The sequence below is a fragment of the Herbiconiux aconitum genome (genome assembly GCF_024979235.1).
GTDB classification, from domain to species: domain Bacteria; phylum Actinomycetota; class Actinomycetes; order Actinomycetales; family Microbacteriaceae; genus Herbiconiux; species Herbiconiux aconitum.
Genome location: NZ_JANLCM010000002.1, coordinates 1,538,241 through 1,595,911 on the forward strand (window position 1 = coordinate 1,538,241; position 57,671 = coordinate 1,595,911).

Consider the following 57,671-nt stretch of genomic DNA (forward strand, 5'->3'; position numbering starts at 1 on the left):
CGTCAACATCGTTCCCACCACGACGGGCGCCGCGAAGGCGATCGGCCTGGTGCTGCCGCAGCTCGAGGGCAAGCTCTCGGGCGACTCGATCCGGGTGCCGGTTCCGGTGGGCTCGATCGTGGAGCTCAACACCGTGGTCTCCCGCGAAGTCACGCGCGACGAGATCCTCGCGGCGTACCAGGCGGCGGCCGACGGACCCCTCGCCGGCATCCTGGAGTTCTCCGACGACGCGCTGGTCTCCAGCGACATCACCGGCAACCCGGCGTCGTCGATCTTCGACTCCGCTCTCACCCGTGTCGACGGCCGTCACGTGAAGGTGGTCGCCTGGTACGACAACGAGTGGGGCTTCTCGAACCGCGTCATCGACACGCTCGAGCTGCTCGCCGCGTAGCCCGACCACTCGATGAAACACGGATGCCCCGGTCGCGTGACCGGGGCATCCGTGCGTGAGGGGGCGGGTTACGCCTCGCTCATCGCGGTCTTCTCGGCCTGGCCCTTTGCCGCGTAGTACGCGGCTCGGGCGGCGTCGCGACGGGCCTGCTCGGCCTGGCCGGCGTCGAGGATGTCCTGCGACACCTCGACGTTCGGCACGTTGGTGCGGCCGTTGTACTTCTCGATGTAGGCGTCGAGCTCGGGGCCCGAGGTCCACGAGGTGATGAGGCAGTAGCGCGGGTCGGGACCGGGGTGGGTCGCGGCGTGCCACAGACGCTGCGTGTCGACGATCAGCTGCGCGCCGGCGGGAAGCGCGATGCGGTACTCCACGCTCGGGTCGGTGCGGTTGTCGCGCAGCACGAAGAAGCTGTCCTTGTCATCGGTGAGGTTGAAGAACCCGCGCACGACCCAGCCGGTGCCATCCGGGTTCAGGCGGTTGTTGTCGTCCTGGTGCAGGTTGTAGAGCGTGTCGGCGTAGGTGTTCGGCTGCAGCTCGATCACGCGGCAGCGGCCGACGTTGGCGCCCGGCTCCTGCGCGCGGCGCGTCAGGTTCGGGGCGAGGGCGGTCTGCGAGTCGATCCACACGCCGTCCTTGTCGGTGCGCGGCGGCACGTGGTTCCAGAAGCCGTTGCACTCGATCTCGCCCTTCGCCGAAGCGAGCGGAGCGAAGCGGGTGTCACCGGATGACTTCCAGTCGTTGTACTCGATGTCGAGCCATTCCTTGGGGTCGAGCTCCTGCTGGTAGCGGTCGAGCACGACGTAGCCGGTCTCTTCGAGAGCGGCGGATTTGATGTAACCCATGTGGAGATATTGCCCTTTCGTCTTGGGCCAGCACGTTTTAACAGGCCCAGGTTAGGTAAGGCTAACATCCGAGTCCTGAGAACGCGTGCTGCCACGGGATGACGCCATGAACGTCGCGTAAACTCGTCCCCTATGGTCACAGCTCTGGTCACTGCAACGAACGTCGAAGCCACTGCCGTCAACACCATCGCCTGGCTCTCCGCCGCAGAGACCACGATCGTGGTGCCGGTCTATCAGCGTCAGTACCGCTGGGACATCGGCGGCTGCGAGCAGCTCCTCGGCGACATCCGGGCCGTCGCCGACTTCCCCGACGACCGGCACCGGCACTTCATCGGCTCCATCCTCTCCACGGCGGCCGACGACGATGACGACGACGCCGAGCTCGTGCTGATCGACGGCCAGCAGCGCATCACCACGCTGATGCTGCTCGTGGCGGCCCTCCACCACACCGTGAAGGGCGACGACCCTGAGCTCGCGGCCGAACTCGAGAGGGTGCTGGTGCGCGACGGCGACCCCACCCGCACGAAGCTGCGACCGCACCGCGGCTGGGCCGAGATCTTCGAGAGCGTCGTGCTCGACCAGCGCTCCGCCGAGGAGGGCCTCCGCGACTCGCGGTTCGACGACAACTACGCCTTCTTCCGCAGCCAGGTGCGGGCCGACGAGGTCGCCCGCATCTGGCGGGGCCTGCAGAAGCTGGAGCATGTCGCCATCACGCTAGGCCCGGATGCGAACGCCCAGCAGATCTTCGAGAGCCTGAATTCCACGGGCGAACCGTTGCGCGACCACGAGCTCATCCACAACTACGTGCTGATGGGCCTCTCGCACGCCGAGCAGAGCGAGATCGAGGACTCCTTCTGGCTGCCCATCGAGCAGAACACCGGTGAGGTGATCGGGAGCTTCTGGCGGCACTACCTGGTGATGACCACCGGCCGCGAGGTCGCGATCGCCGGCGAGCGCGGGGTCTACGACGCGTTCCGGCACGAGTTCCCGCGGCTCGACCTCGCGACCCTACGGGCGCACGCGACCGAGTGGCGCGAGTACTCGGACGCCTACCGGGTGCTGCTCGATCCGGCCCAGGAAGCCGATCCGGAGATCGCCCGCCAGCTCGGCTACCTCAACACCTTCGGGCGCGGAATGTACCCGCTCGTCATGCGCGCCTACTTCGACTACTCGCACGGCACGGTCTCGAAAGAGGCACTCATCGGCATCCTGGAGCACGTGCAGTCGTTGCTCCTTCGCCGCACCGTCGTGGGCGTGAGCAACGACCGCCTGGTGGCGCGCCTGTGCCGCGCCCGTTCGGCCGGGGCCGACGAGCTGGTGCGCGCGATCGCGCGGGTCACGCCCTCCGACGAGCGGGTGCGGGTGGCGCTGAAGTACAGCGAGCTCCCCCACGCTGCGTACGTGCTCGGCCGCATCGCGGGAGTCGCGAGCCCGGCCGGCCTCGACATCGACCACGTGGTGCCGCTCGCCCCCTCCGACGACTGGAGCGGCGACGGCGTGCGCGAGTGGGCCGAGTTCACCGACGACGAGCAGAACAGCCATCGGGCGCTGGCACAGACCCTCGGCAACCTCGCGCTGCTCGAGCAGGCACTGGCGGAACGCGCCTTCGGCGGCTCGTTCCCCGAGAAGCGCGGCGTGTACGCGCAGAGCGCGGTGCCGACCACCCGCGAACTCGCCGAGGTGCCCGCCTGGGGCACCGCAGCCATCGCCGAGCGCACGGCGCAGCTCACCGAGATCTTCCTCCAGGTCTGGAAGCGCCCGGCCGTCGTGTCGATCGACGACGACGGACTCACGCCCATCCTCGACGCGGTGCGCCGCCGCGGCTGGCCGCGCGGGTGGGAGCGCGAGTTCGAATACGTCGAGTACCGCGGCGAGCACTGGGAGGTCTACGACGTCAAGTATCTCTTCAACCGCATCTTCAAGCGCCTCTGGGCCGATTCTCGCGAGAGCGTGGTGGCGTTCAGCGCCCGCCGGGGCGGCCCGATCTACGAGGCGCAGTCGTGGAACGGGCACTGGGATGCGCTCGACGAGTCGAACTACCTCTACATGGGCTGGGATTCGAAGTACATGCTCACCGCGGTGCAGGGCGTGCTCGAAGAGGCGGGGCTCGCCTCCGAGGTCTTCGTGAAGTACTCCTACATCGGCGCGGTGATGTGAGCCCGGTTCAGGTGATGGGCCCGTTTCACCAATTGCTCGGCGCGTAGTCCTTGAGGAACACGCCGAACAGGTCTTCACCCGCCTGGCCGCGCACGATCGGATCGTAGACCCGGGCGGCGCCGTCGACGAGGTCGAGCGGGGCGTGGAAGCCCTCTTCGGCCAGCCGCACCTTCGTGGGGTGCGGGCGTTCATCCGTGATCCAGCCGGTGTCGACGCTGGTCATCAGGATGCGGTCGGTCTCGAACATCTCGCGCGCACTCGTGCGGGTGAGCATGTTCACGGCGGCCTTGGCCATGTTGGTGTGCGGATGCCCCGGGCCCTTGTATCCGCGGCCGAACACGCCCTCCATGGCGCTGACGTTCACCACGTAGCTGCGGCGGGCGCCCGAGCTGCGCAAGGAGGCGCGGAGCCGGGAGATCAGGAGGAACGGCGCGGTGGTGTTCGCCAGCTGCACCTCGAGCATCTCGAGCGGGTCGACTTCGTCGACGTGCTGGGTCCAGGAGTTGGCGTCATGCAGATCCGGCAGCAGCCCGCCGGCGTCGATCGCGGTGCCGGCGGCGAGTCGCTCGAGCGAGCTCGACCCGGGCGCCATGGCCTGCTCGGTGAGCTCCTCGGCGCGGGCGGCCGCAGCAGCGAGGATCGGATGCGTGTTCACCGACTGGGCGAGCGCGTGCGGATGCTCGTCGTTGGTGTGCCCGAAGGTCACGAGCTCGGGCAGCGGGCCGTCGGGCAGCGGGGCGAGCTCGGCCTCCACCAGCGGCTGGTAGGCGCCGGGCGAACGGCGCACCGTCTGGGTGGCGTTGTTGATCAGGATGTCGAGCGGGCCCGCCGCCGCCACGTCGTCGGCGAGCGCAATCACCTGCGCGGGGTCGCGGAGGTCGATGCCGACGACCTTCAGTCGGTGCAGCCAGTCGGCGGAGTCGGGCAGGCTGCTGAAGCGGCGCACCGCGTCACGGGGGAAGCGGGTGGTGATGGTCGTGTGAGCCCCGTCGCGCAGCAACCGAAGCGCGATGTACATGCCGATCTTCGCGCGGCCACCGGTGAGCAGCGCCCGGCGGCCGGTGAGGTCGGTGCGGGCGTCGCGCTTGGCGTGACTCATCGCCGCGCAGTCCGGGCAGAGCTGGTGGTAGAAGGCGTCGACCAGCGTGTAGGGCTGCTTGCAGATGTAGCAGTTGCGCGCCTTCAGCAGTGTTCCCGCCGTGGGCGTCGAGGTCGAGGTGGTGATCGGGATGCCGCGGGTCTCGTCGTCGATGCGGTCGGGCGCCCCGGTGGCGGTGGCGGCGATCACGCTCTTGTCGGCATCGGCGACGGCCGCCCGGATCTCGCGTCGGCGTTCGCGCTTGACCGCCTTGAACATCAGTGCGGTCGCGCGCCGCACGGCCACGAAGTCGGGGTGGTTCTCGTCGAGCTCGGCCATTCGGGCGAGCACGTCGAGCGTCACGGCGAGATCGGCGGGGTCGATCGCGGCGGTGGATGCGGTGTCGGGGGATGCGGAGGGCACAGACGATTGTAAGCCGACGGGAATACATGCGCAGTCATGTTGTTATACGCTTTCGAGACGCCGGAACCCGACGTCAGAGAGAGGCGCACGTCATGCAATTCGGAATCTTCAGCGTGGGCGACATCGCCCCCGACCCCGTCACCGGCCACACCCAGAGCGAGGCCGAACGCATCAGCAACATCGTCAAGGTCGCCCAGCGCGCCGACGAGGTGGGCCTTGATGTCTTCGCTCTCGGCGAGCACCACAATCCCCCCTTCGTCCCCTCCTCCCCCACGACACTGCTCGCGCACGTCGCGGCGCTGACCAAGCAGATCATGCTCAGCACCTCGGTCACCCTGCTGACCACGAACGACCCGGTGCGCATCGCCGAGGAGTACGCCATGCTGCAGCACCTCGCGAAAGGCCGACTCGACCTCATGGTGGGCCGAGGCAACACCGTGCCGGTCTACCCCTGGTTCGGAAAGGACATCCGGCAGGGCGTCGCCCTCGCCCTCGAGAACTACAACCTCTTGCACCGCCTCTGGCGGGAAGACGTGGTCGACTGGGAGGGCCGTTTCCGCACGCCGCTGCAGGGCTTCACCAGCACCCCCCGACCGCTGGATGACGTGCCTCCGTTCGTCTGGCACGGCTCGATCCGCACCCCCGAGATCGCCGAGCAGGCAGCGTTCTACGGCAACGGCTACTTCGCAAACAACGTGCTCGCGCCGAACCTCCACTTCAAGCCGCTGGTCGACTTCTACCGCGACCGCTTCGAGCACTACGGCCACGGCACGCGCGACCAGGCGATCGTGGGCCTCGGTGGCCAGTCGTTCATCGCCAAGCGTTCGCAAGACGCGGTGAAGGCGTTCCGCCCCTATTTCGAGAACTATCCGATCTTCAAGGGCAGCTCGCTCGACGACTTCATGGAGCGCACTCCGCTCTCGGTCGGCAGCCCGCAGGAGGTCATCGACAAGACGCTCTCGTTCCAGGAGGGCTTCGGCGACTACCAGCGTCAGCTCTTCGCGCTCGATGGTCTCGCCCTGCCCGTCGAGATGGCACTCGAGCAGGTCGAACTGCTCGGCACCGAGGTGGTGCCGGTGCTCCGCAAGGAGATGGCCGCGCGCCGTGCACCGGGAGTTCCGGATGCGCCGACTCACGCGAGCCTGATCGCCGAGAAATACGGCGACGCGGAGCCGCGCCAGCCTCGACCGAACCCGAACCGCGGCGACAACCTCTCCGGAACCTCGCCCTACCAGGACAGCGATCCCGAGCTACAGGCCAGCTTCCCGCTGGCGGTCTGAGCATGCCCGACAGCCGCGACATCAGCGACTACCGTCTGGCGAACGACGCCTGGGAGGCCTACTACCGGGCACAAGCCACCATCGGCCAGGAGTTCAACGACGCCGACATCTGGGAGGGCCTGCTCACCAAGGAGTACGCGGTGCTCTACGCCCTGTCCTCCGAGCCGGAGGGCCTCCGCATCACCGAGCTGGGTGAGGACGTGCTCCTCACCCAGCCCGGGATGTCGCGGATGATCGCTCGGCTCGAGTCCCGCGGGCTCGTCGAACGAGCGGGCGACGCCGCGGATGCGCGAGCCCGGCGCATCCGCCTCACCGACGACGGCCGAGCCGTGCAGCGGGCGGTCGGCCGCAACCTCGCCCGCCTCATCGCCCAGACGATGACCCGCTCCCTCGACCGACAGCAATTGCAGACCCTCCGCGACGTCAGTCTCGCGCTGCTCGCCGGAGCTCCGGGCACGAGCGCCGACGTTCAGCGGCGCGCCTTGGAAAGGATGAAGTCATGACCACAGAAGCAACCCCCCAGACCTCCGACTCCGCCGAACGCCCCGTGCGGCTCGTCATCATCAGCGCGGGCGTGAGCGATCCCTCGTCCACCCGGCTGCTCGCCGACCGTCTCGCCCAGAAGACCGTCGACCTGCTGGCAGAGGCGGGCCAGCCGGCATCCGTCGGCGTGATCGAGCTCGGCCCGCTCGCGGTCGACATCGCGCAGAACATCGTCTCCGGGTTCCCGAACGCCCGCGTGCAGGCGGCGATCGACCGGCTGGCCGACGCGGATGCCGTGATCGCGAGCACGCCCGTCTACAAAGCCGGCATCAGCGGACTCTTCAAGTCGTTCGCCGACGTTCTCGACAACGACCTGCTGATCGCGACCCCGGTCGTGCTCGCCGCCACGGCAGGCACCGCGCGGCACGCGATGGTGGCCGATGAGCAGCTGCGGCCGCTGTTCGCCTTCCTCCGTGCCCTCGCGGTTCCCACCTCGGTGTTCGCGGCCCCGGAGGACTGGGGGTCGACCGCACTCGGCGACCGCATCGAGCGCGCCGCCACCGAGCTCGCGCTCCTCGTGCGGAGCGGCGTCGGCCGATCCATCGCCGACGGCGCCTGGGCGGGCTATCAGCACCAGTTCTCGGGCAACGCGACGCGTTCGGAAGGCTCCGCCGCCGAAGTCGACTTCGACACCGACCTGATGCGTATGGCCGCCGGCGGCGGGGTCTAGCGACCGGTCGCCGGCGCGGTCGGCCCCGCATCGGCGACGTTCCGACCCGGTCAGCATGTCGTTCACGCGCCAGCAACCTTCGGGACCGATGGAGACACAAGGGTGGATGCGCTCCCGTTCGAGAGCGTCTTGCCGACGTCGATCCAGAAGGAAATCCGTGCCTCCCGCAACTCCCCGTCCACCATCCCGCCTCCGATTCATCCGCGCCGGCGCGATCGCCACTGCCGCGGCCGGAGCGATCGCGCTGTCGTCGTTCGTCGCCGTACCAGCGTCGCAGGCCGCCCCCGCCGACGACCTCGGTTCGCGCTTCACGCTGGCTGTCCTGCCCGACACCCAGTTCTACTCGCGTTACTCGGCCGACCAGTTCCAGCCGCGGTACGGAAAAGACCCCTACCAGGTGCAGACCGAGTGGCTCGCCGAGAACCGCGACGCCCTCAACATCCCGTTCGTCACCCAGCTGGGCGACATCGTCGACCAGTCGGGGCAGGAGCGCGAGTGGGTCGCGGCCGACAACGCCATGAGAACACTCGACGACGCCGACGTCCCCTATTCGACCGCACCGGGAAACCACGACGTGCGCGACTCGAACGACGACCTCGACGACACCGCCTACGATCTCAGCCAGGAGCCGTTCCTGAAATGGTTCGGACCGGAGCGCGCGAAGAACGTCTCCACCTATGAAGGCAGCGACCCGACCGGGCTCAGCCAGTACCACGTCTTCGAGGCCGAGGGGCAGCAGTACCTCGTGCTCGCGCTCAGCTGGCGGGTGTCGGATGCGACCATCGCCTGGGCCGACTCGGTGATCGACGCCCACCCCACGCTCCCCGTCATCCTGACGACCCACCAGGTGATCGACATCGACTCCGACGCCATCTCCCCGAAGGAGACCGAGTACGGCCTCGAACTCTGGGACAAGCTCATCACGAGCAACGACCAGATCTTCCTGACCATCAACGGGCACTTCCACGGTGAGTCCCACCTCGTGAAGACGAACGACTTCGGCCACTCCGTCACCCAGATCGTCATCGACTACCAGATGGCGTACGAGGGCGGCGACGGCTACCTCGGCCTGTTCGAGTTCGACCTCAGCCACAACGCCATCACCGTGCAGACGGCCTCCCCCTGGGTCACTTGGAAGCCGCAGGAGAAGCTCACGAGCTACGACCAGCCGTTCCTCGAAGGAGTGAACCAGCAGTTCGTCGTGCCGATCGACTTCGCCGCACGATTCGCGAGCTTCGACCCGACCTTCGCGGTGGGCCCCGCCACGCAGCCTTCCCTGTCGCAGAAGGCGCGCGACATCCTGCTGGACGGCTTCACGGGTCCTGACCCCGTGTCGACCGAGGCGCCAGGCAACTCGGATGACTACGTCGACGTCGCCGGCACGCTGGCGCACTGGCGCTTCACCGGGAACTCCGGTGTCGTCGCCGAAGGCCAGAGCGTGCCCGATGTCGCAGGCGGCAACGACCTCACGCGGGTCGGCATCGCCGAGTCCGGCGCAACGAACGCCGAAGTGGGCGACGTCACCATCGGCTCCGACCACGCCTACCTGTCGTCCGACGACGCGAGCGTCTGTTTCGCGAACGCCGACCGCAACAACTCGCGTTACAGCTACCTCGAGACCTCGAGCGACGCCCCCGTCAACAACGAGTCCTTCGACAACGGGTACACGATCGAGTCGTTCTTGAAGATCGACAAGTCGTGGACGGCCAGCACGAACCAGTGGATGATGGCGCTGATCCGAGCGGGCAACCGCAACGAGATGCCGGGAGTGCCTTACGACCGGTGGGGTAACGGAGGACCGGTTGTTCTGGGCCTGTCGAACCTCAAGGAATTCCAGTGGAGCGTCATCCCCAATGAGCCCGGACTCGGTGACCGGGTGAACTGGTCGGGAGAGATCCAGCTCGACACCTGGATGCACGTCGCCATCGTCAACGACCCGGCGACCCGCGCGACCACGATGTACGTGAACGGGGCACCCGTGCTCCGCAACGCGACCGACAACGTGGGCCAGAGCTTCGTTCCCGACGCCCCGTGGCTGTTGGGCGCCGGCATGGATTCCAACCAGCCGGGCGCCGGCTGGAACGGATGCATCGGAGAGACCCGCATCGTCGATCACGTGCTCGACCAGAGCGAGTGGCTGACCGCACGCGCCGACCTCACCGGCCTCACGGTCGTCGACGCACCCGAGGGATCGCTGCCCGCCACCACGAAGCTGACGACGTTCTCCGGAACCGGCCTGCCGGGCGCCGAGGTGCGCATGTCGGGAAGCATCGCGGGAACCGACGTGATCGACGACGACGGCCGCTGGTCGATCGTGCTCCCCCAGGCGCTCACCGCCGGCGCCTATGAGGCGTCGGTCGTGCAGGCGCTCGGCACACGTGAATCCGCACCCGTCGCCTTCGACTTCACCATCGAAGGCGCCGCGGTCGCGAACCCCGGCACGACTCCCACCATTCCGATCGACGGCGCCGACGGGAGCGTCGCTCTGGCCAACACCGGCGCCGAGCTGCCCACCGGAGCGATCGTCGGGGCGATCCTGCTCGCGCTCCTCGGCACGACCGTGCTCATTCGCACCCGTCGTCGACGCGCATCCGGTCTGTCGGGTGAGTAGCCTGCTCTGACGGTCGGCCCGGTCAGCGCTTCGCGGCGCTGCCCGGGCGGCTCACAGCGAGCAGGATCGTGGCGGCACCGGCCGCCAGCCACGCCACGACCGGCCCGGCCCCTGCGGCGAGCGCGAAGGCTGCCGTGCCGGCCACCGCTCCCACCGGCAGCGCGATCACCGACAGCACCCGGATGAGCTGCCCCGACTCATGCCGTTCGGCCACAGCCTGCATGGTGGCGGTGAGTGTTCCCGTTACGTAGGTGGTGGTCACCCCATCGACATCCGAGAGCTTCTTGGCCGCGACGGTCTGCAGGGCCAGGGCGGAGGCGGAGAGGGCGATCACGACGCAGCGTTCGAACACGGCGGTGCTGTCGGGGCGCAGCGCCCAGATCACGACCACCGCTGATTGCAGCGCCATGGAAGGCAGCACCAGTCGGCGCACCACGCGGGGGCGCGTGACGGCAATCGTCGTCGGCGTCGCGGTCAGCCGGAAGGCCGCGTAGAGCACACCCACGAAGAACACGATCGCCACCAGGGCCGCGAGCAACGTGAGGGCGAACTCCGGCCGGGTGAACATGCCGGTGAGGATGAGGTTGCCGGTCATGTTGGCGGTGAAGATGCCGCCGAGCGCCAGGAAGGCGAAGGCATCGGCCGCCCCCGCTGAGAACGACAGCAAGAGAAGTGCCGCGTGCACCCGGCTCATCCCGGTCTCCGTTCTCGATTGCGCTGCGGCACACATCCGGCCGATTGGGCGACAAGCTAGCAGTTCGAGGCAGCTGTGAATAGCTGGTGCCGTAGCGGGATGGCTGCTACTTTGGCGCACACGTCAATCGCGACCAGCCGGTCAGGAGGCGGCATGCCACTCGAGATCGCGACCGCGCTGCTTCCCGTCTTCTTCGTCATGGCGCTCGGTTTCGCGGCCGGTAAGACGCGGCTGGTCGACAACCAGAACGTGCGCAGCCTCAACACCATCGTCATGTCGATCGCGCTGCCGATCTCGCTGTTCGTGGTGCTGTCGTCGGCGAGCCGCGCCGACGTCGTCGCGCATTGGCCATTGGCCGCGATCTCGTTGTTCGTGATGGCCGCCGGCTACGGCGCCACCTACCTGCTCTCCCGGCGAACGGCGCGGCAGGATGCGGGCGACTCGGCTGTCCAGGCGCTGACGGTCTCGTTTCCGAACGCAGCCGCGGTGGGCATCCCGCTGGCCGGATCGGTGCTCGGGCCCACCGGGATGCTCGGTGTCGCCACGGTGCTCGCCGTGGGCTCGATCACGATGTCGCCTCTGACCGTGGCCGTGTTGGAGATCCGCAAGAGCGCCTCCGCCGCGGGGCCGCGCTCCCGCACCATCCTCCGCGCGATCGGTGCGTCACTGCGGAAGCCCATCGTCATCGGCCCGGTGCTCGGACTGGTCTGGTCGCTCGCCGGGCTCCCGCTGCCGCCCCTGGTGAATGCGACGCTGTCCGAGATCGGCGCGGTCACCGCGGGTCTGGCGCTCTTTCTCACCGGGCTCGTGATCTCGGCCCAACCCATCCGCTTCTCCACCGTCGCCGTGATCTCCACTCTGATCGCGGTGGTGGGCCGCCCGGCGCTGGCCGTCGCCATCGTGCTCGCCGTCGGTCTCACCGGCCCGTTGGCCCAGGAGACCGTGCTGCTCCTCGCCCTCCCCGCGGGGTTCGTCGGCCTCTTGCTCGGGCTGCGCTACGGCTCGAAACCTCCCGCAGCCGGCGCGACCGTGCTGTTCTCCAGCGTGCTCTCCGTGGTCACGCTCCCCATCGTCATCGCCTTCCTCCCCGCTTTTTGACCGATCCGACCGAGAGGTAAACCCATGTCCGTCTCGAAGCACTCCGCACCGCGCACCGCCTCCCGGCGATGGTGGATTCTCACCACCGTCGCGCTCGCCCAGCTCATGGTGGTGCTCGACTCCACGGTCGTGAACATCGCGCTCCCCGCGGCGCAGGCCGAGCTCGGCTTCTCCGATGCCGACCGGCAATGGGTCATCACGGCATATTCGCTCGCGTTCGGCAGTCTGCTGCTGCTCGGTGGCCGCCTCTCCGACTTGATCGGCCGCAAGCGCACGTTCATCATCGGCCTCATCGGCTTCGCCGTGGCGTCGGCGGTCGGTGGCGCCGCGCCCGGCTTCGGCACCCTGGTCGCCGCCCGTGCCGTGCAGGGCGCGTTCGCTGCCTTGCTCGCGCCGACCGCGTTGGCGGTGCTGACCACCACCTTCACCATCCCGAAGGAACGCGCGCGCGCGTTCGGTGTCTTCGGGGCGATCGCCGGAGCGGGTGGCGCCATCGGCCTTCTGCTCGGCGGGTTCTTGACCGAGTACTTCGACTGGCGCTGGAACCTCTACATCAACGTGTTCATCGCGATCGCAGCGGTCATCGGTGGGGCGATCTTCGTGGTGAGTGTCACGCTCGACGGTCCGCGCCCGAAGCTCGACGTGCCGGGCACGATCCTCGCGGTCACCGCCCTGTTCGCACTGGTGTACGGCCTGTCGAACGCCGAGACCGACGGGTGGGACTCCCCGTTGAGCTGGGGGATGCTCGTCGCCAGCGGCATCCTGCTGATCGCCTTCGTGCTCTGGCAACGGCGGGCGTCGCATCCGCTGCTCCCGTTGGCGATCGTCGTCAACCGCAACCGCGGCGCCTCATTCAGTTCGGTGTTCATCTCGGGCGCCGGCCTGTTCGGCGTCTTCCTCTTCGTCACCTTCTATCTCGAGAAATCACTCAACTACACACCCGTCCAGACCGGCGTGGCATTCTTGCCCATGATCGCATCCCTGATCCTCGCCGCTCAGCTGTCGACGAACCTGCTGCTGCCCCGCCTCGGCCCGAAGATTCTGGTGCCGACGGGCATGATCCTGGCCACCATCGGCATGATCTTGTTCACGCGGCTGACCCTGGAGAGCACCTATGCAGCCGATCTGCTGCCCGCCTTCATCATCCTGGGACTCGGCATCGGGTCGATCATGCCGGCTTCGATCCAGACCGCGACCCTCGGCATCGACGGCCACTTCGCGGGCGTGGGATCCGCCCTCGTGAACACCAGCCAGCAGGTGGGCGGGTCGATCGGCACGGCACTGCTGAACACGCTCGCCGCGACCGCGGCCGCCAACTACGTCGCGGGGCACCTGCCCGCGACGGAGCAGGTGATGGCCGACGCGGCGGTGGCCAGTTACGCCACCGCCTACTGGTGGGGGGCCGGGTTCTTCGCGTTCGGCGCCGTGCTCTCGGCCCTGCTCTTCCGCCGCCGTCAGCGCCCGGCAGCGCCGGCGCCGGTGGCTCAAACCTAGATCACGAACACCGCCAGCACCCTTACCGAGCTTCGGCTGCTATGGTTCGCCTACCGGCACCCGCCGGAATCAGGGAAGACTTCTCGTTGACCGTTGGGCCGTCCGGCCCCGCCACGATGCCGTCGCCTCCTCTGAATTATTCAGAGGAATGTCACGCTCTTGTCTGCCCCCCGTTCTGCTTCATCCGATTCCGAATCGCCCCTGACCGCCCTGCCCCTCGGCACGACCGCCGTGGTCTACTGCGAAGGCCAGTTCGGCGAGCAAGACGGCAAGACCGCCAACGGTCTGGTGCGCCACTCCGAGAAGTACGAGGTGCTCAGCGTCATCGACAGCCGGCACGCCGGTGTCGACGCCGGGCTCTTCCTCGACGGCACGACCAACGGCATCCCGGTGCTCGCGACCCTGGCCGACGCCATCGGGCACGCCGGCGGTGTGCCCGACTATCTCATCTGCGGCGTGGCTCCTGCCGACGGACTGCTCTCCGCCGATCAACGCGTCGTGCTGCTCGATGGCATCTCGCGCGGGATGCACATCATCAACGGGCTGCACGAGTTCTTGAACGACGACGCCGAGTTCGTGGCCGCCGCCCTACGGGCCGAGGTCACGATCACCGACGTGCGGCGCCCGAAGGACACGAAGCACTTGCACCTCTTCTCGGGCCGCATCTTCGACGTGACCTGCCCCCGCATTGCCGTGCTCGGCACCGACGGCGCCATCGGCAAGCGCACCACGGCCACATTGCTCGTGCAGGCCCTGAACGCCGCCGGCATCAAGGCCGTGCTGGTGGGCACCGGGCAGACCACCATCATCCAGGGCGGGAAATACGGCGTGGCCCTCGATGCCCTGGTTCCGCAATTCTGCTCCGGCGAGGTCGAGAACCAGGTCGTGGCGGCGTTCGAAGGCGAAGACCCCGACGTCATCGTCGTGGAAGGCCAGGGCGCGCTCAGTCACCCCGCCTACATCACCTCCGCGCATATCCTGCGGGGAAGCCAGCCGGCGGGCGTGATCGTGCAGCATGCTCCGAAGCGCAGGGTGCTCGGAGACTTCCCGATGGTCGCAATGCCGACCGTGGCCAGCGAGATCGCACTGATCGAGGCTTTCGCCGACACCCGGGTGATCGGCGTCACCATCAACCACGAGCTCATGACCGATGACGAGATCGGTGCGGTGATCGACGACTACGAACTCGACCTCGGCCTCCCGGTGACCGACCCGCTCACCCGCCCGCTCGACAGGCTGGTGGACATGGTGCTGCGGGCATTCCCGGCGCTGGAGGTGCCGCTCGCCTCGAGCGTGCGGTGACCGCCCCGCGGCTCGACATCGATCTCGACGCGATCGCGTCCAACACCCGCACGCTCGTCGACCGGCTCGTTCCGGCCGGCATCCGCGTCACCGGCGTCTCCAAGGCCGTGCGAGGGTTGCCGGCGGTCGCCGAGGCAATGCTGCGCGGTGGGGCCTCCGGCCTCGGCGACTCCCGTGTGGAGAATCTGGAGCGATTGCGGCGCGGGGGCGTCGCCCTGCCGCTCACGCTGATCCGATCGCCGATGCTCGGCCAGGTCGATCGGGCGATCCGGGTGTCCGACACCAGTCTGAACACCGAGCCGGTCGTTCTCGACGCGCTCTCGGCCGCCTCGCTCCGCAACGGCTCCACCCACGCCGTCGTGCTGATGGTGGAGCTCGGCGACCTGCGCGAGGGCATCGCTGCCGAGGATGTGGTGGCGGCCGCGCAATCCGTGGAACGACGGCCCGGCCTCACCCTCGCGGGCCTCGGCACCAACCTGGCCTGCCACAGCGGCGTCGTGCCCGACCAGCGGAAGATGGATGAGCTCTCCCGCCTCGTCGACGCCGTCGAAGCGGTGTGCGGCGCAACACTGTCGGTCGTCTCCGGTGGCAACTCCGCCAACCTCGATTGGGCGCTCGCGTCCGACGACGTCGGCCGGATCGATGAACTGCGTCTCGGCGAATCGATCCTGCTCGGAACCGAGCCGCTGAATCGGCGCCCGATCGACGGGCTCCGCTCCGATGCGTTCACGCTGGTGGGCGAGGTGATCGAGGCCAAGACGAAGCCGGCGCAGCCGTGGGGCGAGATCGCGCAGGCATCCTTCGGTCACCGACCGCCCCGGCGCCGCAGCGGAACGATCCGTCAGGCCATCGTCGCGCTCGGGCGTCAGGACGCCGATCCCGACGGCCTCGTGCCGCCGCCCGGCATCACGATCCTCGGCATGAGCAGCGATCATCTGATCGTCGATGTGGGAGACCACGACGTCTCGGTCGGCGACGAGCTCTCCTTCGGGCTCGACTACAGCGCCCTGATGCGGGCGGCCACCTCTCCTTTCGTCACGACGTCGATCCGCAGGTGAGGTCGGGTAGACCAGGACTCCACGCTGCCGTATCTTGAAGCGCATGAATCACGAGGTGCTCGCCGAGGCTGACCGGATCGTCGCCACCTTGTCGCCCGGCCGACGCGAAGCGACGCGCGAGATCGTCGTGAACGCGCTGCACCGGGGCTACCTCGATGACAACGCCCGACGATTCCTCATCGCCGCCACGAAGAGCACCTTCCTGGCCGACGTGCTGACCGAAGCTCTCTCCGAGAGCCTTGCCCCGCCGGAGGCCGATGGATAGCCGGGCTCCTGGCGCGCCTTCTCCACGGGGCCTCTAAGGGGCGGAGGTGGTCTTCGCGAGGATGTCGGCCAGGAACGGGTAGTCGACGTCCTGCCCATCGGTCAGGGTGGCAGCCTTGCGCTCGCCGTTGCCCAGGGAACGAAGCACGCCCTTGACCTCCGGAACCTCCTGAGCGTTGAACACCATGAAGTTCACCTTGTCCTTGGCCACGGCGATGACTGCTGCATACTCCCCGTTCTTCAGGAAGTGCGGCTTGCCGTACTGGAAGCTCTCCTCGACATCCGGAATCGTCGTGTGCACCATCGTGCGCAGTTCTCGGCACACGACGGCCTGCCACGGCTCCACCTTCTCGATGTACTGGCTGATCTTGTCGTCCACGTTGGTCCCCCTCCGACTACCCGTGTGGGAATCATCTCGCAGCGTGGCGTCGAAGCCAATCGATCCGGCATGCTAATCCGGCGACGACCTCGAAACCAACGACTCCATGTGAGACTGTCTTACATGGAGTGTTGGGGGGATTAAATCCGCCAATCCAGGTGAACTCACCCTAGTGACGTGAAGTAAATGGTGCTAACTTAAGGCTGAAGTTAGACCTGATTACTTCTACGAATGTCCACGAGAGGGTTCGATGTGTTCAACTCCCCTAGCACCTCCGACTTCCAGCCCCGCGGCGCGAGGAGCCATATCGCGGTGACGCCGGTCGACGGCACCGACCGGCCGCTCCAGTGGATCATCCGGGTGACCCGCGAACCCGACGGGCATCGGATCGGAGATCGCTTCCACTTCGGCGACGTCCTGGTCTTCGACGAAGATGCCGGGGAATCGACCGAAGACGACCGCCCGCTTGAACGCCCGTACTCGGCGGTCACCTTCGCAGGCCGGGGCACCTGCGATGTCGATGGCCACGGGAGGGTCGAGCTGTTCACCCATCACGACCACGACTCCCTCCGCGTCGTGGTCGGACTTGACTTCGCCGAGACGAACGAGGGGCCGCACGGGCCTCCCCGGGCCGCCATCGCCGTCGCACGGTTCTGCACAGGAGTGTTCGCCGAACCCGTCGGCGAGGTGAGGGCGGCCGCGGCGGCCTTCGAACTGCGAGCGAGAGCGGAATCCCTGTTTCCCCACCTGCACGACGAAACCCCGGTCGATTGCGACCAGGTGGCACGCATCCTCAGGACCACGACGATCGAACTGCTGATGTCATTCCGCACGACCGGTGCCGACTTCGGGGAATCGGTTCGCGCGCGCCAGCTGAGCCGCGTCGCCAGCCGGTAGTCGCGGGAAATCAAGCCAACGAAAGGATCGACACCATGCCGACGTATCTCATCAATCATCTCCGAATCCCTGCCGATGTTCCGAACGACGACGGTCTGAGCTACCTCGAACAGGTCGAAGCGACGGTGGCGCCGTTCGGGGGCACGTGGCTCGCCCAGGGCGCCCCCGACGTCGTCGTGGAGGGCGCCTGGCCGGGCTCGGTGGTGCTCATGGAGTTCCCCGATCGCGCGGCCGCCGAGAATTGGTATCACTCCGATGCCTACCAAAAGATCGTCCATCTCCGTGTCGGAAGCTCGATCGCCGACCTCGTCCTCATCGACAGCCTGCCCGAAGGCTTCACCGTCAAGGGCTTCGCCGGTGAGGTTCGGGCCGCAATCGCGGCCGCCGGAGCCTGATCCGGGCGGCGATCGCGACGTCGAGGGCTCGCTTCACTGATCGTGTGACTGCAACGCATCCCGCAGTGCCGCTCGGCTGGAGATGCCGAGCTTCGGGAACACCCGGTACAGGTGCCGACTCACCGTCCGTGGGGAGAGGAAGAGCTGCTCCGCGATCTCCCTGTTACTCAGTCCCTGGGCGGCGAGCGCAGCCACCGCTTGTTCCGGAGCCGTCAGAACGGTCGCGTCGATGGCCGACCCGGCGCGTCCCGCGCGAAGTTCATCACGGGCACGATCGACCCACGGCCTCGCGCCGAGACCCTCGAAGGTGCTGAGTGCGGCACGGAGGTGGTCTCGCGCCTCCTCCGACTGCTTCACCGAGCGGAGGTGCGTGCCGTAGGCGAGGTGCACCCGCGCGGTGTCGAACGGAAACCGGATCGTCGTGGGATCGCCGAGGGCGCGCTCGAAGAAGTCGTTCCCATCCGGGTCGGTGACGAGGCCCCGTGCCGCAGAGGCGAGAATCGCGAGCCGCGGAGAGAGTCCGGCGAAATCCTCCCGCTCCATGGCGGTCAGATGAGCACGGGCGTCGGGGAGCCGCCCGAGCTTCATGGCTGCCTCCACGAGATCGAACGCCCACCAGATCGATTGGGGCACGTACCGCGGGAACGTTCCCGGAGCCCCCGTGGTGGTGCACAACCGGTAGGCCTCTTCCCAGTCTCCACGGCCCGACGCATCGAACTCCCGGATGTGCACGCCGAATCGCAGCAGCCCGGCAGCACCCAGCCGTCGTCCCATCTCATCGAGATGCCCGGCCGAGCGCTCGCAGCCTTCTGCATCTCCCCGACCGGCGCTGAGCAGGCCACCGACGTAATGCAAGACGATGCGCTCGAACCCGGGTGGGTCGTCCTCCACGGCCCGCGCCTCGCCGACGAGGCTCGCCGCGTCATCCCAGCTGCCCGCCTGGAATTCGCGGAGCGCGAGGATCGCGAGCGACCGGAGCGACCGCTGCGAGTGCCCGTTGCGTCGGCCTTCCGCGACCTGCCGGGCTGCCGGCGGCACCCCGAGGTCGAGTGCATCCATGAAGATCGCCGCAGTGGTGGCCCGCAGAACCTGCGCAGACTCGTGCTGGTCGGATTTCATCAGCATGGACGTGATGTCGTCGCGTTGCGCACCCGTCATCCGCAGGGTGTCGGCGAAGGCGATGCTCAGCGTCTGCAACGGCTCAGGCGCCGTCGGGCGAAGGCGGTCGAGCGCCGAGAAGTAGCTGTCCCATTCGCGCTCGTCTCCAACGGCCCACAGCAGGTCGAGCCACGCGCCGAGAGCGTCGATCAACTCTCCGTCGCCCGCGTGCCAGCCGTGCTCGCCGGACTCCACGGCGTGCCGGATGATGTGAGAGGCGCGGGTGACAGTCAGGCCGCCCGTCAGACCGGCGTGTGCTGTCGCCACGGCGGCATACAACGATCCTGGGCCGTGGGCCAGTTCGTCGGTGAGCTCCTCGAGCCGGCTGCTGCGCATCTCGTGGTCGCCTTCGGAGCCGACCGCCGAGAAGGCGGACAGAGCGAGCCGACGACGGCGCTGACCCGCACGCGGGCTGAGACGCGCGGCGCGCTCGAAGTCGGATGCCGCCGCATCCAGGTCGCCACGGTAGGCAGACGCACGGGCTGAGCTCTCGAGAAGGCCCGCCACTCGCTCGTCGGCCCCGGAGGTCGCCTCGGCGAGGTGGTACGCCCGCTCGCGAAGAGGAATGCGCTCGTCTACCGTGAAAGCGAGGTGCGATCGACGGATGCGCTCCCTGCTTCCCGATCGCAGGAGCACGACCGGGGTCAGCGGGTGGGTGAAGGACACCACTCTTGTGCGCGCGTCCACCACGACGATCCCGGCGTGCTCCGCAGGCTGCAATGCCGCGACCTCGAGACCCGCCGCCCGGAGAGCGGCGAGGTCGGTGTCGCGGGCCACAGCCACGAGCAGAAGCGCGTCCTGGGTCGCCGCGGGCAGCGCTTCGACGGAATGCAGGAAGGGCGCGGCGGCCGACGAGATCTCTGCGAGCGCCGGCCGTTCTGTCGGCTCCCACCCGATTCGTGCGAAGCGCACGAGCTCCGCGATCGCCAGGGGGTTCCCTCCACCCCGACGAGCGATCTCCTGTCGCTCACGGTGCGGCAGGTGCGGTGCGAGATTCCCGACCAGACGGGCAGAGGCGACATCGTCGAGCCTTCCGAGGCGGAGCTCGCGGAGCCCGGAACTCCGATCGTCGTTCGTGACCCGCGCGGAGACGAGAATCACGCCGACGCGACTGTCGCGGAGTCGGCGGGCGACGAAGGACAGCGCGGCGGCGCTCGCGGCGTCCAGCTGCTCGGTGTCGTCACCCACGATCAGGAGGGGCTGCCGAGTGGCCGAGCGGTCGAGCAGGCGCAGAACCGCCGTGTACAGCACGAGCGGATTGTCCACGCCAGGCCTCCGTGAGTGGAAGGCGGATGTCAGTGCGGCGCGATGCTGCTCGGACACCTCGGCCGGCTCCGTCAGGAGCGGATGAAGCAGCTCGTTCAGCGCGGCGTAGGGTGTGTCGCCGTCCGCGGCGCCGCTCGGCATCGTCAGCACCCTGATGCCCGTCCGGGATGCGATCAGCGACGCCTCCTGAACGAGCCGGGACTTGCCGATCCCCTTCTCGCCGATGATGTGGATGGCCGACCCGTGACGTGGGATCTCGGACAGAAAGTCCGAAAGGACGGCGAGTTCGTGCTGTCGGGCGATGAACGGCATGCCGGCTCCCTTCGATGCTTGAAATTATCGCCGCAGCGACGTGAAAAGTCCCCTCCGGAGATTGCGTCACATGACGCATGTATGGAGGGTCGGGCTTCTGCATGCTGGGGAGATGGAGTGGACGTTCGATGAAAGGACCCTGACCATGACACCAGAAGCGAACGGAGGTCAGCCCTCATGAGCGACGACGTGTGGTTCGTGACGGGCAGCTCCCGAGGCGTTGGGCGATCGATCGTCGAGGCCGCTTTGGCCGCGGGCAATCGGGTCGCGGCAACGGATTGGTGGACGGCGGGTCTCGACGACTTGATCGCCGACCACGGGTCGCGGTTGCAGCTCATCGACCTCGATGTCACCGATGCGGAGGAATGCAGTATCGCGATGGGGCGCTGTGTCGACCGGTTCGGGAGCGTCGATGTCGTCGTCAACAATGCGGGATACGCCGACTCGGCGCCGATCGAGGAGATGGCACTCAAAGAGTTCGTGGCACAAGTCGACGTGGTCTTCTATGGAACCGTCTTCGTGACGAAGGCGGCGATCCCCTACTTCCGCAGCCAGGGCAGCGGCTACTTCGTGCAGGTGGCTTCCGTCGGTGGGGGCGCGACGCAGCCCGGTCTGGGCGCCTACCAGTCGGCGAAGTTCGCCGTCGATGGCTTCTTCGGTGTGTTGAGAAGGGAGTTGCAGCCGTTCGGAATCCGCGTGACCGTGGCCGAGCCGGGATCGATGCACTCCGATCACGCGGGCGACTCCGGAAGCCCGCCGGTCGATCCCGGAACGATGGCTCGAGTGCTGGTCGAGCTCGCCGATGATCCGGAGCCTCCACCGCATCTGCTGCTCGGCAGCAATGCCATCGGGATCGTGGAGGACAGACGTTCGATGGACTACGCCGCGGAGTGAGAACCCTTGACGCGACCGGGTGACTGGATACCATGAACCCGTGTTCGTCGGAAGATCGGCCGAGGTGCAGGTGCTCGTGCGCCTGTGCGATGAGGTCCGGGCCGGTCGAAGCGTGGCGCTCGTCATCCGGGGCGAAGCGGGCGTCGGGAAGACCGCTCTCGTCACGCGGGTTCTCCAGGGCGAGTCGGGAATCCGGCAGCTGAAGATCGCGGGTGTCGAGTCCGAGTCCGAGCTCGCCTATGCGGGCCTCCATCAACTGTGTGCGCCGTTGCTGCGCCATTCCGATCGCCTGCCGGAGCCCCAGCAGCACGCCCTCGGCATCGCCTTCGGCACCCGGGTCGGCGTCGCCCCGGATCGATTCCTCGTTGCTCTGGCCGCGTTGGGTCTTCTGGCGCTCGAGGCTGAGGAGATGCCGCTGATCTGCGTGGTGGACGACGCGCACTGGCTCGACAAGGCGTCTGCGCGGGCTCTGGCGTTCGTCGCTCGTCGAGTGGCACACGAGTCCGTGGGCCTCGTGTTCGTCGCCCGCACCGGTCTGGGAGACCCGGCGCTCCGCGAACTTCCCGAACTCACGGTGGAGGGGCTCGGCACGGCGGACGCCGCAGAGCTGCTGGCCTCCGTCGTGCCGGGGCAACTCGAGGAGCGGGCCCGAGTTCGCATCATCTCCGAAACGCAGGGGAATCCGCTCGCGATCATGGAGCTCCCCCGTGCGTGGACCCGAGCGGAGCTCGAGAGCGGACTCTTGTTCTCGGCTGGCGGGGGCCTCGCCGGCGAGGTGGAATCGACGTTCGCCAAGCGCTACGAGCAGCTCCCGCCGAGCTCGCGTCTGATCGTTCTCATCGCGGCCGCCGAACCCTTCGGCGATGCCGAAATCGTCTGGCGAGCGGCCGCGCAGCTCGGCGTGAACCGCTCGGCGTTCTCGGCTGCTGTCCGTACAGGCTTGTGCCTGCCCGGCGAGGAGGTGGCGTTCCGGCATCCTCTGGCGCGATCTGCGGTCTACCGCGCGGCGCCCGACGAGGACAGGCGCGCCGTTCACGGCGTGCTCGCCGACATGACCGATCGGGTCGGCGATCCCGATCGCCATGCCTGGCATGCATCGCGGGCGCGGGTGGGCCCCGACGAAGGGCTGGCCGATGAACTCGAGCAGGCCTCCCGCCGGTCGCTCGCTCGCGGCGCCCCCGCTGCCGCTGCCGCCTTTCTGCGGGAGGCGATCACCTTCACGGTCGACCCGGCCATCCGTTCGAGAAGATCGCTCGAGGCCGCGGGGGCTGAGTTGCTGAACGGTGAATACGACCGTGCCCTCTCGCTGGTGCGCGCGGCCAAAGCGGGCTCGGCTGACGAACCGACCCGGCTGACGGCAGAGCTCGCGGAGGCGCAGATCTCGTTCGCGCTGAGTCGCAGCAGTGGGGTCGTTCCCGAGCTGCTCCGCGCCGCGAAGTCCCTCGAGCCCTTCGATCTGACGCTCTCGCGCAGCACCTACCTCGAGGCGTTCAGTGCGGCCTTGTTCTCCTCACGTCTCGCGGCACCGGGAGGGGATGTCCGAGAGGTTGCCCGGTATGTCCGCTCCATGCCGGAGTCGGGGATCGAACCGAAACCCCTCGACCGGCTTCTCGATGTTCTCGCCGGCTTCGTGCTCGACGCCTCGCCGTCAGGAGCACGGGAAGTGTCGCGGGCATTGGCTGCCGTCGCAAGCGATCCTCCGTCGGACTCGAGCGCTCTGCACGGCCTGTGGGTCGCCGGCGTGACCGCTGCCAGCCTGTGGGATCTCGAGATGTGGGACACCATATCGAAGATGCACATCGCCCTCGCGCGCGATCTCGGCTCCCACAGCGAGCTGCCGACAGCCCTGGTCTCGCGCAACGGCCAGGTGCTGTTCAGCGGTCAGCTCGGCGCCTCATCGGCCATTCGCGCGGAGATCGCGACCGTGTCCGAGGCCACCGGCCTTCAATCCGCTCCCTATGCCGAAATCGCCACGGCGGCGTGGAGCGGGGATGAAGCGACCCTGCTCGGCCTGATCGACTCCCACTTGACCGCTGCGGAGGAGCGCGGCGAAGGCGCGGGCGTCGGGGTCATGAACTGGGCCCACGCGTTACTGGCGAACAGCCTCGGTCGTCACGACGAAGCGCGTGGTGCTGCTCTGCGTGCGGCAGCCTTACGCAGCCCGCTCGATTCCGGCAGCGTCTGGGCGCTGATAGAGCTCGTCGAGGCGGGGGTACGCACCGGGCGACGCGAGGAGGCGGAACTCGCCGAACAGGGCTTGATCGAATCGACGAGTCTCGCCGGCACGGACTGGGGCCTCGGAGTCGCCGCGAGGGCTCGGGCCTTGCTCGACACAGGTCACGCAGCCGAACGGGCCTTCGCTGATTCGATCGACAGATTGACGTCGGCGGGAGTGCTCGCTGAGGTTGCTCGCTCACGCCTCGCTTACGGCGAATGGCTGCGCCGGGAGTCCCGCACGAGCGACGCGCGGGTTCAGCTGCGCCTGGCCTTCGACGCGTTCTCCGAATTCGGCGCCGACGCGTTCGCGACCCGGGCGTCCCGAGAACTGCGGGCCACTGGTGCTGCCGTCGCCCGGCGGCGATCCACCGACCGGGGAATGACCCCGCAGGAAGAGCAGATCGCGCAGCTGGTGTCCGAGGGGCTGTCCAACCCCGAGATCGCCACACGGCTCTTTCTGAGCGCACGGACGATCGAGTACCACCTGCACAAGGTGTTCCTCAAGTTGGACGTGACGTCGAGAGGTCAGCTGGCGAGACGGATCACGGGCTGAGCGGGCTCCAGGCTCCGCGGCCCCAGAGCGTCTCGGAGAGCCGACCTGGTGCCGATGCCCAGCTTCGGGAAGACACGGTACAGATGCCCGCTGACGGTGCGCGCCGACAAGAACATCCGCGCGCCGATCTGCTTGTTGCTGAAGCCCTCCGCCGCGAGTTCCGCGATGGCCAGTTCCTGCGCGGTCAGGGTGTTCCGAGGGGTGGTCGCCGTTGCGCGATCTCCCAGGGCGCGCAGTTCCTGATGCGTCCGCCGGGCCCAGGGCTCCGCACCCACCGTGTCGAATGCCGTCATCGCCGCACGCAGGAGCTCGTGGGCGGCGCCCGCTTGGCGCTCGCGACGCAGACGCGAGCCGAACTCGAGTTGGACTCGCGCGTAATCGAATGCCCACTCGTCGGCCTGCGAGACCGAAAGCGCCCGCTCGAAGCACTCGTGCCAGCCCTCCTCACTCGTCAGTCCGGCCGCGGCGTGGGTCAACAGAGCGAGGCGAGGCGAGATCGCCGGGAGTCCGGTTTCGACCATGGCGGCGGCGTGGATACGGGCCTCGTCGATCCGCCCGGTGCGAAGTGCCGCTTCGACCAGGTCGTAGGCGACCCAACGCGCGTGCGGCACGTAGTCCGGAAACCCACCGGGCGCATTGATGCTGATCGCGTGGCGATAGGCGCTCTCCCAGTCGCCTTGGGCCACCGCCGTCAGCACGTGCGCGTGGTATCCGAAGCGTGCGAGCCCGAGCGCACCGAGCCGGGTCGCCAACCGGTTGAGGGCATCGATCGAATCGACCGCTTTCTGCACCTGTCCCGAGGTCGCGCTGAGCAGCGCCGCGACATAGTGCAGGATGCCCACGACCGGGTCGGCCGGCACATCACGGGCGACGCTCATCCCCTCCTCGACGAGCCGTTCCGCTTCCCCCCACTGTCCGGTTCCGAAGTGGTAGAGCGCCATCGACGCGAGCGAGCGGATGTAGGCCATGCGTGATTCGCCGTGTCGCCCTGCCTCGATCAGTTCCGACACGGCGGGCAGCCCGATCGACTGCACGTCGAAGAAGATGCCGGACGCGAGCTCCGGTGTGTGCGGCCTGAGCTGGGCCACAGCGGCACGATACTCTCGCCACTCCTCTTCCCGTCCCACCAACCAGCACAGCAGCATCCAGGAGTTCATCGCATCCCGCAACTCGGTGTCGGCAGCATTCCAGCCGTGGGGGGCGGTCTGGATCGCCTCCTTCACAGCCCGGCAAACCACCTGGCTGTCCGATCCGCTCTCGAGCTGGTGGAAGGCTGCAGCCACCGCGGCGTGCATCGATCCGGAGTCTGCCCCCACCAGACCGATGCCGCTCAGTGCATGAAGTTCGATGACGTCATCGGCCGCCGAGTCGCTCGCGAGGTAGGCAGCGTGAGCCAGCCGACGGCGGCTCTCGCTCGCCACCGGGCTCACCTGCGCGGCGCGCGTCAGAGCGTAGGCCGCGCTGCTCGTGGCACCCCGTTCGACGGCGGACCGGGCAGCACGCTCCAACAACGAGGCGGTGGCTTCATCCGGGTCGACGGCGGCCTCCGCACGATGGAAGGCCTCCTCTTCGAGGCCGATCGAGGAGCGAGAGGCGAGCGCGAGATGTGCAGCCTGCCGCTCGGCAAAACTCGCGCGGTCGACGATGGCGCCGCGGATCAAAGGGTGCGAGAAGCTCGCGATCGCACCGTCGGCGTCGAAGGCGATCAATCCGACCGCCTCCGCGGGCACGAGATCTTCGATGGTGACGTCGGCGAGCGCCAGGGAACCCCCTGCCGGGCTCTTGCTCAACGCCATCAGCAGAAGTGCCTCACGCGTTCGCGGGCTCAGGGCGTCGATCTGAGCGCGGAAGTGGGGCACGCCCCTCGTCGGCGCCACGGCCTCGAGAATGGCCAGCGGGTTTCCGGCCGCGTGATCGAGAAGCGCTGCCCGGGCGAACGACGGCATGCTCGGCTCCACCGTTCTCAGCAGGCGGTCCGCGTCGGAGTGAGCAAGGCGGTCGACGAGCAGATGCGCTGTTCCCTCGCCCCATTCGGTCCGGTTTCGCGCCGACCCGAGCACGCCGACACGCATCGCGCTCAGACCGCCGCAGAGGTGGGCGACGACCGCTGCCGTCGACTCGTCCACCAGGTCGAGATCGTCCACGACGACAAGCACGGGCGCCTCCGCCGCTGCGCGCTCCACCAATGCCAGAACCGCGTCGAACAGCGGCTGCGATTGCGCGGGCGCGCCGGCCTCCAACCCCAGGGCGGAGGAGAGCACTGTCCGGTGCGGGTCAGGCAATTCGGAGAGGTGGCAGAGGGCCGGGTGCAGCAGTCGTTCCAGCGCCGCGAACGGGATCTCTCGTTCCGACGCGAGACCCGCGGTGGCAAGCACCGTGAGGCCTGCGCCACCGGCGAGCTCCGCAGCGCTGTGCACGAGCGAGCTCTTGCCGATCCCGGCCACTCCGACGAGAACGAGCGAAGACCCGGTCTGCTGAATCGACTGCACGAACTCGTTCAGCCGGTCCAGCTCACGATCTCGACCGATGATTCTTGCGAGAGCTCTCGGCATCCGCCTCGCCTTCCTTCCGGTGGCCACCCGTGGAATTCCACCCTTGCAGCACGGCTGCGGGCGAGCATCCGTGAAGCCCCTAGTCGTACCTCGGGGGCCGAAGCAGATATCGCAGCATGACCATGTCACCGATCTGACGACTTTCGGCGAGGGTCGCGCGGCGCTCGGATGTCCACAAGAACGCTCCGTCACCGATCAATCGAGGTGCTCGCCGATCGCCCACGAACAGGGGCGCGACGGCCAGCTGGAGCTCGTCGGCGAGATCGGCCGCGAGGAACTGGGTGAGCACGATGCCTCCGCCCTCGACCAGGAGCGTGCGCACGCCCCGATCGTGCAGCTCGTCGAGGAGATCGGCGACGGTCACCTCCTCCCCCAGCTCGACGACGGTCGCGAGACCACCGAGCAGATGACGGATGCGCCGGGATTCCGACCGCGGGCAGTAGACCAGCTTCTGCGATTCCCCTTCGGTGAAGAACGACGACCGCGGATCGAGGTCGCCACTCGCCGTCACGGTCACCTTCCAGGGCGAGGACGACCGCCCCTCGGCCTCGCGCCGGACGCGCCGCTCCTCGCTCCGCACCATCAGTCTCGGGTTGTCGAAGCGCACGGTGCGCGCTCCGACCATGATCGCGTCGCAGCGCGCCCGCACCTCGTCGACCCGGTCGAGATCCGCCGCGTTCGAGAGGATGAGGCGAGGCGGAGCAGGGGTGTCGAGATAGCCGTCGATGGAGACCGCGGCACTGAGGATCACGTAGGGTCCGTCGGTCACGATCGTTCCTTTCGCCCAGTCATCACGGCCACGCCAGCAGATCGACGTGCCCCACGACGGCGGAAAGCGCACCGCTGCGCTGCTGCGCCGAACGCCGTTCGCGATAGACCACCTCGTCGGTCCGAAGATCGGCGCGGTGTTCGAGCGCCGCACCGAGCCATCCGTCGAACCACTGTTCGAGGAGGAGAGGATCGCGCGCACTCAAGTGCCAGAAGGTGTCGATGGTCCGAACGCTCCACCCGGCCTCGAGGAACAGCTCTCGCACGACGGCGGCGCCGTGCGGCCCCAGAAGCCGGCGCTCGTTCGCGAGCCGCCTCTGGTGGGCGTTGAAGGCCTCCATCACGACGTCGTCGCGAGGATCGGGCGGATCGAGACGGACGTCACCGGTCACGCTGAGGCTCAGCAGCACGGGGCACCCCACGGTGACCGAGGCCTGGACGACGGCGTGGACCTCCTCCGATGTCAACACGTCGAGCAGGGCCGACGCGGTCACGAGCGAGGCGCCGTCGAGATCGGCGGCTCTGAGATCCGCGAGCTCCCCACCGCGCGTGCGGATCGTGACCGCTCGTCCTTCGCGGTCGAGCGGAGCCGAGCCGGCGGTCGCGCGGGCGGTGAGCGCGGGGTTCCAGTCGTGCAGCACCCAGGTCTGCGGTCCGGGCAGGATCGGCGCCAGCCACCGCATCATCGATCCCGTCCCGCTGCCGAGGTCGTGCACGACGGTCGCGCCCCGACCGAGCGCGCCGGCGGCCGCGAGGGCGAGCTCACGCGATCGGGCGCGGGCGTCCTCACCCTCGCGCAACGCCAGCCAGTCGCTGCTGACCTCGATGATCTCGTTCATCCGGCGCACTGCCGTTCCGACTCGGCGGCGTACCGCCCGGCCGATCCGGCACCGAGTGCGCTGCGCAGCGCGGTCGTGACGATCGCTGCGGTCTCGTTCCAGCTGCGCGCCGCGCCGCGCGAACGCAACGCCTCCGCCTTGAGCCCCGCACGCCGGCCCGAGTGCTCCCACCAGTGCCGCAGCACCAGCTGCAAAGCGTGCGGGTCATTCGCCGGAATGAGCACGCCGGCCCGGCTGTCGGCAATGGCCTCCGGAATCCCGCCGACGCGTGCGGCCACGACCGGGATGCCGTGAGCGAGCGCCTCGGCGACGACCATCCCGTAGCTCTCCACCCGCGACGGCGCGACGACCAGGTCGGCTGTCGCGTAGGCGTCCTCGAGACGCTGTCCGGTGAGAACGCCCGTGAGCGCGACCCGATCCGTGAGTCGCGCGGCTCCGACCGCTGTCGCCGTCCGGAGCGCGAAATCCGGATCGGCCTGCAACGAACCGATGATCGAGCAGGTCCAGCCGGGCACGTCCGACAGGCCTGCCAGCGCGGCGACGAGCAGATCCTGTCCCTTGTGGGCCGCGACGGCGCCCACGCACAGCAGGCTCCCGCCCGACAGGGACCCGGTCGCTGTCGCCACGGCGTCGGTGCCGGGTCGAGCCACCACGATCCGATCAGGGTGGGCGAGTGCGCGCGCCGTGAGCTCGCTCCGGGTCCACTCGCTCGTCGTGATCACCCGACGCGCAGCGCCTAGGGCCTCGCACTCTCGCCGGGCTGTCTCCCCGTCGTCTCCGATCCCCGGCATGGCGCTGGCGACCATGTGAGCCAGCACGACCATCCGGAGACGCTTCGAGTGCGCGGCCACGACGGCCGACGCCGCCACGGCGAGCAATCCGTCGATCAGTACGAGCGAGGCACTCGGGATGCCGGAGATGGTCTGTGCCACGTCGGCGGGTCGTCGTCCGGAAACCTCCACCGACCGCACGTCCCAACCCTGACCGCGCAGCGCTTCCCGGAGGCGCTGGTCGTAGACGTTGCCGCCGCTGACGCGCTCCGCGTCGTCGATGCCGTTCGGCACGACGAAATGCACGGTTGCGCCCGACATCCCGGTCACAGCATCTTCTCGTAACTCGCCCAGGCGATGTGCGATTCGTGGAGGGTGACCGTGATCGCCGACAGCCGGCGACCCGACGACCCGAGCCGGCCATCGGCCGCGCGCTCGGCGAGGCGGTCGGCGATCACCTGGCACAGCCGTTCCGTCGTGGTGTTCAGCCCGGCGAATTCCGGTTCGTCGTCGAGATTCCGGTACGTCAGCGAACCCGTGATCTCCTTGAGCACCTCGGCCGCGTGCCCGATGTCGATCACCACCCCGTCGGCATCCAGCTCGGTCGTGCGGAAGGATGCGTCGACGACGAAGGTCGCACCGTGCAGGCGCTGCGCCGGGCCGAACGCCTCGCCGGAGAAACTGTGGGCGATCATGATGTGGTCTCGCACGGTGACGGTGAAGGTCATACCGCGTCCTCCCAATCGATGGTGTGGCAGAGCTCGGCGCTCGGCCCGGCCGCGAGCGCCGCCATCACCTCCGGAAGGTCGCGCCACGAGGAATGGCCGGTGAGGAGCACATCGAAGGTCTCGTCGTGCAGCAGGTCGAGCGCGAACTGCAGCCGGTCGCGCGTCGTGCGCGTGCCCCGTCGGCGCAGGGCCACGGCGCTCACCTGACTCGATCGGATGGCCAGTCGCCGCGAGTGGAAGTCGGCTCCGAGCATGACGCTCACGGGCTGGTCGCCGTACCAGCTGGCCTCGATCACCTCGCCGTCGGTCACGGCCGACTCGAGGGCGACCTGCAGCCCGGCCGCCGAGCCGCTCGTATGGATCACCAGATCGCGATCACCGGGCGCTTCACCCGGTTCGGCGAATCGGACACCGAGTCGGTCGGCGATTTCGCCACGCGAGGCGTCGACGTCGACGAGCAGCACGTCGAGCCCAGGGATGCCGCGGATCACCCGGGCAATGGCGCAGCCGATCATGCCGGCGCCCACGATCGTGACCCGGTCGCCGACGAGGGGGGCGGCGTCCCAGAGCACATTCACAGCGGTTTCGACCGCGCCGGCGAGCACGCCGCGACGGGCGGGCACGCCAGGCGGCACGGCGACCACCGCATCGGCCGGCACCACGAAGGTCGATTGATGGGGGAACAGGGTGAACACGGTGCGCCCGAGCAGCGCGGTCGGTCCCTGCTCGACGACGCCGACGTTCAAGTAGCCGTATTTGACCGGACCGGGAAAATCGCCCTCCTGGAACGGAGCGCGCATCCGGTGCTGCTCGCTCAGCGGCACGCGGCCGCGGAACACGGATGACTCGGTGCCGCGGCTGATCCCGGTGAAGCGGGTGCGCACGAGCACGTCGCCATCGCCGACACCATCGACCGGCTGCCGGCGCAGCACACCGACACCCGGCTCGTCGATCCAGAACGCGATGGCCTCAGGCAACTGCAATCCTCCTCGATTGAACGAATCGGCGTGCGTGCTTCGTGTCAATGAGTATGCTCCGTAACAGCGCTCCGCGACAGAGACACCTGCTGTCGACGACGAGCACCGTGCTGATCGCCCCGATCGGACTGCTCGTCCTCGGTGCGGCAAGTGTGGGGGCGATCTGGGCGGGGTCGAACCTGCCCGCGATCGGCTGGGTGGTCGCCTTGGCGTACCAGGTGATCTCAACGGCGCTCCTGCTCACGGCGTTGCGGCGCCAGCGCACCGCACGATTCGGCTGGGCGAATGCCATCACCGCGACGCGGTCGGCGATGGTCGGAATCGTCACCGGACTGGTCGCCTCGTCGTTCGTCGGGCCGATCCCGACGGCACTGCTCGTCGGCCTGACCATCCCGGCCCTCGCGCTGGACGCCGTGGACGGGTGGGTGGCCCGTCGCACCGACACGAAGACGCAACTCGGCGCCCGCTTCGACGGGGAGGTCGACGCGTTCCTCATTCTCGCGCTCAGCTCGTTCGTCGCCGAGACTCTGGGATGGTGGGTGCTTGCGATCGGTCTGATGAGGTATGTCTTCCTGGTCGCCGGGTGGGTGCTTCCCTGGCTCAGCAGCCGGCTCCCCTACCGGTACTGGCGCAAGGTGGTGACCGCTGTCCAGGGAATCGCCCTGACGCTCGCGGCATCCGGTCTGGTCCCCACCGTCGTCGCGGCAGTGGCCGTCGGAATCGCCTTGGCCTTGCTCGTCGAGTCGTTCGGGCGCGACGTGCTGTGGCTGGCGGCTCGCCGATCAGGCGGTCCGCCGCCTGCGGAAGACCGCCCACGTGGTGACGGCGAGCACGACCACGGCGATGGCGTCGACCACGACCGTCTGGGGTACGAGGGGGAAGCTCCACACCTCGGTGATGCCGAAAAGTCCCACGGTGAGCGCTGACAGGAGCGAGAGCAGACTCGCGAGCGCGAAGAGCAGCGCGAGGATGACGGCGAGCTGCAGGAGCCTGCCGCGCAGCGCCAGCACGGCGATTGCCAGCACGATGCCTCCGATGCCGTTGAGGGTGAACAGCACGCCGAGCACGCTCCCGGCACCATACGGAACCAGATACAGATGAATTCCTCCGATCGCGAGAAGAAGGATGGCGCTGAGGATGCGCATGACCCACTCGACGCCCGAAACTCTTCCAGTCATTCGCCTGCCTGCTTCCCTATCGAGCCTCCACCCGCGGAGACCGTCTGTCGGAGACACGAGGGAAGAGCGAAAACGGTTCAATCGGTCTCGCTGGTCGTGGCCATACTGATCCTGACGGCGGCGCCGCTTCTGCCCGGGGTCATCGCCGACGGCACTCCGGCGGGCTTCGCCCGGCTGCCGTGGGAGTCGATCGTCGTGGTCCTGCTGCTGGCACTGATGCCCTGGCGCCCCGCGCGTGTCGCCGTCGCGGCGACTTTCGGCCTTCTGATCGTTCTGGCATCGGTGCTCGCCGGGATCGACGCCGGCTTCGAGTCCACACTCGACATCCACTTCGACCCGCTCGAGTGGCAGCGGCTCCGCGAGGCGTTCGGCGTCGTCGAGGATTCCATCGGGTCGGTCGCCGCAACGACCGTCATCGTGGTGCTTGCGATCGCCATCGTGATACTGGCGGTCGCGCTCACCTGGGCCGCACTTCGGGTGAGCGTCGCCATCCGAGCCGGTCGCACGCGCAGCACGACGGTGGCCTCGACCGTGGCCATCGTCTGGATCGTGACCGCGCTGCTGGGCGCACGGCTGGTGCCGGGGCAACCGACCGCCGCCTCCGCCTCGGTCGGGGCGATCACGGCGGCGACGTCCCGCGCCGCCGAAGGGCTCAGCGCCCTCGCAGATCTGCCGCGCGAGATCGCGACCGACCCCTACCGCGACACCCCGAGCTCGGAGCTGCTGACCGCGTTGCGGGGCAAAGACGTCATCTTCGCCTTCATCGAGAGTTACGGCCAGGTGGCACTGCAGAATTCAAGTCTCTCGGGAGGGATCCATCAGGTGCTGCGCGACGGAGAAGCCCAGCTCACCGCAGACGGCTACTCGTCCCAGAGCGCGTTCCTCACCTCGCCGACCTTCGGGGGCATCAGCTGGTTCGCACATTCGACCCTTCAGACGGGGCTGTGGATCGACAAGCAATCGATCTACGACGCGGTGATGCAGAGCGACCGGTTCGCGCTGAGCGAGGCGTTCAGCAGTGCCGGATGGCGAACCGTCAGCGACTCGCCCTCGAACACGCAGCCCTGGCCGTACGGCACGTCCTTCTACGGATACGACGCCCTCTACGACGCGGACAACGTCGGCTATCACGGTCCGACCTTCGGGTATGCGCAGATCCCCGACCAGTACACGTGGAAGTTCTTCGCCGACCACGAGCTCGCCGCACCCCATCAGCCGGTCATGGCCGAGATCGACCTCGTCTCCTCCCACACCCCGTGGGCGCCGCTACCGCAACTCGTGCCGTGGTCTGAGGCCGGCGACAGCGCCGTGTACATCCCTCAGGCGGCCGAGGGAAAGCCGGCGAGCGTCGTCTGGCAAGACCCGGAGCAGGTGCGGCAGGCGTACGCCGAGTCCATCCAGTACTCGCTCGGGGCGATGTTCTCGTTTCTGCACAACTCGAACGACCCCGACCTCGTGCTCGTGGTGCTCGGCGACCATCAGCCGGCCCCGATCGTGAGCGGACAAGACGCCAGCCGGGACGTGCCGATCAGCATCATCTCGAAAGATCCGACCGTCTTCCAGTCGATCGAGGGATGGCAGTGGCACGACGGCATGCTTCCGGCATCCGACGCACCGATCTGGCCGATGGACGCGTTCCGCGACCGATTCCTCGCGGCCTTCAGCGCATGACCCCTGCCTCCTGCAACGCCAGCCGCAGCGCGCGCAGGCCATAGTGCAGCCGCGACTTCACGGTGCCTTCGGGAATATGCAGTTCCGCCGCGATCTCGACGATCGACCGGCCACCGTAGTAGGCGTGCACGACGACCGACCGGTGCTCGAGCGAGAGCGAGGCCAGCGCCTCGGCCACGAGCCAGCGGTCGAGGATGGCGTCCGTGACATCGGACGTGACCGCGGCCGGCTCCGGAAGCTCGTCGATCGCGAACTCGTGCCGGGTGTGGGCGGAGCGCCGCTCATCGATCACGAGGTTGCGCGCCACCGTGAACAGCCACCCCCGGGCCGACAACTCGCTCTGGTCGAGCACCGCCGGTTTTCGCCAGGCGCGGAGCAAGGTCTCCTGCACGATGTCGTCTGCGAGGGAGGCGTCGTGCGTCAGGCTCATGACGTACCGCCAGAGCGGCCGGGCGTGCTCGTCGTGCACAACGCGGAGCAAGGCGTCGTCTGTCACACTCATCGAGACCTCCTGATGAGACACGAAGTCCCGCCATAGTAGCGACCGCACGCGAGCGCGTACAGAACGCACAGAAGACCGTGCGGGAAGAGTCAGGATCGTGCGGATCCGGCGGCGAGGAACGCGGTACCGAAACACAGTTCGGTCCAGGAGGGATCGACCAGTCGTTCCCGCGTCGCGGCCCGGATGGTCTCCCACGGACGGCGGGCGATCCATTCATCGAGAGAGGCGGAACCCCGCACCGTCGCGCCTCCGAGCCTCGAGAGCCACCGAGGGGTCAGGTCGGGGATCTTGAGATCGAGCACGGCCCAGCGACCGCCGCCGGAGAGGGCCGCGGCGCCGTGCGCGATGACCTGCCCGCACTCGGGAACCTGCGTCAGGGCGTAGGTGGACAGGATCGCGTCGACCTCCGCCGGAAAGGCGAACTCGGCCGCGTCGGCCTGCACGAGGGTCACGTTGCTCCAGCCGTTCGCCGCGACCCGCTCTCCGGCGCGGGCGAGCATCGCATCGGTCAGATCGACTCCCACGATCCGGCCGGTCGGACCGATCGCCGCCTCGACCAGCTGAAAGTTCAGGCCCGTGCCACAAGCCATGTCGACCACTGTGTCTCCCGCGCGGAGGCCGAGAGACTGCACGGCACGGGTACGCTGCGCCCGCTGCGGGTAGCCGGGTGCCGGGTAGAGCCGGGAGGTGAGATCGTAGCGCTTGGCCTTCTTGCGGTAGACCTCGATCAGGCGCTCCCGGGTTCGGTCCGCCTGACTCACTTCGACCCCGCGCCTGCCTGCACGTCGGACTCGACCGCGGCCTTGATCCCCGCCATCTCGATGTCGCTCACGCGCTGTATCCGGTCTCGCAGCATGCGGCGGGGAAGGGCGCGCATGATGGTGACGGGGTCGACCTCGACCCACATCATCGTGTCGGTGCGCCCTTCGCCGGCCGGGCCGAATTCCATCCCCCAGCGCGCTTCGGATGTTCCCATCGTGCCGACGAACGCCATGGAGTTCGGCGCGTCGACCTCGGTCACCTGCTCGCTCCGGCTGTGATTCCACCCCATGTCCTTGGCCCGCTGCTCCACCGTTGCGCCGGGCCGCAGCGCACCGCCGCCGCGGATGCGGCATTCGAGCACGGTCGGAGCCCACTCCGGCCAGCGTGCGACGTCGCACAGGTAGTCCCAGACGTCGCTGACCTCTCCGGCGACGATGATGCGGCTCTCGGTTCTGATTGTCATTGGCTCGGCTTTCGGTCGATGGGTTCCGGATGCTTCCTGTCGCGCACACACCCCTTCAGTGAGTTACACGAATCGCGAGCGCGCCCGGTTCAAACCTCCCCGTGTTCGGGCGCGCATCCCCTGCGGCGCACGACAGGGGATGCGCGATACTGGTGTCCTGTCGCTGCCGCGAGGGGGTGCATGAAGATGAGCCGACGCGCCGACATCGACGCCGCGCTGCACGATGCGCGCGTGGCCGCCTACCTGCCCGGCCAGTTCGTCGGGCAGGAGAGCTTCATGACGGCCGACGCCGTGCTCGCGCTCGCCCGCAACGCCGGCATCGACGCCGACACCCGAGTGTTGGACGTGTGCTGCGGCATCGGCGGCCCCGGCAGACTCGTCGTGCGCACCTTCGGCTGTACGTACAGCGGTGTCGACGCGGATGCGGAGGCCGTCGCCCTGGCGCGGGAACTCGCCACCGGGCTGCCGTGCACGTATTCCGTGGGCTCCGTGCCGCCGCTCCCTGCCGGCACCTTCGACGTCGTGCTGCTGCTGGAGACCGTGCTGGCATTTCACGACAAGCGTGCACTCGCTGCGGCGGTCGCTGCGGCGCTCGACCCCGGCGGCCGGTTCGCCTGCACCCTGGAAGCGGGGATGCCCTTGACACCCGCGGAAAGCGCGGTGATGCCGGCGGCCGAGACGGTGTGGCCCGTGCCGCTGGCGGAGTTCACGAAGACGCTGGCCGACGTCGGACTCAGCACGGTGTCGATCCAGGACGACACCGCAACGCAACTCCAAGTGGTCACCGCCTTGCTGGCGCAGTTCACGGCGCACCGCGACCGCATCGCAGCGGCGCTCGGCACCTCGTTCACCGACGGTCTTCTCGAGTCGCACCGACTGTGGCGGGACTGGATGTCGTCCGGCCGCATCCGCAAGTTCGCACTGGTCGCTCGGCGCATGACGAAGCCCTGATGGAAATCAATTCTCATCAGGGCTTTTCCGTCGGGCTGACAGGATTTGAACCTGCGACCCCTTGACCCCCAGTCAAGTGCGCTACCAAGCTGCGCCACAGCCCGTGGCATGTTGCCGAGACCCCCGAAGGTGCTCCGGACAACTTGTCCATGATAGCGCTTCCTCGACCACTCCGCTGACGCCGCAGACTCCGCACGGCTTCCCGCATAGTTTGGGACTCACACTCCCAAACTCATCATCTTCCGGTGTTCGTCGGTACATAATTGACCATGCCCCAGTCAGCCGCTGTGCCCTCAGCCCCGTCCCGACGTCAGGGCGCATCCGTGAATCTGAGCGAGCCGCGAGCGGCCAGAACGCACGAGGCCCTCACTACCGCCCTCTTCGACCTGCTGCGCGACCACGACCTGACAGAGATCAGCATCTCGGAGTTGTGCCGCACGGCGGGTGTGCACCGCACCACGTTCTACGGCCATTTCGCCGACATCTACGCCTTCGCCGCCGACGCCTTCGCCCGCGAGCTCGACGACCTGGCGAGCGTGGCCGACGACACGACGAACGTCGACGACTCCTCACCCGAGGCCATCACGGCGGCCTATGCGGAGTCCGTGCGCCGCGAGCTGATCCACATCCGTGAGCACCGCGCGGCCTATCGCATGATGTTCGGCACCCGGGTCGACGCCGGTTTCCGCCGCGAGCTGTTCCAGCGTCTGCTGCGTCGCGCATCCGACTCGGTGTCGGTCTGGCAGCGTCGCGGCATCGCCACCGATGTCGACGCCGCGACCGCCGCAGCGTACATCGCCGGAGGCTCGGTGGGCGTGTTCGAAGACTGGGCGAACAGCGACGACACCGATGCCGACGCACGCACGGCCGAGATCATGGCAACCTCCCCTGCCTGGTGCGCTCCCCTCTTTCAGGCGAATGGCGCGAACTGACCCGTCCGATGGTGTGAAATAGGACGGTGCTCCTGAACGACGCCGCTCCTGCAACCACCCCGGCCGGCACCGCGGTCGCCGACCGCCCCCTGGCCTTGGCCATCGACGTCGGCGGCACGAAGGTCGAGGCCGCCCTGGTCGACGACCAGGCGCGAATCGTCGACGGCACCCGCCACCGCGCCCCCACCGGAGCCGACAACACGGCAGAGGGCATCGCGGATGCCGTGCGCCGGGTCATCGACGAGACGCTCGCCTCCGCTCCCCCCGGCGCCCGCATCCTCGGCGCCGGCGTCGGCAGCGCCGGGCCCATCTCCATCGGTCACGGCACCGTCTCCCCGCTGAACCTCCCGGTCTGGCGCGGCTTCCCGCTCGCCGCCCTGGTGTCGGAGCAGTCCGGCATCGCCGATCCGGTGCTCCGCCTCGACGGTCTCTGCATCCTGCTCGCCGAGCACTGGGCGGGCGCTCTGCAGGGCTTCCGCACCGCCATGGGCATGGTGATCTCCACCGGAATCGGCGGCGGTCTCCTGGTCGAGGGGCGCCTCGTCGGAGGCCGCACGGGCAACGCCGGCCACGTCGGCCAGATCCAGTTGCACACCCACGACGGGGGCGGTCGCGACCTCTCGATCACTCTCGAGGGCATCGCCGCCGGACCCCGCATCGTCGGCTGGGCGAAGGAGCAGGGCTGGCGGGGCGACACGGGTGAAGACCTCGCCGCGAGCTACCGGGCGAACGACCCGATCGCGGTCGCCGCCGTGCGCCGTTGCGCCCGCGCGGTGGGCGAGGGCATCGCCTCGGTCTGCGCGCTGATCGACCTCGAGGCGGTGGCGATCGGCGGCGGGTTCTCGCGCGTCACACCCGACCTCTTCGACCTCATCCGCGAATCCATCGCCGACGTGGCCCCGCTCGACACGATCGACGGGGTGCAGATCCTGCCGTCAGCGCTCTCCGACGAGGGTCCGCTGATCGGCGCGGCCGGACTCATCCACCGCGCCGACCTGCTGCCCTGACGGAACCGGTTCTCAGCTGCGGGAGATCGCGACGGGCTCGGATCGCGAGCCGCGGATGCGGATGTCGTCCTCCCACCCGAGGGCGACGCCGAGCGTCTCGGAGAGCAGGTGCTGATAGGCCTCGAGGTGGCGTGCATCCGCCCGCACCTGCGCCGGTGAGGTAGCCGTCGACTGCGTATAGGCGGCCAGCGCTCCGACCGCTTCGCCGATCGACCACTCGACCGGGTGCAACCGGTAGGCGCCGTTCGTGATGTGAGTCGTTCCGATGTTCTTGTTCGACGCGAGGAGGTTGTCGGCGTCGGCGGGGATGAGGGCGCCGAGCGGGATCTGGAACGGGAAACAGTCGATGTCGACGTAGCTGCGACCCGAGGTGCTCGGGTGCAGGTCGATGCGGTAGTAGCCGATGCCGACGCTGTCGGCGAAGATCTCCGACCCGGCTTCGTCGCCTCGCATGTCGCGCCCGATGTGCGCTTCGGTCACCGTGAAGAGCGCGTGGATGCGTCGCGATTCGCGCACGTAGACCGCCTTCGCCAGGCCGTCCGTCGTTCCCATCACGTCGCCCCGGGGCCGCAGCTCGGGGTAGCCGGCTCCGCCGTCGCTTCGCGGCGCCTCGGTCTGCATCCAGTGCACGAGGCTCAGGGTGAGGTCGCGGGCGCCCGCCAGGGCCTGATCGGCCTGTTCGGCGGGCACGCCGAGGAGAGGGAGGTTCCAGTAGTCGGCCTGTGGCCAGTTCATCAGGGTCACGTCACCGCCCGGCCATCCCGGCTCCATGTTCGCGCGCGCGAGAACACGGCGGTAGTGCCAGAGGTCACGGTCCTCGCTCTCGGCTGCCCGGGCCGGATCGCCCGCGAACATCGGGCGGGTGCGCGTCTGGAGCGAAATCGGCTCGATGTCGTCCCACGAGAGCTGGGAGCCGGGCCAGAACGGCGCGACGGTGTCCTTCCAGTACTGGTAGCCGACCGGGCGATCGATGGTGTGGTCTTCGCCGGGCCGAAACTCGAGGGCCGCGCACCAGGTCACGGCCTGCTGATCCAGCGGATCGGCGACCTCGGGGGCGTGCAGTTCGCCGGTCGTCGCGGCCGACTCGGCCCCGACGGTGTGTGCGAGCCCGCCCAGTTCGAGCAGGTCTCCGAGCTCTGTGGCATCCGCGACGAGACCCGCGCGCACCAGCACCTCGTCTCCCGTGCGCAGGCTGAGGAAGAGCACGCCCTCGATCACCGCGCCGTGGCGGACCACGGCGATCGGCCGGTGTTCACGCAGCACCGTGACGAGACCCGCGGCGATCAGGGGCGAGAGCATCTCCTCGATGACGATCGCGGCGACCCGCGGCTCGTGGCACAAGCGGGAGACGAACCCGGCGCCCGGGTTCAGCAACGCATCCGCGCGGGCGGAGTCGGTCAGGGGATAGAAGTTGCGGTAATGATCGCGGATGCGGTCACGGAGCTCGCTGTAGCTGGGCGAGATCCGGTGACTGTCGATCCACTGGTGCTCGTCGGGCGGCACCCCCTGGCTGGTCAGCTGCCCGCCGAGCCAGTCCGTCTCCTCGGTGAGCACCACACGCTGTCCGAGCCGGGCCGCGGTGAGGGCGGCGGCGACGCCACCGAGTCCGCCGCCGACGACGACGAGGGGTGTTGACAGTTCCCGTGAGGGCATGAGCGATGAACCTTTCGAAGGCGGGTGGAGATGTTCGGACGAGAATCGATGGATCGCGGGATCAGCCCTTGACGCTGCCGTCGGCGAGACCCGAGATGAAGCTGCGCTGGTTGAAGAGGAAGACGATCAGCACCGGCAGCGTGGCGATCACCGCGCCGGCCATCACCGGGCCGTATTGCACGTTGCCACTGGCGAGGAAGCGCGCCAACGCCAGCTGCACCGTCTGGGTCTCCGGCGAACTCGTCACGACGAGGGGCCAGAGGAAGTCGTCCCAGACGCCGGTGAACGAGAAGATCGCGATCACGGCGATCAACGGTTTCGCGAGCGGCAGGTAGACGCGGGCGAAGATCCGGAATTCCCCGGCCCCGTCCATCCGTGCCGCCTCCGCCAGCTCCGTCGGAGCGGTGCTGAAGAACTGCCGAGCGAGAAAGATGTTCAACGGCATCACGATGTAGGGCAGCACCACTCCCGCCAGGGTGTCGAGCAGCCCGCTTCCGCCGTGGCCCAGGATGTCGTTGCCGCCGGCCAGGGGGATGCCGCGCGCCATGAGGAACAGCGGAATGAGCGTCACCGACACCGGGATCGCGGCGGTGGAGATGAGGATGTAGAACAGCGCGTTGCTGCCCGGGAACCGCATCATCGCGAAGGCGTAGCCGGCCAGCACCGCGAAGGCACAGTTGGTGGCCACCGTGACCAGCGCGACGATCGCCGAGTTCACGAGGGCCCGGCCGAGTTCGACATCGATGAACGCGGTGCCGAAGTTCTCGAACGTAGGGTTCGCCGGAATGAGCGAGACCGATCCGAAAGCGTCGTTCTCGGGTGTGAACGCCAGCGAGATCATCCAGAGGAACGGAATGAGCACCAGCACCGAGAGAACGACGAGGAGCACGGTGCTGCCGATCCGGCTCGAACCGGGGGCGCGCCGGCGACGGGCGGGCTTGACGAGAGAGGTGGTCATTTCTGTCGACCCATCAGAGAGCGCATGGTGAGGAAGGAGAATCCGATGATGAAGGCGAACAGCACGAACGCCATGGCGGATGCGGTGCCCAACTGGTTGTACTGGAACGCCTGCGTGTAGATCAGGTAGTTCACGGTGGTGGTGCTGCCGAGCGGGCCACCCTTCGTGAGCACGTAGATCTCGGCGAAGCCCTGGGCGAGGTAGATGATGTCCATCGCCACCACGTAGACCAGCATCGGTTTGAGCCCCGGGATGGTGACGAACCGGAACGCGTTCCACCGTCCGGCGCCATCCACGCGCGCCGCCTCGTAGAGCTCTTTGGGAATCGATTGGAGTCCGGCGAGCAGCAGCACCATGTTGCTGCCGAGGGCCTTCCATATACGCATGGCGGAAGCCGCGTTCAGCGCGGAGTCGGGTTCGAGCAGCCACGCCTGGTCGGGCAGACCGATCGTGTTCAGGATCTCGTTGAACAAGCCGCTCTGTGAATACATCCAGAGCCAGATGAGACTCACCGCCGTGAGCGACACGATGTGCGGCACGTAGAGCGCCGACCGGAAGAACCCGACACCGCGGAACGGACGGTTGACCAGCAGGGCGAGCGCGAGGGCGATGACGACCGTCAGCGGGAGTACCTGGAGCACGTACCGGCCGGTCACCAACAGGGCGTTGCCGAAGTCCGGGTTGCTGAGCAGCCCCGCGTAGTTGTCGAGACCGACCGCCTCGGGCCCCTTGCGGCTGAGCGGACTGTACTTCGTGAACGACAGCACGAACCCGTAGAGCACCGGGATGAGCTGGAAGATCACGATGTAGAGCGCCGCCGGAAGCACGAAGACGAGTCCGAACACGCTGACGCGGTTCCAACGCCGCCGGCGACGCCTGGCGGGGGGTGGGGCGGGCGCCCGAGTGGTGGCGCCCGCCGAGGTGGAGAGGGTGGCAGTCATGGAGCGGCTCCGGACTATCCGTTCGCCTGCAGGATCGGATCGGCCTCATCGGCCGCCTGATCGAGCGCATCCTTCGACGGCACGGTCTCGTGCAGCGCCTGCTCGAGGTTCTTGTCGAGGATGTCGCGCACCTGCACCCAGCCGGCGACGTTCGGGTTGGCGATGTAGTCCGGCGCCGCGTTCAGGAAGGCCTGCATGATCGGATCGCTCTTCACGTAATCGGTGTCGACGGCGGAGGCGCGGAGCGGGATGGCCCCGATCCCCTGCGTGTACTGGGCGCTGACCTCCGGGTCGAGGAAGTAGGAGATGAACGTCCAGGCGAGATCCTGGTTCTCGCTGTCGGCGTTGATCATCAGCCCGGTGCCCGCCCCGCCCAGTGCGGCGGGATCGCTGCCTTCGAAGCCGACCGGCGGAAGCACCCGCAGGTCCTTGTCGGGCTCCGCCGCCTTGATCTTCTCCATCGCGGTGGAGCTGAGCATGGTCATCGATGCGGTTCCGAGAACGAGGGGCTGCTGGGCGGTCGGCGCGTTCGTGTAGTCCTGGCCAAGTGCCGCGGACACGGCATCCGGTCCGTTGAACAGAGCTGTGAAGTAGTCCAGGGCCTGCACGCCTTCGGGCGAATTCCACGCGGCGGCGGTGTTGTCGTCGGTGAGGGTGGAACCTCCCGCTCCCGCGGCCAAGGTCGCGAAACTCTGCTGTCGAGCGATCGCCTGCGAGGGGAGGAGGAGACCGGATCGGGTGATCTCTCCGGAGCCGTCGCGCACGGTCAGCTTCTCGGCCGCTTCCTCGACACCTTCCCAGGTCGTCGGCGGATTGTCGGGATCGAGACCCGCCGCCCGGAAATCGTCGGCGTTGTACATGATCAGGCTGCCCTGGTTGGAGAGGGGCATCAGGTACTGCACGCCATCGACCTGACCGCCGGGCAAGGCGGCCGCCATGTCCTGCTGGTCGGCGTCGCTCAGTTCGGCCACGTAGTCGGTCAGCGGTGTGAGTCGGTCGTTGGCGACGAAGTCGGCGGTCGCCGCCGGGCCGTGCCCGAAGACATCCGGGGCTGTTCCCGCTGCGAAGGCCGCGTTGAGCTTGGTGGAGATGTCTCCCCAGTCGACGTAGGTGACTTCGACCTTGGCGCCGGTCTCCTTCTCGAAGGCCGGCACGATCGTCTTGGTCACCAGGTCGATCTCGTTCTGATCGTTTCCGGGGAACCACACTTTCAGTGTGTTGTCGGCGGAGCCGTCCGAGCTTTCGCTGGAGCCCGTGCATCCGCTGAGGACGAGAGCGGCGGCCGCCGCGACGGCGACGACTCCCACTCGGAAGCTGTGGCGAGCGATAACGCCCATGTTATCTCCTTTTTCGTATTAGTTCTTCGTGGTCGCAGAGCGGATTCGGGTGCTCTGCAGGGGTACGGTGTGGTTCTAGTCCGCGAATGCCGGTGGCGGCGCTGCTGCCGGAGCCCCGATCGGCGCCTTCAGCGGGGCTGGCCCGATCGAAATCGCCGAGGGTGGTTCGCACTCCACGATTTCCACGTGGTCGGCGGTGATGGCGCCATCCATCAACTGGAGCAGGAGGCGCACCGCCCGGCGCCCCATCTCCTTCCGCGGCACTCCGACCCGGCTCCAGGAGCCGTTCTCGTCGTGCAGCGAATCGGATTCCAGGCACACGACCGAGAGCCGGCCCGGAACGTCGACGCCGAGGGCGTTGACGACCTCGTGCAAAGGCAGAGCCGAGTCATAGGTCTCGGCGATGATCGCCGTCGCGCCGTCGGCGATCAGGTCTTCGAGCCAGGCGGCGGTGATCTCCGCAGGGTCGCGGAAAGCCGTTCGCACCTCGAGACCTTGTTCGCCGGCGAAATGTTCGATGCCGGCCAGGCGTTCGCGCTGTGCGGGCCGGCGCAAGGGAGAGCCGAGGTAGACGGCGCCTCGGTGCCCGTGCTCGGTCAGCAACCGCACGACGGGTTCCATCGCGGCGTGGTAGTTGGCGGTGACGTAAGGGATGGGGGTGCCCGACACTTCCCGGCGGCCGATGAACACGAAGGGGTATCCTTCGCCGGCCAGGCGCACCAGCTCGTCGTCGTTGGTCTCGAACCCCAGCATGATGGCCCCGTCGGCCAGCCGGAGTCGGTTCGACCCGTTGCCGTAGATCGACCGCGACCCGTCGGGGCGCTGCGTCGAGGCGAAGAGCACCAGGTCCAGCCCCTCGTCGACCGCTTGCTCTTCGATGCCGTTGAGGAACTCGTTGTAGTAGTCCTCGGAACTGATCGGGAAGACGCGCTCGAAGGTGTGCACCCCGATCAGGCCGTTGCGCCCCCCTCGGAGGGAGCGTGCGGCCGCGTTCGGCACGTAGCCGGCTTCGGCGAGCGCGGCGCTGATGCGCTTCTGCGTGGCCTCGGGGATGCCGTTCTCGCTCGCCCGGCCATTGAGCACCATCGACACGGTGGCCTGGGAGACGTTGGCCGCGCGAGCAATGTCGCTCTGGCGTGGAGACTTCGCTCTACCCACGGCCGTTCCCTCCTCGTCGAGTTGCCGCATCCGCGACTGATACGCATTAGTAGAACACGAGACAACGGCTCGCGCAACTAGGATCTCGAGATACGGACGACGGCGACCCCGCTTGCGCTTATACATATAAGCGACTATCAGTTGATTCCGCGACGAAACGGAGTTCGATGATCACGCGCACCGCCCTCAGCCACGGTTGGACACTCGATCTTGCTCCCGGAACGGATTCCTCGAGGGTTCCTGCGCACATCCGCGATGCCCTGCCGATCCCCGCGACCGTCCCGGGAACCGTGCACACCGACCTCCTCGCCGCCGGCCTCATCGTCGACCCCTATCTCGACCTGAATGAGATCACGCTCGACTGGATCGGTCGAGCCGAGTGGGTCTACTCGCTTCCCCTCCGTCACTCCCCCGCGCCGGGCGACCGCACCGTGCTCGCCTTCGACGGCCTCGACACGGTGGCCTCCGTCACCGTGAACGGAACGGTCGTCGCACGCACCGAGAACATGCACCGCCGATACGAGATGGATGTCACGGAGGTGCTCGGCGGCGGTGACGACATCCTCGAGGTGCGGTTCCATTCCGCCTGGGCTTTCGGCGAGGCGGAGCGCAAGCGCATCGGCGAGCTGCCGAATATCTATCCGGCTCCGTTCAACTATCTGCGCAAGATGGCCTGCAACTTCGGCTGGGACTGGGGGCCCGCGCTCGTCACCGCCGGCATCTGGCGCGCTGTGACGCTCGTCAGCGGCCCACCGTCGCGCATCGCCCGCGTCAGCCCGCATGTCACGGTCACCGGGGCCACCGGACGAGCGCTTTTCGAGGTGGAGCTCGCCGCTCCCGCCGGGACGGCACTGCGCCTCGATGCTCGAATCGGTCATTCGCACGCGCGCGCCGACATCGAAGCCGGAGCGGTCAGCGCGCTCGTGGAGGTGTCCGTGCCCGAGCCGGAGCTGTGGTGGCCCACCGGGCTCGGCGACCAGCCCCTCCACGAGGCATCCGTGCGCCTGCTCGAGGGCGACACGCTGCTCGACGAGTGGCGCGAGCGCATCGGGTTCCGGACCGTGCGACTCGACACCTCCGCCGACGAGATCGGTTCGGCCTTCGCCTTTCTCATCAACGATGCGGCCGTTCCCGTGCGCGGGGCGAATTGGATTCCCGACGACTGCTTCCTGCCGCGCGTCACCGAGCAGCGTCTGCGGGAACGACTCGTCCAGGCGGTCGACGCGAACATCAATCTGCTCCGCATCTGGGGTGGTGGAGTCTACGAGAGCGACACCTTCTACCGGCTCTGCGATGAGCTCGGCATCATGGTCTGGCAAGACTTCCTCTTCGCCTGTGCGGCCTACCCCGAGGACGAGCGGCTCGCCGCCGAGGTCGCCGCCGAGGCGCGCGACAACGTGCAGCGGCTCCTGCCACATCCGAGCCTCGTGCTCTGGAACGGCAACAACGAGAACATCTGGGGCTGGTTCGACTGGGACTGGCAGCAGCAGATCGGCGACCGCACGTGGGGGCTCGGCTACTACCTCGACCTCCTGCCGGAGATCGTGGCGACGGTCGATCCGAACCGTCCCTACTGGGCCGGCAGCCCCTATTCCGGAACGATGGACGTGCATCCGAATGCCGACGAACACGGCCTGAAGCACATCTGGGATGTCTGGAACGAGCTCGACTACCGGCACTACCGCGACTCCGCGCCGCGATTCGTGTCCGAGTTCGGCTGGCAGGGGCCGGCGGCCTACTCCACCATCGCGCGATCGATCCGCGACCGCACCCTGACCTCCAGGTCACCCGGCACGCTGCACCACCAAAAGGCGAACGCCGGCAATCACAAGCTGGAGCGGGGCCTCGTCCCCCACCTCGATGTGCCGGTCGACTTCGACGACTGGCACTTCGCCCTGCAACTGAACCAGGCCTGGGCCATCGGGCTGGGCGTGCGCCATTTCCGGTCACTGCATCCGCGATGCTTCGGCACGATCGTCTGGCAGTTCAACGACTGCTGGCCGGTGACATCGTGGTCGGCGGTCGACGGCGACGGCCGCAAGAAGCTTCTCTGGTATGCCTTGCGGGATGCGAACGCGACCGCGCTCCTGACGGTGCAGCCGCGCGCAGAGGGTCTGGCCGTGGTCGCCGTGAACGACCGCTCGGATTCGTGGCGCATCCGTTTGACGGTGCGACGGCTCTCCTTCGACGGGCGCGAGCTGGCCCGGTTCACCGGCCGGTTCGCCGCCGATCGGCTGGCGACCGCGGAGATCCGGCTCCCACAGGATGTCGCAACAGCCACCGACCCACGCTCCGAGTTGCTCGTCGTGGAGAGCGACACGGGTGAACGCGACATCTGGTTCTACGCCGAACCCCGTGACCTCGACCTCCCGACAGCCCGATTCGACACCACGATCGAGCGTCGCGGGGAGGTGGTCGAACTCACCGTCACCGCGCACACCGTGCTCGTCGACCTCAGCGTGTTCCCCGACCGCCTGGCCCCAGCGGCCGAGGCCGACACCTCGCTCGTCACGCTGTTGCCGGGCGAGAGCACGGTGTTCCGCATCACGGGTCTACCACCGCACCTTGACGAGCCGCTCGTCGAGCGTCCGCAGCTGCGAACGCTCAACGAACTGCTGCACTAGCGCTTGCGCTTCTCGCGCACCCGCATGTTGACCACGATCGGTGATCCCTCGAAGCCGTAGATCTCGCGCAGTCGACGCTGCACGTAGCGGCGGTAGCCGGGGTCGAGGAAGCCGGTCGCGAACAGCACGAAGGTCGGCGGGCGCGACGCGGCCTGCGTTCCGAACAGGATGCGCGGCTGCTTGCCTCCGCGCACGGGGTGCGGATGCGCCGCCGTGAGTTCGGCGAGGAAAGCGTTGAACTTGCCGGTCGGAATACGCGTGTCCCACGAATCCAGCGCGAGCTCGAGCGCGGGCACGAGCCGCTCCAGGTGCCGCCCGGTGCGCGCCGAGATGTTCACGCGCGGCGCCCAGGTGACGTGCGCGAGATCCTGCTCGATCTCGCGTTCGAGGTAGCGGCGCCGCTCGTCGTCGAGCAGGTCCCACTTGTTGAACGCGAGCACGAGCGCGCGGCCCGATTCGAGCACGAGGTCGATGATGCGCAGGTCTTGCACCGAGATCGGCTCGGTGACATCCAGCACCACGACGGCCACTTCGGCCTTCTCCAGAGCAGCGGATGTGCGCAGCGACGCGTAGAAGTCGGCCCCCTGCTGCAGATGCACGCGCTTCCGGATGCCGGCGGTGTCGACGAAGGTCCAGACCTTGCCGCCGAGTTCGATCTGCTCGTCGACCGGGTCACGGGTGGTGCCTGCCATCTCGTTGACCACGACACGTTCCTCGCCCGCCGCCTTGTTCAGCAGCGAACTCTTGCCCACGTTCGGCCGACCCAGGATGGCGACGCGACGCGGCCCGCCCACTTCCTGCTTGGCGACGTTGGAGACCTCGGGCATCTTCTCCATGATGATGTCGAGGAGGTCGGCCACCCCGCGGCCGTGCAATGCCGAAACCGGGTACGGCTCGCCGAGCCCGAGCGACCACAGGGCCGAGGCGCCGGGCTCCTGCCGCACGTCGTCGACCTTGTTGGCGGCGAGGAACACGGGCCGATTCGCTCGGCGAAGCAGCTTCACGACGTGCTCGTCGGTGGCGGTGGCGCCCACGTTCGAGTCCACCACGAACAGCACCACGTCGGCAAGGTCGATCGCGACCTCGGCCTGCGCGGCGACGGCGGCGTTGATGCCCGAGGCATCCGGCTCCCAGCCGCCCGTGTCGACGAGGGTGAACCGGCGCCCGTTCCACTCCGCTTTGTACGCCACACGATCGCGCGTAACACCCGGCGTGTCTTCCACGACGGCTTCACGACGCCCCAGGATGCGGTTCACCAGCGCCGACTTGCCCACGTTCGGGCGGCCCACGATCGCGAGCACCGGCAGTGCGGGCAGATAGAAGATGCCGTCGGGGTAGTCGTCGGAGAGCTCGAGCAGGTCGAGGTCGCCCTCGTCGAGCTCGTAGTCGTTGAGGCCCGAGCGCAGGGTCGCTGCCCGCTGCTCCGCCAGATCTTCGTCGACCTCGGCGAGCCGCGTGACGAGGTCGTCGTCGGGCGCGTCGAACTCCTCCGGGTCGTTGACGGGGCTGGAGGTGGGGTTCTGGCTATCCGCCATGCGAGGTCCTCGCTGTCTGAACGACTTCGACCACCGCGGAAACGGTCTGCTCGAAGTCGAGGTCGGTGGAATCGACGGTGGTGACGCCGTCGGCGGCGTTCATGAAGTCGACGACGCGAGAATCCGCTTTGTCGCGAGACCGGAGGGCCTCACCGACGGCGGCGGCCGACTCGCTGGTCAGTTCCTTAGAACGCCTCGCCATTCTAGCGTCTTCTGTGGCGGTGAGCAGGATGCGCACCGGCGCATCCGGCGCGACGACCGTCGTGATGTCCCGGCCCTCGGCCACGATCCCGTCGAACGGGGTGCCCGCCATGATCATCCGGAAGCGCTCGTTGAGCCAGCGCCGCACCTCGGGGATGCGCGCGACGAGGCTGACCACGCCGGTGACACGCGGCTCGCGGATCGCCTCCGTCACGTCCGCGGAGCCCACGCGCACGTAGTAGTCGTCGGGGTCGGTGCCGATCCGGAAGTCGAAGTTCGGCAGCTCGGCCACGACGTCCGACGCCTGGGCGGCGTCGATCCCCCGCACCATGAGGTGCCACGACAGCGCGCGATACGACGCCCCGGTGTCGAGGTAGGCGAAGCCGAGGGCTTTGGCAACGGCGCGGCTCACGCTCGACTTGCCGCTGCCGGCGGGGCCGTCGATCGCCACGATCACGGGTGTTGAACCGGTGCTCATCCGGCGATCCTCCATCCACGGTCCGCGAGCGCGGCCGTCAGTCGTTCCACGGCCTCGGGCAGCACCGCGATCTCGGCGAGGCCGATCTGGGCGCCGGGCGAATGCTCGAGGCGCAGGTCTTCGAGGTTCACGCCGATCTCGCCCATCTCGGTGAGCAGTCGCGCCAGTTCGCCCGGGGTGTCGTCGACCATCACGACGAGCGAGGCGAAGCGCCGATCTTGACCGTGCTTGCCCGGGATGCGGGCGACTCCGGTGTTGCCGCCGGCCAGTTCTTCGGCGATGCTGCGGCGCGATCCGGGTGCCACCGGGTCGGCGAGCGCGTCGATGAAGCGGTCGAGGTCGGCGCGGAACTCCTCCAGCACCGACACCACGGGCGCAGCGTTCGCGCCGAGGATCTGCACCCACAGCTCGGGGTCGCTGCTCGCGATGCGCGTGACGTCGCGAAGTCCCTGGCCCGCCAGGTTCACCGCCGCATCCGGAGCGCCGGCGAGGCGACGTGCCATCAGGGTCGACACCACCTGCGGGGCATGCGAGACGAGAGCGACGCTCGAGTCGTGCTCCTCGGCGGTCATCTCCACGAGGGTCGCGCCGAGGTCGAGGATGAGGTCGTCGACCGCGGCGGCGGTCTGGTACGAGATTCCGGCATGGCCGGCCACCACCCACGGTCGGCCGAGGAACAGGTCGGCGCGGCCCGACATCGGGCCGCCCTTCTCGCGCCCGGCGAGGGGATGCGATCCCACGTAACGGGTCACGTCGCCGCCCGCGGCGATCACGGCGTCGAGGATCGGCTTCTTCACGCTCGCCACGTCGGTGACGACGGCGCGCGGGTAGGCCGAGAGCTCGCGCACGATGACGGATGCGGTCACGTCGGGCGGCACGCACACCACCACGATCTGCGGTTCATCGCCATCCGTCGCTCCCCGTCCGGCGCCGTAGTCGACGGCGATGCTGACGTTCGTCGGCGACGCGTCGGAGAGGATGACGTCGACCCCGCGAGCGCGGAGGCCCAAACCGATACTGGTGCCGAGCAGGCCCACCCCGACGACCCGTACGGGCCCCGTCAGACGGCTCTCGACCACGGTCACTCCTCGGTTTCTTCGACGGACTGCGGCGACCCGTCCGACTCCTCCGACCCGGCAGCGGGCGGTCCCACTTCGTCGATGGCGTCGCGCGACAGGGTGAGCAGCAGGCCGACTTCTACTTTAGTCAGGTCGCGCAATCCGCCCGCCTTCAGGGTGCCGAGGTTCAACGGCCCGAAGGAGCGCCGCACCAGCTCGGTGACCGGGTGCCCCACCTCGTGCAGCATGCGACGCACGATCCGGTTGCGCCCGGAGTGCAGCGTCAGCTCCACGATGGAGGTCTCACGGTCGACGTCGAGCAGTCGCGCCTTGTCGGCGGAGATCGGACCGTCTTCGAGGTCGATCCCGTTCGTGAGCTTCGAGACGGTCTGCGGGCTGACCCGCCCGTCCACCTTCGCGATGTAGGTCTTCAGCACACCGAACGACGGATGCGCGAGCACGTGCGCCAGGTCGCCGTCGTTGGTGAGGATGAGCAGTCCGCTGGTCTCGGCATCCAGCCGCCCCACGTTGAAGAGGCGCTCTTCGTACTGCTCGGTGTACCGCTGGAGGTCGGGCCGGCCGTATTGGTCGGCCAGCGAGCTCACGATGCCGATGGGCTTGTTGAGCATCACGTAGCGCTTCGCCGGGTCGAGCTGCACGGCGACGCCGTCGACGGAGACCTGGTCGTTCACGGGGTCGATCCGGCGCCCGAGCTCGATCACGACCTGGCCGTTGACCTCCACCCGCCCGGCCTCGATCAGCTGCTCGGAGACGCGGCGCGACGCCACGCCGGCAGCCGCCATCACCTTCTGCAGGCGAACGCCCTGGGGTTCTGCGTTGTCGTCCCACGGGGGGATCTCGAAGGGGGTCATCGTGCCATTCCGATCTCGTCGAATCCGTCGCTGCCGTCGTCGAGCAGCGGCGAGATCTTCGGCAGCTCCTCGAGCGAGTTGATGCCGAGCTGCGTGAGCAGCATGTCCGTCGTGCCGTAGAGGATCGCGCCGGTCTCCGCCTGAGTGGAGACCTCGGTGATGAGTCCGCGACTCAACAGCGTCCGCACCACGGAGTCGACGTTGACGGCGCGGATGGAGGCCACTGCGCCGCGGCTGATCGGCTGCTTGTAGGCGATCACCGAGAGCGTCTCCAGTGCGGCTTGCGAGAGCCTCGACGGGTTCTGGGTGAGCACGAAGTCGGCCACCAGCCCGTCCCATTCGCCGCGCACGTAGATGCGCCAGCCGCCCGCCACCTCGCGCAGCTCGAATCCTCGGCGCACGGAGTTCGGGGCCACACCGTCGTAGTCCTCGACGAGCCGTTCGATCCCCTGGCGCACCACGGGCACCGGGCGGGCGAGCGCCGTTGCGAGCGACACCAGGCTCTGCGGCTCATCGGCCACCATGAAGATCGCTTCGAGCGCCCGGTCGACGTCGATCTGTGCGATCGGCTCCGCGACGCTCTCGTCCCGTTCTTCCGTCATCTCAGTTGTCATAATCGGCTCCCAAGTTGGCCAGGTTGTCTTCGTTCCAGTTCTCGGCCGTCCAGCGCAGCGTGAGTTCGCCGAGCGGTTCGAGCTGTTCGAACGAGATGGAGGCGTGCCGGTAGAGCTCGAGCACGGCCAGGAAGCGGGCGATCACCACCCCTTTCTCGGCGATGCCCACGATCAGCTGCCGGAACGAGACCGGGGCGCCCGACGACCGCAACACCGCCACGACGTGCGCCGCCTGTTCCCGGATGCTCACGAGCGGCGCGTGCAGGTGCTCGAGCCCCACGACGGGGATCTCCCGTGGTGCGAGCGCGAAGGCGGCGAGCGCCGCGAAGTCGTCGGCCGAGAGCGTCCACACCAGCTCCGGCGTCTGCTGCCGGTACTTCTCTTCGAGCCGCACCTGGCGCGGCCGACGTGTCGACTCCTCGTCGAAGCGATCGGCCAGCCACGCCGACACCTCCTTGAAGGCGCGGTATTGCAGCAGACGCGCGAACAGCAGGTCGCGTGCTTCGAGCAACGCCACGTCTTCGGCGTCCACGAGCTCGCCCTGCGGCAGCAGCCCCACGATCTTCAGGTCGAGCAGCGTCGCCGCCACCACGAGGAATTCGGATGCCCGGTCGAGCTCCACGTCGGAGTCGAGGTTCTTCAGGTAGCCGATGAATTCATCCGTCACCCGGCTGAGCGAGATGTCGGTGATGTCGAGTTCGTGCTTCGAGATGAGGGTCAGCAGCAGATCGAACGGCCCCTCGAAGTTCGACAGGGTCAGCGAGAAGCCGGGTGCGGTCGCCGCCCCCTCTGGCGCGAGCTGGTTCTCAGGCGATCGCGCCACGGGCGACCAGTTCTCTGGCCAGCTGCTTGTACGACTTGGCCGAGGAGTGCTCCGGTGCGAACTGGGTGATGGGCTTACCGGACACGGTGGCGTCGGGGAACTTCACGGTGCGACCGATCACGGTCTCGAACACCTTGTCGCCGAAGGTCTCCACCACGCGTTCGAGCACCTCGCGCGAGTGCAGGGTGCGCGGGTCGTACATGGTGGCGAGGATGCCGTCGAGCACGATGGCGGGGTTCAGCCGGTCGCGGATCTTGTCGATCGTCTCCACCAGCAGCGCCACCCCGCGCAGCGCGAAGTACTCGCACTCGAGCGGGATCAGCACGCCGTGGCTCGCCGTCAGCGCGTTCACGGTGAGGAGGCCCAGTGAGGGCTGGCAGTCGATCAGGATCACGTCGTATTGGTCGCTCACCTTGCGCAGAACCCGCGACAGGATCGACTCGCGTGCCACCTCGCTCACGAGGTGCACTTCGGCGGCCGAGAGGTCGATGTTGGCCGGGATGATGTCGAGGCCCTCGACGCTCGTGTGCTGGATGGCCTCGTTCGGGTCTTTCAGCGTGCCGAGGAGGAGGTCGTAGATGGTGGGGGCGTCATGCGTCAGCACACCGAGACCGGCCGAGAGAGCACCCTGCGGGTCGAAGTCGATGGCGAGCACCTTGCGGCCGTATTCGGCGAGCGCCGCTCCCACATTGACACTGGTCGTCGTCTTGCCGACGCCGCCCTTCTGGTTGCAGAGCGAGATGATGCGCGCCGGCCCGTGCGACTTCAGTGGTGCCGGCACCGGGAACTCGCGGAGCGGCCTGCCGGTGGGGCCGATTTTGGGGAGATCGAGGCCCGCCAGCTCATCGGCCTGCTTCTTCTTCGCCGTTCTCGTGATCCTGGTCGGCACCGAAGTCACTCCTCGTTCCTGCCCGCCATCCCGGCGGACTTGACTGATTCTATGCCGGAGTGGCTGTGCTTCGCGCAGCCACTCCGGGCGTCGCCGGTCCTCGCCCGGCGCCGCGCGACATGTTCGCGTGTGGTCGCTACCGCGGCCGCGCGCTTACCCTGGGTCATCGAGTAGGGCCTGTTGCGTGCATTCTCATCTCCGACCACCTGGAATGTGCAACGCTCATCTCACCTGGCCCGCGGGTGTGCCGTCTGGTACATGTCGATCAACGTGTCCGCGGTCACGTGCGTGTACAGCTGCGTCGTCGTCACCGACGAATGCCCCAGCAGGTCCTGCACCACCCGCACATCCGCGCCGCCCTGCAGGAGGTGGGTGGCGAAGGAGTGCCGGAAGGTGTGTGGCGAGATGTGCGTCTCGAGCTTCGCCCGATCGGCCGCGGTCTGGATCACGAGCCAGGCGGCCTGTCGGCTGAGGCGTTGGCCCCGGATGCCCAGGAACAACGCCGGCGTCGACGGACCGCGCACCGAGAACACCGGTCGCACCCGCACGAGGTACGCATCGAGGGCGGCTCGCGCATACCGCCCCACGGGCACGATCCGCTGCTTGCTGCCTTTTCCGGTCACCCGCACGATGTCCCCGTCCTGCACGTCGTCGACGTTGAGGTCGACCACCTCCGAGATGCGCGCACCGGTGGCGTAGAGCAGTTCGAGCAGCGCGCGGTCACGCAACGACACCGGGTCGTCGCCGCCCGTCGCGGTCAGCAGCCGGTCCATCTGCTCGATCGAGATGGCCTTGGGCAGGCGCAGGGCGAGTTTCGGCGGCTTCACCTCGCGCGCGGCATCCGTGTCGACGAGGCCCTCCTCGGCCAGGTAGCGGTGGAAGCTGCGCACCGACGACAGGATGCGCGCGATCGACGAGGCGCTGAGCTCGGTCTCGCTCGCGGTGCGGGCCGCCTGGGTGAAGGCGCTGATGTCGGCCTCAGCCACCACCGCGACGTCATCGATCCCCCGCGAGCGCAGCCAGTCCGCGTAGCGTCCGAGGTCGCGGCGATACGCGGCGACGGTGTTGGCGGCCAGTCCCCGTTCGATCGTGATGTGGCGCAGAAAACCGTCGATCGCCCGGTTGATCCCGGTCGGTTCCGCCGCCACCTGCTGGGTCATGGTCGCCGGTGCTACTCGGCGGCGTGTCCGGTCGCCGCCCCGCGGAACCGCGGATGGGCGGGCCAGGCGTCGTCGGCGGCCCGCAAGGTCGCCCAACCCTGCGCGCGAGAGGCGTGGGCGGCGAGGGTACCGATCACGAGCGAGGGGTTCTGAACGCGGCTCGCGAGCACGGCCTCGAACAGCTCGTCGAGGCTCACCCAGCGCTTCTCCATGTCGGCCTCCTCGCCCTCGCGGGCGAAGGCGGCGGTGGCGCTGAGTCCGCGGGCGACGAAAATGCGGATGGCCTCGTTGTTGCCGCCCGGGGTCGTCACGTAATCCATCAGCACGTGCCAATCGGATGCGGCGAGGTCGACCTCCTCCGCCAGCTCGCGTTTGGCGGCGTCGAGCGGCGATTCGGTGTCGACGTCGAGGAGACCGGCGGGCGGCTCCCATTCGCGACGGCGCACCGGATGCCGGTACTGCTTGATCAGCAGCACCCGGTCGTCGTCGTCCAGCGCGAAGATCGCGACGGCCCCGGGATGGTCCACGAAATCGCGGTGCAGGGTCGCACCCCCGAAGTCGAAACCTTCACGGCGAACGTCCCAGACGTAGCCGTCGAACACGACCTCGCTCGACGAGACGGGCGCCTCGGCGAACTCGTCGGCCAGCTCAGGCATCGGCATCCTGCACCGGGAACAGCCGGGTGGCTTCCTGACGCTCGAGCGACGCGGCAACCAGACCTTGGAACAACGGATGCGGCCGGCTGGGCCGCGACCGCAGCTCCGGATGCGCCTGGGTCGCCACGTAGTACGGGTGCACGTCGCGCGGCAGCTCGACGTATTCCACCAGGTGTCCGTCGGGCGAGACGCCGGAGAACCACAGGCCGGCATCGGCGATCTGCTCGCGGTACTTGTTGTTCACCTCGTAACGGTGACGGTGGCGCTCGGCAGCTGAGGATGCGCCGTAGACCTCTTCCACGATCGATCCGGCCGCGAGTTCGGCTTCGTAGAGACCGAGGCGCATGGTTCCGCCGAGGTCGCCGCCGGCGATGATGTCGACCTGCTCGGCCATCGTCGCGATCACGGGGAACTCGGTGTCGGGGTCGAACTCGCTCGACGAGGCGCCCGGAAGGCCCACCACGTTGCGGGCGTACTCGATCACCATGCACTGGAGGCCGAGGCAGAGCCCCAGGGCCGGGATGCCGTTCTCGCGGGCGAAGCGCAGCGCGCCGAGCTTGCCCTCGATGCCGCGCACGCCGAATCCGCCGGGCACCAGGATGCCGTCGACGCCCTCGGCCCCGGAGAGCTCGCGGGCGGCTCCCTCGGGCGTCTGGCAGTTGTCCGACGGAATCCACTTGATCTTCACCTTCGTACGGTGGGCGAACCCGCCCGCCCGCAACGCCTCGGTCACCGAGAGGTAGGCGTCGGGCAGGTCGATGTACTTGCCCACCAGACCGATCGTCACCTCGTGCTTGGGCTCGTGCACGGCGTCGAGCAGCGGCTGCCAGCCCGACCAGTCCACGTCGGTGGCCTTCGATCCGAGGTCGAGGTGGTCGACGATGTAGGCGTCGAGTCCCTGCTCGTGCAGCATCGTCGGGATGTCGTAGATCGAGGGAACGTCGATGGCGTTCACCACGGCCTGCTCGTCGACGTCGCACATCAGCGCGATCTTGCGCTTGTTGCTCTCCGAGACGGGCCGGTCGCTCCGCAGCACGAGCGCGTCGGGCTGGATGCCGATCGACCGGAGGGCGGCGACCGAGTGCTGCGTCGGCTTCGTCTTCTGCTCACCCGAGGCGTTCATGAAGGGCACCAGCGAAACGTGCACGAAGAAAACGTTCTTGCGGCCCAGCTCGTGGCGAACCTGGCGGGCCGACTCGATGAACGGCTGCGACTCGATGTCGCCCACCGTGCCGCCGATCTCGGTGATGATCACGTCGGGGCGGGAGGCGTCGTGAGCCTGGAGGCGCATCCGTCGTTTGATCTCATCGGTGATGTGCGGAATGACCTGCACCGTGTCGCCCAGGTATTCGCCGCGGCGCTCCTTGGCGATGACGCTGGAATAGATTTGACCGGTCGTCACGTTCGCGGCCTGATTCAGGTTGATGTCGAGGAACCGCTCGTAGTGACCGATGTCGAGATCGGTCTCCGCGCCGTCGTCGGTCACGAAGACCTCGCCGTGCTGGAACGGGTTCATCGTTCCCGGATCGACATTGAGATAGGGATCGAGCTTCTGCATCACGACGCGGAGTCCGCGCGCGGTGAGCAGATTGCCCAGGCTGGCGGCGGTGAGGCCTTTACCCAGAGAGGAGACGACACCCCCGGTGACGAAGATGTGCTTCGTCAGTTTCGAGTCGTTTTGGTTGTTCTTACGTTCCGCGTCATGAGCATCGTCCACGGAGTTCCATCCTAACAGTGCTGCGACGCCATTCGTCGTTCACGAGATGAGCAAGTCGTCGTCGGACTTCTCGGCGGGGTTGTCCGGTTCCTCCGCCTCCGGCACCTCCACCACCACGATCTCCGGTGGCACGGGCCGCTGCAGCAGCTCGACGAGCAGCAAGAGCACCACCGCGATCACCGCGGTCCAGATGATCTGCCCCGTCGACAACGGGCGCAAGAACAGGATGAAGGCCGCCGCGGCCACACCGATCAGCACCTGGATGAGCACTCGCTGCTTACCGAGCACCCGCCCGAAGGCCCCCGTGGAGATCCCGCGCGCGTCGCCGATGGCACGGAGCCGCGTCGCGGCGTCTCCGAAGGCTCGGCGCAGAGCCGGTGCCGGTCGGTAAGGACCGACGGCCCAGCTGATCACCATCACCGTGAACGCGAGCACCGCCACCGCCACGACCGTGCTGGCGATCATCGACGTCACGGTGTCGTAGATCACTCCCGCGGCGTCGATCGGCACGTACCGCGGAGCGATCGACGCGACCGTCACCAGGTTCCCGATCCGCAGACCGATCCCGAGCAGAACCATCAGCGCGCCGAGCGACAACCCCGTCCAGAACAGCGCCACGGTGCGGCGTTTCGCCGCCACGACGCCCGCTGCCAGAAAGGCGATCGCGATCCACGGCAGCCACACCCCGAGGCTGACCGCCAACCCGTAGGCGAGGGTGAGCTGACCGAAACTGTCCGACTGCGCCACCACGATGTTCATGTCGACGCTGGGGATGGCATCCGCGAAACTCAAGCCCTGGTCGATCATGGCGGCTTTCACCGCCTCGATGATCGGGCCGAGTTGCACCGAGAGCTCCCCTGAGGAGGAGATCGAGAGGGCACCCGCCGGATCGTTGGTCATGGCCGCCACCAGCTGCTGGTG

At 68.2% G+C, this 57,671-nt stretch carries 51 protein-coding genes, 1 tRNA gene and 1 pseudogene (2 of these 53 cut by a window edge); 21 read left to right on the forward strand and 32 right to left on the reverse strand.

Annotated elements, in window-relative coordinates; genetic code table 11:
- Positions 1-391 carry the end of a type I glyceraldehyde-3-phosphate dehydrogenase gene (gap, locus tag N1027_RS18765; RefSeq protein WP_259510104.1) on the forward strand. It extends 605 nt beyond the left edge of the window, so only the last 391 of its 996 coding nucleotides appear in the window; the start codon falls outside the window, past its left edge; it ends in the stop codon at positions 389-391.
- A 68-nt stretch (positions 392-459) separates the two neighbouring features.
- Here the strand turns inward: gap and N1027_RS18770 are convergent, their stop codons facing one another.
- A complete protein-coding gene (locus tag N1027_RS18770; RefSeq protein WP_259510105.1) occupies positions 460-1,233 on the reverse strand; it encodes a hypothetical protein in 774 nt (257 codons plus the stop codon).
- A 132-nt stretch (positions 1,234-1,365) separates the two neighbouring features.
- Between N1027_RS18770 and N1027_RS18775 the strand changes: the two genes are divergently transcribed.
- Positions 1,366-3,390, forward strand: a complete 2,025-nt coding sequence (locus N1027_RS18775; protein ID WP_259510115.1) for a DUF262 domain-containing protein — start codon at positions 1,366-1,368, stop codon at positions 3,388-3,390.
- Positions 3,391-3,415: 25 nt separating this feature from the next.
- Here the strand turns inward: N1027_RS18775 and N1027_RS18780 are convergent, their stop codons facing one another.
- Positions 3,416-4,891 carry an SDR family NAD(P)-dependent oxidoreductase gene (locus N1027_RS18780; protein ID WP_259510123.1) on the reverse strand — a complete coding sequence of 492 codons (1,476 nt, stop codon included), beginning with the start codon at positions 4,889-4,891 and terminating at the stop codon, positions 3,416-3,418.
- 92 nt (positions 4,892-4,983) lie between these two features.
- Between N1027_RS18780 and N1027_RS18785 the strand changes: the two genes are divergently transcribed.
- The 4 genes from N1027_RS18785 (at position 4,984) to N1027_RS18800 (ending at position 9,995) form a co-directional block, all read left to right on the forward strand.
- Positions 4,984-6,171 carry a CE1758 family FMN-dependent luciferase-like monooxygenase gene (locus N1027_RS18785; protein ID WP_259510125.1) on the forward strand — a complete coding sequence of 396 codons (1,188 nt, stop codon included), beginning with the start codon at positions 4,984-4,986 and terminating at the stop codon, positions 6,169-6,171.
- A gap of 2 nt (positions 6,172-6,173) precedes the next feature.
- A complete protein-coding gene (locus N1027_RS18790) occupies positions 6,174-6,674 on the forward strand; it encodes a MarR family winged helix-turn-helix transcriptional regulator (RefSeq protein ID WP_259510128.1) in 501 nt (166 codons plus the stop codon).
- Entirely contained in the window at positions 6,671-7,384 is a 714-nt protein-coding gene (locus tag N1027_RS18795; RefSeq protein ID WP_259510130.1) for a CE1759 family FMN reductase, read from the forward strand. Before N1027_RS18790 ends, N1027_RS18795 begins: the two co-directional genes overlap by 4 nt.
- A gap of 157 nt (positions 7,385-7,541) precedes the next feature.
- Positions 7,542-9,995 (forward strand): LamG-like jellyroll fold domain-containing protein, encoded by a 2,454-nt coding sequence (locus N1027_RS18800; protein ID WP_259510131.1) that lies wholly within the window; start codon positions 7,542-7,544, stop codon positions 9,993-9,995.
- Positions 9,996-10,017: 22 nt separating this feature from the next.
- Here the strand turns inward: N1027_RS18800 and N1027_RS18805 are convergent, their stop codons facing one another.
- Positions 10,018-10,689, reverse strand: a complete 672-nt coding sequence (locus N1027_RS18805) for a DUF1275 family protein (RefSeq protein ID WP_259510133.1) — start codon at positions 10,687-10,689, stop codon at positions 10,018-10,020.
- Positions 10,690-10,842: 153 nt separating this feature from the next.
- Between N1027_RS18805 and N1027_RS18810 the strand changes: the two genes are divergently transcribed.
- From N1027_RS18810 to N1027_RS18830, 5 genes are all read left to right on the forward strand, one after another.
- Entirely contained in the window at positions 10,843-11,787 is a 945-nt protein-coding gene (locus N1027_RS18810; protein WP_259510134.1) for an AEC family transporter, read from the forward strand.
- Positions 11,788-11,811: 24 nt separating this feature from the next.
- Entirely contained in the window at positions 11,812-13,281 is a 1,470-nt protein-coding gene (locus N1027_RS18815) for an MFS transporter (RefSeq protein WP_259510135.1), read from the forward strand.
- A gap of 159 nt (positions 13,282-13,440) precedes the next feature.
- Positions 13,441-14,583, forward strand: a complete 1,143-nt coding sequence (locus tag N1027_RS18820) for an N-acetyltransferase DgcN family protein (RefSeq protein ID WP_259510137.1) — start codon at positions 13,441-13,443, stop codon at positions 14,581-14,583.
- Entirely contained in the window at positions 14,580-15,641 is a 1,062-nt protein-coding gene (locus N1027_RS18825; RefSeq protein WP_259510139.1) for an alanine/ornithine racemase family PLP-dependent enzyme, read from the forward strand. Before N1027_RS18820 ends, N1027_RS18825 begins: the two co-directional genes overlap by 4 nt.
- A gap of 43 nt (positions 15,642-15,684) precedes the next feature.
- On the forward strand, positions 15,685-15,906 hold the full coding sequence (locus N1027_RS18830; RefSeq protein WP_259510141.1) for a hypothetical protein: 222 nt from the start codon (positions 15,685-15,687) through the stop codon (positions 15,904-15,906).
- Positions 15,907-15,939: 33 nt separating this feature from the next.
- Here N1027_RS18830 and N1027_RS18835 read toward each other — a convergent pair whose 3' ends face one another.
- A complete protein-coding gene (locus N1027_RS18835) occupies positions 15,940-16,284 on the reverse strand; it encodes a DUF1801 domain-containing protein (RefSeq protein WP_259510142.1) in 345 nt (114 codons plus the stop codon).
- Between the two features lie 252 nt (positions 16,285-16,536).
- Here N1027_RS18835 and N1027_RS18840 point away from each other — a divergent pair, with 252 nt between their 5' ends.
- Both N1027_RS18840 and N1027_RS18845 read left to right on the forward strand, forming a co-directional pair.
- A complete protein-coding gene (locus N1027_RS18840; protein WP_259510144.1) occupies positions 16,537-17,181 on the forward strand; it encodes a hypothetical protein in 645 nt (214 codons plus the stop codon).
- A gap of 35 nt (positions 17,182-17,216) precedes the next feature.
- Positions 17,217-17,576, forward strand: coding sequence for a DUF1330 domain-containing protein (locus N1027_RS18845; RefSeq protein ID WP_259510145.1), 360 nt, complete (start codon positions 17,217-17,219; stop codon positions 17,574-17,576).
- Positions 17,577-17,609: 33 nt separating this feature from the next.
- On the opposite strand, the gene N1027_RS18850 is transcribed toward N1027_RS18845, so the two are convergent.
- Entirely contained in the window at positions 17,610-20,312 is a 2,703-nt protein-coding gene (locus N1027_RS18850; protein ID WP_259510147.1) for an AAA family ATPase, read from the reverse strand.
- Between the two features lie 177 nt (positions 20,313-20,489).
- Here N1027_RS18850 and N1027_RS18855 point away from each other — a divergent pair, with 177 nt between their 5' ends.
- Both N1027_RS18855 and N1027_RS20200 read left to right on the forward strand, forming a co-directional pair.
- Positions 20,490-21,206 carry an SDR family NAD(P)-dependent oxidoreductase gene (locus tag N1027_RS18855; RefSeq protein WP_259510149.1) on the forward strand — a complete coding sequence of 239 codons (717 nt, stop codon included), beginning with the start codon at positions 20,490-20,492 and terminating at the stop codon, positions 21,204-21,206.
- A 40-nt stretch (positions 21,207-21,246) separates the two neighbouring features.
- On the forward strand, positions 21,247-23,976 hold the full coding sequence (locus tag N1027_RS20200; protein ID WP_259510150.1) for an ATP-binding protein: 2,730 nt from the start codon (positions 21,247-21,249) through the stop codon (positions 23,974-23,976).
- On the opposite strand, the gene N1027_RS18865 is transcribed toward N1027_RS20200, so the two are convergent.
- The 6 genes from N1027_RS18865 to N1027_RS18890 form a co-directional block, all read right to left on the reverse strand.
- A complete protein-coding gene (locus tag N1027_RS18865; protein WP_259510152.1) occupies positions 23,949-26,528 on the reverse strand; it encodes an AAA family ATPase in 2,580 nt (859 codons plus the stop codon). The genes N1027_RS20200 and N1027_RS18865 overlap by 28 nt on opposite strands.
- Positions 26,529-26,607: 79 nt before the next feature.
- Entirely contained in the window at positions 26,608-27,297 is a 690-nt protein-coding gene (locus N1027_RS18870; protein ID WP_259510159.1) for a RibD family protein, read from the reverse strand.
- 22 nt (positions 27,298-27,319) lie between these two features.
- Entirely contained in the window at positions 27,320-28,135 is an 816-nt protein-coding gene (locus N1027_RS18875) for a small ribosomal subunit Rsm22 family protein (protein WP_259510168.1), read from the reverse strand.
- A complete protein-coding gene (locus N1027_RS18880) occupies positions 28,132-29,226 on the reverse strand; it encodes a glycosyltransferase family 4 protein (protein ID WP_284439259.1) in 1,095 nt (364 codons plus the stop codon). Before N1027_RS18880 ends, N1027_RS18875 begins: the two co-directional genes overlap by 4 nt.
- A gap of 5 nt (positions 29,227-29,231) precedes the next feature.
- Complete coding sequence (locus N1027_RS18885) at positions 29,232-29,633, reverse strand: 6-pyruvoyl trahydropterin synthase family protein (RefSeq protein ID WP_259510170.1); 402 nt, start codon at positions 29,631-29,633, stop codon at positions 29,232-29,234.
- Positions 29,630-30,610: a zinc-dependent alcohol dehydrogenase gene (locus N1027_RS18890; RefSeq protein ID WP_259510172.1), complete on the reverse strand. Its 981-nt coding sequence runs from the start codon at positions 30,608-30,610 to the stop codon at positions 29,630-29,632. Before N1027_RS18890 ends, N1027_RS18885 begins: the two co-directional genes overlap by 4 nt.
- Positions 30,611-30,663: 53 nt before the next feature.
- On the opposite strand from N1027_RS18890, the pseudogene N1027_RS20205 reads away from it, so the two are divergent.
- Positions 30,664-31,320: pseudogene (locus N1027_RS20205) on the forward strand (CDP-alcohol phosphatidyltransferase family protein); the annotation flags it as partial.
- A 72-nt stretch (positions 31,321-31,392) separates the two neighbouring features.
- Here N1027_RS20205 and N1027_RS18900 read toward each other — a convergent pair.
- Complete coding sequence (locus N1027_RS18900) at positions 31,393-31,788, reverse strand: hypothetical protein (RefSeq protein WP_259510174.1); 396 nt, start codon at positions 31,786-31,788, stop codon at positions 31,393-31,395.
- Positions 31,789-31,884: 96 nt separating this feature from the next.
- Here N1027_RS18900 and N1027_RS18905 point away from each other — a divergent pair, with 96 nt between their 5' ends.
- Positions 31,885-33,459, forward strand: a complete 1,575-nt coding sequence (locus N1027_RS18905; protein WP_259510176.1) for an LTA synthase family protein — start codon at positions 31,885-31,887, stop codon at positions 33,457-33,459.
- Here N1027_RS18905 and N1027_RS18910 read toward each other — a convergent pair.
- From N1027_RS18910 to N1027_RS18920, 3 genes are all read right to left on the reverse strand, one after another.
- Entirely contained in the window at positions 33,449-33,961 is a 513-nt protein-coding gene (locus N1027_RS18910) for a sigma-70 family RNA polymerase sigma factor (RefSeq protein WP_259510183.1), read from the reverse strand. The two genes, N1027_RS18905 and N1027_RS18910, sit on opposite strands and share 11 nt — an antisense overlap.
- Positions 33,962-34,050: 89 nt before the next feature.
- Positions 34,051-34,722, reverse strand: a complete 672-nt coding sequence (locus N1027_RS18915; RefSeq protein ID WP_259510186.1) for a class I SAM-dependent methyltransferase — start codon at positions 34,720-34,722, stop codon at positions 34,051-34,053.
- Entirely contained in the window at positions 34,719-35,186 is a 468-nt protein-coding gene (locus tag N1027_RS18920; protein WP_259510188.1) for an SRPBCC family protein, read from the reverse strand. The genes N1027_RS18915 and N1027_RS18920 overlap by 4 nt, the downstream gene beginning before the upstream one ends.
- A 180-nt stretch (positions 35,187-35,366) precedes the next feature.
- On the opposite strand from N1027_RS18920, the gene N1027_RS18925 reads away from it, so the two are divergent.
- A complete protein-coding gene (locus tag N1027_RS18925) occupies positions 35,367-36,137 on the forward strand; it encodes a class I SAM-dependent methyltransferase (protein ID WP_259510190.1) in 771 nt (256 codons plus the stop codon).
- Positions 36,138-36,167: 30 nt separating this feature from the next.
- Here the strand turns inward: N1027_RS18925 and N1027_RS18930 are convergent.
- A tRNA-Pro gene (locus N1027_RS18930) sits at positions 36,168-36,241 on the reverse strand.
- 165 nt (positions 36,242-36,406) lie between these two features.
- Between N1027_RS18930 and N1027_RS18935 the strand changes: the two genes are divergently transcribed.
- Together N1027_RS18935 and N1027_RS18940 are read left to right on the forward strand one after the other, a co-directional pair.
- Positions 36,407-37,069 carry a TetR/AcrR family transcriptional regulator gene (locus N1027_RS18935; RefSeq protein ID WP_259510192.1) on the forward strand — a complete coding sequence of 221 codons (663 nt, stop codon included), beginning with the start codon at positions 36,407-36,409 and terminating at the stop codon, positions 37,067-37,069.
- Between the two features lie 26 nt (positions 37,070-37,095).
- On the forward strand, positions 37,096-38,076 hold the full coding sequence (locus N1027_RS18940) for an ROK family protein (RefSeq protein ID WP_259510194.1): 981 nt from the start codon (positions 37,096-37,098) through the stop codon (positions 38,074-38,076).
- Positions 38,077-38,088: 12 nt separating this feature from the next.
- Here the strand turns inward: N1027_RS18940 and N1027_RS18945 are convergent, their stop codons facing one another.
- The 5 genes from N1027_RS18945 to N1027_RS18965 form a co-directional block, all read right to left on the reverse strand.
- The gene (locus N1027_RS18945) at positions 38,089-39,729 is read right to left on the reverse strand and encodes an FAD-dependent oxidoreductase (protein ID WP_259510196.1); all 1,641 of its coding nucleotides are present in this window, start codon (positions 39,727-39,729) and stop codon (positions 38,089-38,091) included.
- Positions 39,730-39,790: 61 nt separating this feature from the next.
- Positions 39,791-40,687, reverse strand: coding sequence for a carbohydrate ABC transporter permease (locus tag N1027_RS18950; protein ID WP_259510198.1), 897 nt, complete (start codon positions 40,685-40,687; stop codon positions 39,791-39,793).
- Positions 40,684-41,628 (reverse strand): carbohydrate ABC transporter permease, encoded by a 945-nt coding sequence (locus N1027_RS18955; protein ID WP_259510201.1) that lies wholly within the window; start codon positions 41,626-41,628, stop codon positions 40,684-40,686. Before N1027_RS18955 ends, N1027_RS18950 begins: the two co-directional genes overlap by 4 nt.
- Before the next feature lie 14 nt (positions 41,629-41,642).
- Positions 41,643-42,965, reverse strand: a complete 1,323-nt coding sequence (locus N1027_RS18960) for an ABC transporter substrate-binding protein (protein WP_259510209.1) — start codon at positions 42,963-42,965, stop codon at positions 41,643-41,645.
- 75 nt (positions 42,966-43,040) lie between these two features.
- Positions 43,041-44,153 (reverse strand): LacI family DNA-binding transcriptional regulator, encoded by a 1,113-nt coding sequence (locus N1027_RS18965; protein WP_259510212.1) that lies wholly within the window; start codon positions 44,151-44,153, stop codon positions 43,041-43,043.
- 137 nt (positions 44,154-44,290) lie between these two features.
- Here N1027_RS18965 and N1027_RS18970 point away from each other — a divergent pair, with 137 nt between their 5' ends.
- Positions 44,291-46,747 (forward strand): glycoside hydrolase family 2 protein, encoded by a 2,457-nt coding sequence (locus tag N1027_RS18970; protein ID WP_259510214.1) that lies wholly within the window; start codon positions 44,291-44,293, stop codon positions 46,745-46,747.
- On the opposite strand, the gene der is transcribed toward N1027_RS18970, so the two are convergent.
- The 11 genes from der to N1027_RS19025 all read right to left on the reverse strand — a co-directional run.
- Positions 46,744-48,282 (reverse strand): ribosome biogenesis GTPase Der, encoded by a 1,539-nt coding sequence (gene der / locus N1027_RS18975; protein WP_259510216.1) that lies wholly within the window; start codon positions 48,280-48,282, stop codon positions 46,744-46,746. The two genes, N1027_RS18970 and der, sit on opposite strands and share 4 nt — an antisense overlap.
- The gene (gene cmk / locus N1027_RS18980) at positions 48,272-48,961 is read right to left on the reverse strand and encodes a (d)CMP kinase (protein WP_259510217.1); all 690 of its coding nucleotides are present in this window, start codon (positions 48,959-48,961) and stop codon (positions 48,272-48,274) included. The genes der and cmk overlap by 11 nt, the downstream gene beginning before the upstream one ends.
- Complete coding sequence (locus N1027_RS18985) at positions 48,958-50,046, reverse strand: prephenate dehydrogenase (protein WP_259510219.1); 1,089 nt, start codon at positions 50,044-50,046, stop codon at positions 48,958-48,960. The genes cmk and N1027_RS18985 overlap by 4 nt, the downstream gene beginning before the upstream one ends.
- Positions 50,043-50,891, reverse strand: a complete 849-nt coding sequence (locus N1027_RS18990; RefSeq protein ID WP_259510221.1) for a pseudouridine synthase — start codon at positions 50,889-50,891, stop codon at positions 50,043-50,045. The genes N1027_RS18985 and N1027_RS18990 overlap by 4 nt, the downstream gene beginning before the upstream one ends.
- Positions 50,888-51,493, reverse strand: a complete 606-nt coding sequence (gene scpB, locus N1027_RS18995; protein WP_259510229.1) for an SMC-Scp complex subunit ScpB — start codon at positions 51,491-51,493, stop codon at positions 50,888-50,890. The genes N1027_RS18990 and scpB overlap by 4 nt, the downstream gene beginning before the upstream one ends.
- Before the next feature lies 1 nt (position 51,494).
- Complete coding sequence (locus N1027_RS19000) at positions 51,495-52,328, reverse strand: segregation and condensation protein A (protein WP_259510231.1); 834 nt, start codon at positions 52,326-52,328, stop codon at positions 51,495-51,497.
- Positions 52,312-53,205, reverse strand: a complete 894-nt coding sequence (locus N1027_RS19005; RefSeq protein ID WP_372499783.1) for a ParA family protein — start codon at positions 53,203-53,205, stop codon at positions 52,312-52,314. The genes N1027_RS19000 and N1027_RS19005 overlap by 17 nt, the downstream gene beginning before the upstream one ends.
- A 239-nt stretch (positions 53,206-53,444) precedes the next feature.
- Complete coding sequence (xerD, locus tag N1027_RS19010; RefSeq protein ID WP_259510234.1) at positions 53,445-54,377, reverse strand: site-specific tyrosine recombinase XerD; 933 nt, start codon at positions 54,375-54,377, stop codon at positions 53,445-53,447.
- Between the two features lie 11 nt (positions 54,378-54,388).
- Positions 54,389-55,033, reverse strand: a complete 645-nt coding sequence (locus N1027_RS19015) for an NUDIX domain-containing protein (RefSeq protein ID WP_259510235.1) — start codon at positions 55,031-55,033, stop codon at positions 54,389-54,391.
- Positions 55,026-56,750, reverse strand: coding sequence for a CTP synthase (pyrG, locus tag N1027_RS19020; RefSeq protein ID WP_308199808.1), 1,725 nt, complete (start codon positions 56,748-56,750; stop codon positions 55,026-55,028). The genes N1027_RS19015 and pyrG overlap by 8 nt, the downstream gene beginning before the upstream one ends.
- Before the next feature lie 39 nt (positions 56,751-56,789).
- A protein-coding gene (locus N1027_RS19025) for a hypothetical protein (protein ID WP_259510236.1) crosses the window boundary here: on the reverse strand, positions 56,790-57,671 show its 3' portion. 543 nt of this gene lie beyond the right edge of the window; only the last 882 of its 1,425 coding nucleotides appear in the window; its start codon lies beyond the right edge, outside the window; its stop codon occupies positions 56,790-56,792.

Excerpts from the sequence above, each read along its gene's own strand:
- N1027_RS18810 (WP_259510134.1), top strand. The coding sequence starts at position 10,843 with ATGCCACTCGAGATCGCGACCGCGCTGCTTCCCGTCTTCTTCGTCATG.
- der (WP_259510216.1), bottom strand. The coding sequence starts at position 48,282 with ATGGCGGATAGCCAGAACCCCACCTCCAGCCCCGTCAACGACCCGGAG.
- N1027_RS18815 (WP_259510135.1), top strand. The coding sequence starts at position 11,812 with ATGTCCGTCTCGAAGCACTCCGCACCGCGCACCGCCTCCCGGCGATGG.
- N1027_RS18790 (WP_259510128.1), top strand. The coding sequence starts at position 6,174 with ATGCCCGACAGCCGCGACATCAGCGACTACCGTCTGGCGAACGACGCC.
- N1027_RS18900 (WP_259510174.1), bottom strand. The coding sequence starts at position 31,788 with ATGACTGGAAGAGTTTCGGGCGTCGAGTGGGTCATGCGCATCCTCAGC.
- N1027_RS18970 (WP_259510214.1), top strand. The coding sequence starts at position 44,291 with ATGATCACGCGCACCGCCCTCAGCCACGGTTGGACACTCGATCTTGCT.
- N1027_RS18805 (WP_259510133.1), bottom strand. The coding sequence starts at position 10,689 with ATGAGCCGGGTGCACGCGGCACTTCTCTTGCTGTCGTTCTCAGCGGGG.
- N1027_RS18850 (WP_259510147.1), bottom strand. The coding sequence starts at position 20,312 with ATGCCGTTCATCGCCCGACAGCACGAACTCGCCGTCCTTTCGGACTTT.
- N1027_RS18925 (WP_259510190.1), top strand. The coding sequence starts at position 35,367 with ATGAAGATGAGCCGACGCGCCGACATCGACGCCGCGCTGCACGATGCG.
- xerD (WP_259510234.1), bottom strand. The coding sequence starts at position 54,377 with ATGACCCAGCAGGTGGCGGCGGAACCGACCGGGATCAACCGGGCGATC.
- scpB (WP_259510229.1), bottom strand. The coding sequence starts at position 51,493 with ATGACGGAAGAACGGGACGAGAGCGTCGCGGAGCCGATCGCACAGATC.
- N1027_RS18950 (WP_259510198.1), bottom strand. The coding sequence starts at position 40,687 with ATGACCACCTCTCTCGTCAAGCCCGCCCGTCGCCGGCGCGCCCCCGGT.
- N1027_RS18880 (WP_284439259.1), bottom strand. The coding sequence starts at position 29,226 with ATGTCGGGCGCAACCGTGCATTTCGTCGTGCCGAACGGCATCGACGAC.
- N1027_RS18845 (WP_259510145.1), top strand. The coding sequence starts at position 17,217 with ATGCCGACGTATCTCATCAATCATCTCCGAATCCCTGCCGATGTTCCG.
- N1027_RS18955 (WP_259510201.1), bottom strand. The coding sequence starts at position 41,628 with ATGACTGCCACCCTCTCCACCTCGGCGGGCGCCACCACTCGGGCGCCC.
- N1027_RS19015 (WP_259510235.1), bottom strand. The coding sequence starts at position 55,033 with ATGCCTGAGCTGGCCGACGAGTTCGCCGAGGCGCCCGTCTCGTCGAGC.
- N1027_RS18910 (WP_259510183.1), bottom strand. The coding sequence starts at position 33,961 with ATGAGTGTGACAGACGACGCCTTGCTCCGCGTTGTGCACGACGAGCAC.
- N1027_RS18920 (WP_259510188.1), bottom strand. The coding sequence starts at position 35,186 with ATGACAATCAGAACCGAGAGCCGCATCATCGTCGCCGGAGAGGTCAGC.
- N1027_RS18785 (WP_259510125.1), top strand. The coding sequence starts at position 4,984 with ATGCAATTCGGAATCTTCAGCGTGGGCGACATCGCCCCCGACCCCGTC.
- N1027_RS18990 (WP_259510221.1), bottom strand. The coding sequence starts at position 50,891 with ATGACCCCCTTCGAGATCCCCCCGTGGGACGACAACGCAGAACCCCAG.
- N1027_RS18855 (WP_259510149.1), top strand. The coding sequence starts at position 20,490 with ATGAGCGACGACGTGTGGTTCGTGACGGGCAGCTCCCGAGGCGTTGGG.
- N1027_RS18945 (WP_259510196.1), bottom strand. The coding sequence starts at position 39,729 with ATGCCCTCACGGGAACTGTCAACACCCCTCGTCGTCGTCGGCGGCGGA.
- cmk (WP_259510217.1), bottom strand. The coding sequence starts at position 48,961 with ATGAGCACCGGTTCAACACCCGTGATCGTGGCGATCGACGGCCCCGCC.
- N1027_RS18795 (WP_259510130.1), top strand. The coding sequence starts at position 6,671 with ATGACCACAGAAGCAACCCCCCAGACCTCCGACTCCGCCGAACGCCCC.
- N1027_RS18885 (WP_259510170.1), bottom strand. The coding sequence starts at position 29,633 with ATGACCTTCACCGTCACCGTGCGAGACCACATCATGATCGCCCACAGT.
- N1027_RS18775 (WP_259510115.1), top strand. The coding sequence starts at position 1,366 with ATGGTCACAGCTCTGGTCACTGCAACGAACGTCGAAGCCACTGCCGTC.
- N1027_RS18875 (WP_259510168.1), bottom strand. The coding sequence starts at position 28,135 with ATGAACGAGATCATCGAGGTCAGCAGCGACTGGCTGGCGTTGCGCGAG.
- N1027_RS18770 (WP_259510105.1), bottom strand. The coding sequence starts at position 1,233 with ATGGGTTACATCAAATCCGCCGCTCTCGAAGAGACCGGCTACGTCGTG.
- N1027_RS18830 (WP_259510141.1), top strand. The coding sequence starts at position 15,685 with ATGAATCACGAGGTGCTCGCCGAGGCTGACCGGATCGTCGCCACCTTG.
- N1027_RS18965 (WP_259510212.1), bottom strand. The coding sequence starts at position 44,153 with ATGCGGCAACTCGACGAGGAGGGAACGGCCGTGGGTAGAGCGAAGTCT.
- N1027_RS18865 (WP_259510152.1), bottom strand. The coding sequence starts at position 26,528 with ATGCCGAGAGCTCTCGCAAGAATCATCGGTCGAGATCGTGAGCTGGAC.
- N1027_RS18935 (WP_259510192.1), top strand. The coding sequence starts at position 36,407 with ATGCCCCAGTCAGCCGCTGTGCCCTCAGCCCCGTCCCGACGTCAGGGC.
- N1027_RS18960 (WP_259510209.1), bottom strand. The coding sequence starts at position 42,965 with ATGGGCGTTATCGCTCGCCACAGCTTCCGAGTGGGAGTCGTCGCCGTC.